General features: G+C 62.0%; 52 protein-coding genes and 1 pseudogene (1 of these 53 only partly in view). 34 read left to right on the forward strand and 19 right to left on the reverse strand.

Translation table 11 applies throughout. The features are described 5' to 3' along the window. Positions 1-343 precede the first annotated feature (343 nt). A complete protein-coding gene (locus tag AC07NR_RS13550) occupies positions 344-1,837 on the reverse strand; it encodes a CoA-acylating methylmalonate-semialdehyde dehydrogenase (protein WP_085711290.1) in 1,494 nt (497 codons plus the stop codon). Positions 1,838-1,913: 76 nt separating this feature from the next. Beyond that, the gene (gene aptA, locus AC07NR_RS13555; RefSeq protein WP_248738417.1) at positions 1,914-3,263 is read right to left on the reverse strand and encodes an omega-aminotransferase AptA; all 1,350 of its coding nucleotides are present in this window, start codon (positions 3,261-3,263) and stop codon (positions 1,914-1,916) included. 139 nt (positions 3,264-3,402) lie between these two features. Between aptA and AC07NR_RS13560 the strand changes: the two genes are divergently transcribed. The 6 genes from AC07NR_RS13560 (at position 3,403) to AC07NR_RS13585 (ending at position 9,789) form a co-directional block, all read left to right on the forward strand. Continuing rightward, the gene (locus AC07NR_RS13560) at positions 3,403-4,323 is read left to right on the forward strand and encodes a LysR family transcriptional regulator (RefSeq protein ID WP_007958517.1); all 921 of its coding nucleotides are present in this window, start codon (positions 3,403-3,405) and stop codon (positions 4,321-4,323) included. A gap of 94 nt (positions 4,324-4,417) precedes the next feature. Then, positions 4,418-5,068 (forward strand): TetR/AcrR family transcriptional regulator, encoded by a 651-nt coding sequence (locus AC07NR_RS13565; protein ID WP_085711287.1) that lies wholly within the window; start codon positions 4,418-4,420, stop codon positions 5,066-5,068. Between the two features lie 7 nt (positions 5,069-5,075). Next, on the forward strand, positions 5,076-5,657 hold the full coding sequence (locus AC07NR_RS13570; protein ID WP_495078760.1) for an IMPACT family protein: 582 nt from the start codon (positions 5,076-5,078) through the stop codon (positions 5,655-5,657). Between the two features lie 537 nt (positions 5,658-6,194). Continuing rightward, the gene (locus AC07NR_RS13575) at positions 6,195-7,745 is read left to right on the forward strand and encodes an ABC transporter ATP-binding protein (protein WP_495078761.1); all 1,551 of its coding nucleotides are present in this window, start codon (positions 6,195-6,197) and stop codon (positions 7,743-7,745) included. A gap of 11 nt (positions 7,746-7,756) precedes the next feature. Further along, complete coding sequence (locus AC07NR_RS13580) at positions 7,757-8,863, forward strand: ABC transporter permease (protein ID WP_085711284.1); 1,107 nt, start codon at positions 7,757-7,759, stop codon at positions 8,861-8,863. Continuing rightward, positions 8,863-9,789 (forward strand): ABC transporter permease, encoded by a 927-nt coding sequence (locus AC07NR_RS13585; protein WP_495078762.1) that lies wholly within the window; start codon positions 8,863-8,865, stop codon positions 9,787-9,789. Before AC07NR_RS13580 ends, AC07NR_RS13585 begins: the two co-directional genes overlap by 1 nt. Here the strand turns inward: AC07NR_RS13585 and AC07NR_RS13590 are convergent. Then, the gene (locus AC07NR_RS13590) at positions 9,757-10,185 is read right to left on the reverse strand and encodes a hypothetical protein (RefSeq protein WP_495078763.1); all 429 of its coding nucleotides are present in this window, start codon (positions 10,183-10,185) and stop codon (positions 9,757-9,759) included. The two genes, AC07NR_RS13585 and AC07NR_RS13590, sit on opposite strands and share 33 nt — an antisense overlap. Before the next feature lie 83 nt (positions 10,186-10,268). Between AC07NR_RS13590 and AC07NR_RS13595 the strand changes: the two genes are divergently transcribed. The 3 genes from AC07NR_RS13595 (at position 10,269) to AC07NR_RS13605 (ending at position 12,884) form a co-directional block, all read left to right on the forward strand. Continuing rightward, a complete protein-coding gene (locus AC07NR_RS13595) occupies positions 10,269-10,619 on the forward strand; it encodes a MerR family transcriptional regulator (RefSeq protein WP_114886573.1) in 351 nt (116 codons plus the stop codon). 27 nt (positions 10,620-10,646) lie between these two features. Then, positions 10,647-11,342, forward strand: coding sequence for an SDR family oxidoreductase (locus AC07NR_RS13600; protein WP_119429996.1), 696 nt, complete (start codon positions 10,647-10,649; stop codon positions 11,340-11,342). Between the two features lie 183 nt (positions 11,343-11,525). After that, entirely contained in the window at positions 11,526-12,884 is a 1,359-nt protein-coding gene (locus AC07NR_RS13605) for an 8-oxoguanine deaminase (protein WP_495078764.1), read from the forward strand. A 60-nt stretch (positions 12,885-12,944) separates the two neighbouring features. Here the strand turns inward: AC07NR_RS13605 and AC07NR_RS13610 are convergent, their stop codons facing one another. Then, positions 12,945-14,036, reverse strand: a complete 1,092-nt coding sequence (locus AC07NR_RS13610) for a calcium:cation antiporter (RefSeq protein WP_305833107.1) — start codon at positions 14,034-14,036, stop codon at positions 12,945-12,947. 285 nt (positions 14,037-14,321) lie between these two features. Between AC07NR_RS13610 and AC07NR_RS13615 the strand changes: the two genes are divergently transcribed. The 3 genes from AC07NR_RS13615 (at position 14,322) to AC07NR_RS13625 (ending at position 17,471) form a co-directional block, all read left to right on the forward strand. After that, the gene (locus AC07NR_RS13615) at positions 14,322-15,395 is read left to right on the forward strand and encodes a BMP family ABC transporter substrate-binding protein (RefSeq protein WP_248738426.1); all 1,074 of its coding nucleotides are present in this window, start codon (positions 14,322-14,324) and stop codon (positions 15,393-15,395) included. A gap of 76 nt (positions 15,396-15,471) precedes the next feature. Further along, on the forward strand, positions 15,472-16,437 hold the full coding sequence (locus AC07NR_RS13620) for a 2-oxoglutarate and iron-dependent oxygenase domain-containing protein (RefSeq protein WP_495078765.1): 966 nt from the start codon (positions 15,472-15,474) through the stop codon (positions 16,435-16,437). Positions 16,438-16,517: 80 nt separating this feature from the next. Next, positions 16,518-17,471 carry an adenosine deaminase gene (locus AC07NR_RS13625; RefSeq protein WP_011332312.1) on the forward strand — a complete coding sequence of 318 codons (954 nt, stop codon included), beginning with the start codon at positions 16,518-16,520 and terminating at the stop codon, positions 17,469-17,471. A gap of 120 nt (positions 17,472-17,591) precedes the next feature. On the opposite strand, the gene AC07NR_RS13630 is transcribed toward AC07NR_RS13625, so the two are convergent. The 3 genes from AC07NR_RS13630 to vimR form a co-directional block, all read right to left on the reverse strand. After that, positions 17,592-18,974 carry an MFS transporter gene (locus AC07NR_RS13630; RefSeq protein WP_495078766.1) on the reverse strand — a complete coding sequence of 461 codons (1,383 nt, stop codon included), beginning with the start codon at positions 18,972-18,974 and terminating at the stop codon, positions 17,592-17,594. Between the two features lie 126 nt (positions 18,975-19,100). Further along, the gene (locus tag AC07NR_RS13635) at positions 19,101-19,835 is read right to left on the reverse strand and encodes an ArsR/SmtB family transcription factor (protein ID WP_495078767.1); all 735 of its coding nucleotides are present in this window, start codon (positions 19,833-19,835) and stop codon (positions 19,101-19,103) included. A 307-nt stretch (positions 19,836-20,142) separates the two neighbouring features. Further along, the gene (vimR, locus tag AC07NR_RS13640) at positions 20,143-21,072 is read right to left on the reverse strand and encodes a transcription regulator VimR (protein WP_085711274.1); all 930 of its coding nucleotides are present in this window, start codon (positions 21,070-21,072) and stop codon (positions 20,143-20,145) included. A gap of 117 nt (positions 21,073-21,189) precedes the next feature. On the opposite strand from vimR, the gene AC07NR_RS13645 reads away from it, so the two are divergent. The 3 genes from AC07NR_RS13645 (at position 21,190) to AC07NR_RS13655 (ending at position 22,868) form a co-directional block, all read left to right on the forward strand. Continuing rightward, positions 21,190-21,483, forward strand: coding sequence for a putative quinol monooxygenase (locus AC07NR_RS13645; protein ID WP_495078768.1), 294 nt, complete (start codon positions 21,190-21,192; stop codon positions 21,481-21,483). A 31-nt stretch (positions 21,484-21,514) separates the two neighbouring features. Beyond that, positions 21,515-22,528 (forward strand): zinc-binding alcohol dehydrogenase family protein, encoded by a 1,014-nt coding sequence (locus tag AC07NR_RS13650; protein ID WP_495078769.1) that lies wholly within the window; start codon positions 21,515-21,517, stop codon positions 22,526-22,528. A gap of 166 nt (positions 22,529-22,694) precedes the next feature. After that, a complete protein-coding gene (locus AC07NR_RS13655) occupies positions 22,695-22,868 on the forward strand; it encodes a hypothetical protein (protein ID WP_167443758.1) in 174 nt (57 codons plus the stop codon). Positions 22,869-22,879: 11 nt separating this feature from the next. Here the strand turns inward: AC07NR_RS13655 and AC07NR_RS13660 are convergent, their stop codons facing one another. Then, on the reverse strand, positions 22,880-24,082 hold the full coding sequence (locus tag AC07NR_RS13660) for a multidrug effflux MFS transporter (protein WP_495078770.1): 1,203 nt from the start codon (positions 24,080-24,082) through the stop codon (positions 22,880-22,882). 117 nt (positions 24,083-24,199) lie between these two features. Continuing rightward, entirely contained in the window at positions 24,200-24,397 is a 198-nt protein-coding gene (locus tag AC07NR_RS13665; RefSeq protein WP_305833115.1) for a heavy-metal-associated domain-containing protein, read from the reverse strand. A 148-nt stretch (positions 24,398-24,545) separates the two neighbouring features. On the opposite strand from AC07NR_RS13665, the gene AC07NR_RS13670 reads away from it, so the two are divergent. From AC07NR_RS13670 to cueR, 3 genes are all read left to right on the forward strand, one after another. Further along, a complete protein-coding gene (locus AC07NR_RS13670; RefSeq protein WP_114881306.1) occupies positions 24,546-24,932 on the forward strand; it encodes a hypothetical protein in 387 nt (128 codons plus the stop codon). A 108-nt stretch (positions 24,933-25,040) separates the two neighbouring features. Beyond that, positions 25,041-27,431, forward strand: a complete 2,391-nt coding sequence (locus AC07NR_RS13675; RefSeq protein ID WP_495078771.1) for a heavy metal translocating P-type ATPase — start codon at positions 25,041-25,043, stop codon at positions 27,429-27,431. Then, the gene (gene cueR / locus AC07NR_RS13680) at positions 27,428-27,841 is read left to right on the forward strand and encodes a Cu(I)-responsive transcriptional regulator (RefSeq protein ID WP_248738436.1); all 414 of its coding nucleotides are present in this window, start codon (positions 27,428-27,430) and stop codon (positions 27,839-27,841) included. Before AC07NR_RS13675 ends, cueR begins: the two co-directional genes overlap by 4 nt. Here cueR and AC07NR_RS13685 read toward each other — a convergent pair. Continuing rightward, the gene (locus AC07NR_RS13685) at positions 27,795-29,012 is read right to left on the reverse strand and encodes an MFS transporter (protein ID WP_495078772.1); all 1,218 of its coding nucleotides are present in this window, start codon (positions 29,010-29,012) and stop codon (positions 27,795-27,797) included. The genes cueR and AC07NR_RS13685 overlap by 47 nt on opposite strands. Before the next feature lie 56 nt (positions 29,013-29,068). Beyond that, positions 29,069-29,965: a PA4780 family RIO1-like protein kinase gene (locus tag AC07NR_RS13690; RefSeq protein ID WP_085684872.1), complete on the reverse strand. Its 897-nt coding sequence runs from the start codon at positions 29,963-29,965 to the stop codon at positions 29,069-29,071. 601 nt (positions 29,966-30,566) lie between these two features. Here AC07NR_RS13690 and AC07NR_RS13695 point away from each other — a divergent pair. Then, a pseudogene (locus tag AC07NR_RS13695) lies at positions 30,567-31,499 on the forward strand (cache domain-containing protein); the annotation flags it as partial. Positions 31,500-31,628: 129 nt separating this feature from the next. Then, positions 31,629-32,357, forward strand: coding sequence for a methyl-accepting chemotaxis protein (locus AC07NR_RS13700; RefSeq protein WP_371320909.1), 729 nt, complete (start codon positions 31,629-31,631; stop codon positions 32,355-32,357). A 49-nt stretch (positions 32,358-32,406) separates the two neighbouring features. On the opposite strand, the gene AC07NR_RS13705 is transcribed toward AC07NR_RS13700, so the two are convergent. Then, complete coding sequence (locus tag AC07NR_RS13705; RefSeq protein WP_134825370.1) at positions 32,407-33,684, reverse strand: acetyl-CoA C-acetyltransferase; 1,278 nt, start codon at positions 33,682-33,684, stop codon at positions 32,407-32,409. A gap of 177 nt (positions 33,685-33,861) precedes the next feature. Between AC07NR_RS13705 and AC07NR_RS13710 the strand changes: the two genes are divergently transcribed. From AC07NR_RS13710 to AC07NR_RS13725, 4 genes are all read left to right on the forward strand, one after another. Beyond that, positions 33,862-35,214: a 3-oxoacyl-ACP reductase gene (locus AC07NR_RS13710; RefSeq protein ID WP_423204836.1), complete on the forward strand. Its 1,353-nt coding sequence runs from the start codon at positions 33,862-33,864 to the stop codon at positions 35,212-35,214. A 2-nt stretch (positions 35,215-35,216) separates the two neighbouring features. Further along, entirely contained in the window at positions 35,217-36,071 is an 855-nt protein-coding gene (locus AC07NR_RS13715) for a MaoC family dehydratase (RefSeq protein WP_423204835.1), read from the forward strand. Positions 36,072-36,420: 349 nt separating this feature from the next. Continuing rightward, on the forward strand, positions 36,421-37,974 hold the full coding sequence (locus AC07NR_RS13720) for a collagen-like triple helix repeat-containing protein (protein ID WP_423204834.1): 1,554 nt from the start codon (positions 36,421-36,423) through the stop codon (positions 37,972-37,974). A gap of 134 nt (positions 37,975-38,108) precedes the next feature. Then, positions 38,109-39,779, forward strand: a complete 1,671-nt coding sequence (locus tag AC07NR_RS13725) for a ShlB/FhaC/HecB family hemolysin secretion/activation protein (protein ID WP_305833122.1) — start codon at positions 38,109-38,111, stop codon at positions 39,777-39,779. A 17-nt stretch (positions 39,780-39,796) separates the two neighbouring features. Here the strand turns inward: AC07NR_RS13725 and AC07NR_RS13730 are convergent, their stop codons facing one another. The 4 genes from AC07NR_RS13730 to AC07NR_RS13745 form a co-directional block, all read right to left on the reverse strand. Then, entirely contained in the window at positions 39,797-42,187 is a 2,391-nt protein-coding gene (locus AC07NR_RS13730) for an autotransporter family protein (RefSeq protein ID WP_495078773.1), read from the reverse strand. 190 nt (positions 42,188-42,377) lie between these two features. Then, a complete protein-coding gene (locus AC07NR_RS13735; protein ID WP_248738445.1) occupies positions 42,378-42,785 on the reverse strand; it encodes a response regulator in 408 nt (135 codons plus the stop codon). A 63-nt stretch (positions 42,786-42,848) separates the two neighbouring features. Further along, positions 42,849-43,061, reverse strand: coding sequence for a Flp family type IVb pilin (locus AC07NR_RS13740; protein WP_085711258.1), 213 nt, complete (start codon positions 43,059-43,061; stop codon positions 42,849-42,851). A gap of 117 nt (positions 43,062-43,178) precedes the next feature. Beyond that, a complete protein-coding gene (locus AC07NR_RS13745) occupies positions 43,179-43,388 on the reverse strand; it encodes a Flp family type IVb pilin (protein WP_085711257.1) in 210 nt (69 codons plus the stop codon). 331 nt (positions 43,389-43,719) lie between these two features. Between AC07NR_RS13745 and cpaB the strand changes: the two genes are divergently transcribed. The 8 genes from cpaB to AC07NR_RS13785 are packed head-to-tail and all read left to right on the forward strand — an operon-like array spanning position 43,720 to position 51,173. Beyond that, positions 43,720-44,661: a Flp pilus assembly protein CpaB gene (cpaB, locus tag AC07NR_RS13750; protein ID WP_423204832.1), complete on the forward strand. Its 942-nt coding sequence runs from the start codon at positions 43,720-43,722 to the stop codon at positions 44,659-44,661. Positions 44,662-44,681: 20 nt separating this feature from the next. Continuing rightward, positions 44,682-45,905 carry a type II and III secretion system protein family protein gene (locus AC07NR_RS13755; RefSeq protein WP_114881296.1) on the forward strand — a complete coding sequence of 408 codons (1,224 nt, stop codon included), beginning with the start codon at positions 44,682-44,684 and terminating at the stop codon, positions 45,903-45,905. Further along, positions 45,902-47,092, forward strand: a complete 1,191-nt coding sequence (locus AC07NR_RS13760) for a CpaE/TadZ family protein (RefSeq protein WP_248738447.1) — start codon at positions 45,902-45,904, stop codon at positions 47,090-47,092. Before AC07NR_RS13755 ends, AC07NR_RS13760 begins: the two co-directional genes overlap by 4 nt. Next, on the forward strand, positions 47,089-48,357 hold the full coding sequence (locus AC07NR_RS13765) for a TadA family conjugal transfer-associated ATPase (protein WP_085711253.1): 1,269 nt from the start codon (positions 47,089-47,091) through the stop codon (positions 48,355-48,357). Before AC07NR_RS13760 ends, AC07NR_RS13765 begins: the two co-directional genes overlap by 4 nt. Before the next feature lie 18 nt (positions 48,358-48,375). After that, positions 48,376-49,260: a type II secretion system F family protein gene (locus tag AC07NR_RS13770; protein ID WP_085711252.1), complete on the forward strand. Its 885-nt coding sequence runs from the start codon at positions 48,376-48,378 to the stop codon at positions 49,258-49,260. A gap of 1 nt (position 49,261) precedes the next feature. Continuing rightward, on the forward strand, positions 49,262-50,146 hold the full coding sequence (locus tag AC07NR_RS13775; protein WP_495078774.1) for a type II secretion system F family protein: 885 nt from the start codon (positions 49,262-49,264) through the stop codon (positions 50,144-50,146). A 15-nt stretch (positions 50,147-50,161) separates the two neighbouring features. Beyond that, positions 50,162-50,884: a tetratricopeptide repeat protein gene (locus tag AC07NR_RS13780; protein ID WP_495078775.1), complete on the forward strand. Its 723-nt coding sequence runs from the start codon at positions 50,162-50,164 to the stop codon at positions 50,882-50,884. 16 nt (positions 50,885-50,900) lie between these two features. Beyond that, positions 50,901-51,173 carry a DUF3613 domain-containing protein gene (locus AC07NR_RS13785; RefSeq protein WP_085711249.1) on the forward strand — a complete coding sequence of 91 codons (273 nt, stop codon included), beginning with the start codon at positions 50,901-50,903 and terminating at the stop codon, positions 51,171-51,173. Between the two features lie 37 nt (positions 51,174-51,210). Here the strand turns inward: AC07NR_RS13785 and AC07NR_RS13790 are convergent, their stop codons facing one another. Together AC07NR_RS13790 and AC07NR_RS13795 are read right to left on the reverse strand one after the other, a co-directional pair. Continuing rightward, positions 51,211-51,987 carry a response regulator transcription factor gene (locus AC07NR_RS13790; protein WP_085732797.1) on the reverse strand — a complete coding sequence of 259 codons (777 nt, stop codon included), beginning with the start codon at positions 51,985-51,987 and terminating at the stop codon, positions 51,211-51,213. A gap of 125 nt (positions 51,988-52,112) precedes the next feature. After that, entirely contained in the window at positions 52,113-52,583 is a 471-nt protein-coding gene (locus tag AC07NR_RS13795) for a prepilin peptidase (protein WP_495078776.1), read from the reverse strand. A 75-nt stretch (positions 52,584-52,658) separates the two neighbouring features. On the opposite strand from AC07NR_RS13795, the gene AC07NR_RS13800 reads away from it, so the two are divergent. After that, positions 52,659-53,105 (forward strand): TadE/TadG family type IV pilus assembly protein, encoded by a 447-nt coding sequence (locus AC07NR_RS13800; protein WP_119429367.1) that lies wholly within the window; start codon positions 52,659-52,661, stop codon positions 53,103-53,105. Next, complete coding sequence (locus AC07NR_RS13805; RefSeq protein ID WP_495078777.1) at positions 53,102-55,852, forward strand: PAS domain-containing sensor histidine kinase; 2,751 nt, start codon at positions 53,102-53,104, stop codon at positions 55,850-55,852. The genes AC07NR_RS13800 and AC07NR_RS13805 overlap by 4 nt, the downstream gene beginning before the upstream one ends. On the opposite strand, the gene AC07NR_RS13810 is transcribed toward AC07NR_RS13805, so the two are convergent. Continuing rightward, positions 55,849-56,592, reverse strand: the end of a protein-coding gene (locus AC07NR_RS13810; protein WP_495078778.1) for a pilus assembly protein TadG-related protein. 1,254 nt of this gene lie beyond the right edge of the window; the window shows 744 of its 1,998 coding nt (coding positions 1,255-1,998); its start codon lies beyond the right edge, outside the window; it ends in the stop codon at positions 55,849-55,851. The genes AC07NR_RS13805 and AC07NR_RS13810 overlap by 4 nt on opposite strands.

Genomic DNA, 56,592 nt, shown 5'->3' on the forward strand with positions numbered 1-56,592 from the left:
TCGTTAGCGGGAGGCGAATTCTACAGCGTTACACGCTGCTGTCAACACCTCTTTTTCTCCGCTTTCGATCGAGAAGATCGAACCGTTGAAAGCGCCAGACAAACCGGCATTTTCAACTCCTCCCAGGCTTCGATGATCTGAAGCAATCCACCATCGAAACCTACATAACTCATTGAATATCAAGGAGTTTTCCGTTTCGACTGCGCCGGAAGTGGGGCGAATTATAGAGACTCAGAATCTGCCGTCAACCCCTATTTTCATAAATCTGTCACATCGGTCAAAAAAGCCCGAAAACAAGAAGGCCGACCTTAAAAGGTCGGCCTTCTTTGCAATGCCCTTCTACTTACAAGCTAGGGAATGCGAATTGCGAGGCTTCATGGCTCGCACGTTGCGGCCAGCGCTGGGTGATCGCCTTGCGACGGGTGTAGAAGCGCACGCCATCCGGACCATAGGCATGCAGGTCACCGAACAGCGAACGCTTCCAGCCGCCAAAGCTGTGGTAAGCCACCGGCACCGGCAGCGGCACGTTGACACCGACCATGCCGACTTCGATCTCGTCGCAGAACAGACGCGCCGCTTCACCGTCACGAGTGAAGATGCAGGTGCCGTTGCCGTATTCGTGATCGTTGATCAGTTGCATCGCCTCTTCCAGGCTGTTCACCCGAACGATGCACAGTACCGGTCCGAAGATCTCTTCTTTATAGATGCGCATCTCGGGGGTGACGTTGTCGAACAGGCAGCCGCCGAGGAAGAAGCCTTCTTCATGACCCGCAACGCTCAGACCACGACCATCAACCACCAGAGTTGCGCCCGCCGCTACGCCGTCTTCGACATAGCCGCTGACCTTGTCGCGGGCCTGACCGGTGACCAGCGGCCCCATGTCCAGACCGCAAGAAGTGCCGGCACCGATTTTCAGCGCCTTGATCTGAGGAACCAGTTTGGCCACCAGTGCGTCCGCTACCTGGTCGCCCACACACACGGCCACCGAAATCGCCATGCAACGCTCGCCGCAGGAACCGTAAGCCGCGCCCATCAGTGCGCTGACCGCATTGTCCAGATCCGCATCCGGCATCAGCACTGCGTGGTTCTTCGCGCCGCCCAGTGCCTGCACGCGTTTGCCGCGCTTGGTGCCTTCGGCATAGATATATTCGGCAATCGGCGTCGAGCCCACGAAGCTCAGCGCTTTGACTTCCGGTGCTTCGATCAGCGCGTCCACCGCAGTCTTGTCGCCGTGCACCACGCTCAGCACGCCTTTCGGCAGGCCGGCTTCCAGCAGCAGTTGAGCGATCAGCAGGGTCGAGCTCGGATCACGCTCGGACGGCTTGAGAATGAAGCAGTTGCCGCAGACGATCGCCAGCGGATACATCCACAGCGGCACCATGGCCGGGAAGTTGAACGGCGTGATGCCGGCCACCACGCCCAGCGGCTGGAAGTCCGACCAGGCATCGATGTTCGGGCCGACGTTGCGGCTGTATTCACCCTTGAGGATTTCCGGAGCGGCACAGGCGAACTCGACGTTCTCGATACCGCGCTTCAGTTCACCGGCAGCATCTTCCAGGGTCTTGCCGTGTTCTTCACTGATCAATTGCGAGATGCGTGCTTCGTTCTGCTCCAGCAGTTGCTTGAAGCGGAACATCACCTGGGCACGTTTGGCCGGTGGTGTGTTGCGCCAGGCCGGGAATGCAGCCTTGGCGGCATCGATGGCTTTCTGAATGGTTTCCTGGCTGGCCAGCGGCAGCTTGTGGATAGCCTGACCGGTGGACGGGTTGAACACATCAACCGCGCGACCGTTCTCGGTCACCAGTTCGCCATTGATCAAATGCGGGATAACGCTCATCGAAAACTCCTGAATTCTTGTGCGCAGACGCCCGCAAGGAGCGCCTGCTATTTGCGTAGCTATATAGAAGGAAAAATCAGTCGAGCTTGTTCAGCACTTCGCCGACCGCGTCGAACAGACGATCGAGGTCTTGCGGCTTGCTGTTGAAGGTTGGGCCGAACTGCAGGGTGTCGCCGCCGAAGCGCACGTAGAACCCGGCTTTCCACAACGCCATGCCGGCTTCGAATGGACGCACGATGGCGTCGCCGTCACGGCCCGCGATCTGGATCGCACCGGCCAGGCCGTAGTTACGAATGTCGATGACGTTCTTCGCACCTTTCAGGCCGTGCAGGGCGTTTTCGAAATGCGGTGCGACTTCGGCCACGCTCTGTACCAGGTTTTCCTTTTGCAGCAGGTCGAGTGCCGCCAGGCCTGCGGCGCAAGCCACCGGGTGCGCGGAATAGGTGTAACCGTGCGGGAATTCCACGGCGTATTCCGGGGTCGGTTGGTTCATGAAGGTCTGGTAGATCTCGGAGCTGGCAATCACCGCGCCCATCGGAATCGCGCCGTTGGTGACTTGCTTGGCGATGCACATCAGGTCCGGAGTCACGCCGAAGGTGGTGGCGCCGAACATGGTGCCGGTACGGCCGAAACCGGTGATCACTTCGTCGAACACCAGCAGGATGTTGTGCTGATCGCAGATCTCGCGCAGACGCTTCAGATAACCCTGTGGTGGAACCAGTACGCCAGCCGAACCGGCCAGAGGCTCAACGAACACCGCAGCGATGTTCGAAGCATCGTGCAGTTCGATCAGTTTGAGCAGCTCATCAGCCAGCGCGATACCGCCCTGCTCCGGCATGCCACGGGAGAAGGCATTGCTCGCCAGCAGAGTGTGCGGCAGGTGGTCGACATCCATCATCGCCTGACCGAACAGCTTGCGGTTGCCGTTGACGCCTCCGAGGCTGGTGCCGGCGATGTTCACGCCGTGGTAGCCACGGGCACGACCGATCATTTTGGTCTTGGTCGACTGACCTTTCAGGCGCCAGTAGGCACGGACCATTTTCACCGCAGTATCGGCGCACTCGGAGCCGGAGTCAGTGAAGAACACGTGGTTCAGGTTGCCCGGGGTCAGCTCGGTGATTTTCTCGGCCAGCTGGAACGACAGCGGGTGGCCGTACTGGAAGCCCGGCGAGTAATCGAGGGTGCCCAACTGCTTGGCCACCGCTTCCTGGATTTCCTTGCGGGTATGCCCGGCGCCGCAGGTCCACAGACCGGACAGCGAGTCGTACACCTTGCGGCCCTTGTCGTCGATCAGCCAGCTGCCTTCGGCACCAACGATCAGACGCGGGTCGCGCTGGAAATTGCGGTTGGCGGTGTACGGCATCCAGTGCGCGTCCAGCTTCAGTTGGCTGGCCAGTGGCGACGACGCGTTTTCAGGCATGTTCATCGGGCAAAACCTCGCAGGGCAATAAGCTTCAGGGAGATAAAAGTCGTTGTTGCAGCTAAGTTGCCACGCCGATAAAGTCGGTGAAATCCAACTTTTCTAACCTTCAGTTAGAACCTTGCTAAACAATGAGAACAACAAGATGAGCAGCCGCCGCCCCGATCCGCTGGCCCAGGTCAGCGACTTTGATATTCGCTTGCTGCGGATTTTTCGCAGCGTCGTGGAGTGCGGTGGCTTCTCGGCGGCGGAAACCGTGCTCGGCATCGGGCGCTCGGCAATCAGCCAGCAGATGAGCGATCTGGAACAACGCCTCGGCCTGCGTCTTTGCCAACGCGGGCGCGCCGGGTTCTCCCTGACCGAAGAAGGCCGCGAGGTCTATCAATCGGCGCTGCAGCTTTTAAGTGCACTGGAAAGTTTCCGTACCGAAGTCAACGGCCTGCACCAGCACTTGCGTGGCGAGCTGATCATCGGCCTGACCGACAACCTCGTCACCCTGCCCCACATGCGTATCACCCACGCGCTCGCGCAGTTGAAAGAGCGCGGGCCGGACGTGCAGATCCAGATCCGCATGATCGCCCCCAACGAAGTCGAACAAGGCGTGCTCGACGGACGCCTGCACGTCGGTGTGGTGCCGCAGGCCAGTGCGCTGTCGGGACTGGAATATCAGCCGCTGTACAGCGAACGCTCGCTGCTCTATTGCGCGGTCGGCCATCCACTGTTTTACGTCGATGACAAGCAACTGGACGACGAACGCCTGAACAGTCAGGACGCCATCGCGCCGACCTTCCGTCTGCCGGCGGAAATTCAGGCCCACTATCAGGCGCTCAATTGCACCGCCAGCGCCTCCGACCGCGAGGGTATGGCATTCCTGATTCTGACCGGTCGCTACATCGGTTATCTGCCGGATCACTACGCCAGTCTCTGGGTGCAACAGGGACGGCTGCGTGCGCTCAAGGCCAGTACCCGCTTCTATGATTTGAGCCTGGCCTCGGTCACCCGCAAGGGCCGGCGTCCGCATCTGGTGCTGGAAAGCTTTCTCGAAAGCCTCGCCGCCACCCGCTGATGACCGGCGTTTTGTTGCCCGGGGCTTGTCCCAGGCCGATGGTTGCGCTATCAACGCAACTGGTTGCACCCCACAGACAAACCCGGAAGTGCCTATGACCTTTGAAGTCCCCGCTCACGGCGGCAAACCTGCCAGCCGCATTCGTCAGAAGAACGAAGAGACCATCATCAAAGCCGCCGAAGACGAGTTCGCCCGTCACGGGTTCAAAGGCACCAGCATGAACACCATCGCCACCAAGGCCGGGTTGCCCAAGGCGAATCTGCATTACTACTTCACCAACAAGCTCGGGTTGTACGTGGCGGTGCTGAGCAACATCCTCGAGCTGTGGGACAGCACCTTCAACACCCTCACGGCCGAGGACGATCCGGCCGAAGCGCTGACCCGCTACATCCGCGCCAAAATGGAATTTTCCCGCCGCCAGCCGCAAGCTTCGCGAATCTTTGCGATGGAAGTGATCAGCGGCGGCGAATGCCTCACCGAATATTTCAACCAGGACTACCGCGCCTGGTTTCAGGGCCGGGCCGCCGTATTCCAGGCGTGGATCGACGCCGGCAAGATGGACCCGGTGGATCCGGTGCACCTGATCTTCCTGTTGTGGGGCAGCACCCAGCATTACGCCGACTTCGCCACGCAGATCTGCCGCGTCAGCGGTCGCAGCAAGTTGACCAAACAGGACATGGAAGACGCCGGCAACAACCTGATCCGCATCATTCTCAAGGGCTGCGGCCTCACTCCTTCTCTATAAGACGTTTATGCCATTTACCCTCAGCGACTTTTGCGAGTTCCGCGAAGAGATTCGCAAAAGCCGTTTCATCACCTTCGCCGCGCCGATCGGCAGCCCAGCAGAGGCGCAAGCCTTCATCGAGCAGCACAGCGACTTGAACGCGTCGCACAACTGCTGGGCGTGGAAACTCGGCGATCAATACCGCAGCAACGACGACGGTGAACCGGGCGGCACCGCCGGACGGCCGATTCTCGCGGCCATCGAGGCGCAGGATTGTGATCAGGTCGCGGTGCTGGTGATCCGTTGGTACGGCGGCATTCAACTGGGCACCGGCGGACTGGCCCGGGCCTATGGCGGCGGCGCCAACAAATGCCTGCAAGCCGCGCCGAAAATCGAATTGATCAGCCGTGTGCCCCTGCGCTGTGCCTGCGCATTTGCCGAACTGGCACTGGTGAAGTTGCGAGTGGCGGATCTCGGCGGTCTGGTGGTGGAAGAAAACTTCACCGCCAATGGCGTCGAATTACAGCTGGCGGTGGGTGAGGCGCAGATTCCATTGCTGCAAAACCAGCTGGCCGATCTCAGCCGTGGACGCATCCTGCTTCAGCGCTGAACACCTGCAATATTTCGGGGCATGAGCAAATTCCCATATTCCAGAGAGTTGCCCACATCACCTGTGCACCCGACTGTGGATAACCTGAGCACACACCGCTGTAACCCTTCTGTCACGTGGCTTTGCGCGATTTGTACACTTTTCGCCCAAAGCACATGAAAAAAGTTTAATTCCAAGCAAAAACAATCAGTTAGATCTGTTTATCGCCATTGGGAGATAGCACCGCTGCGCTTATGCCAAGGTTGTCCGATTGCGCACAAATACTGTGGAGCAACCTGTGGATAACCCGTTCATGACTCCCGTAGCCGCAGGTGCAGCTTGGCTCCGGCGGGATTGCTCGTTTTTTAACCAGAATTTCACGAGCAAAACTGGAGCCTGATCAAAGGCTTTGCGCTGTATTGGTGCCGCGAATCGGAGCAATTTTGCCTTCGTGGCTCTACGTGAAGGGGCGCCGGGCAAACGCTTGAAGGGTTCCTGACTCAATGGCCAGGAAATTGCTTTATCCACAGGCACAACTCCAAGCAAGCCGAGCCTGTCATGCCCAACCCCACGCCCACCCCACGCCTGCAACTGCGCCGCATCAGCAAACGTTATCCCGGTTGTCTGGCCAACGATGCCATCGATCTGAGCATCGCCTCCGGTGAAATCCACGCGCTGCTTGGTGAAAACGGCGCGGGCAAAAGCACGCTGATGAAGATCATCTACGGCGCCACCCAGGCCGACTCGGGCGAAATGCTCTGGCAAGGGCAACCGGTGAACATGCGCAACCCGGCGCAGGCCCGGCAGTTGGGAATCGGCATGGTGTTTCAGCATTTCTCGCTGTTCGAAACCCTGACCGTGGCGCAGAACATTGCGCTGGCGATGGGCCCCGCCGCCGGGACGCCGAAACAGCTTGAACCGAAAATCCGCGAAGTGTCCCGCCGTTATGGCATGGCGCTGGAACCGGAACGACTTGTCCACAGCCTGTCGATCGGCGAGCGCCAGCGGGTGGAGATCGTGCGTTGCCTGATGCAGGACATTCGCCTGCTGATTCTCGACGAACCGACCTCGGTGCTCACACCGCAGGAAGCCGAGGAACTGTTCATCACACTGCGCCGGCTGGCGGCCGAGGGCTGCAGCATCCTGTTCATCAGCCACAAACTTGGCGAGGTTCGCGCCTTGTGCCACAGCGCCACGGTTCTGCGCGGTGGCCGGGTGGCGGGGCATTGCGTACCCGCCGAATGTTCTGACCGAGAGTTGGCGCAACTGATGGTCGGCGAGTCGGCAGCATTGATCAGCGAGTATCCGAAAGCCAATGGCGGCGCGACATTCCTGCAGGTCAGCGGATTGAACTGGCACAACCCCGACCCGTTCGGCTGTTCGTTGATCGACATCGACTTGCAGGTGCGCAGTGGCGAAATCGTCGGCATCGCCGGGGTGGCGGGAAACGGTCAGGATGAATTGCTGGCACTGCTGAGCGGCGAACAGACGCTGGCCCGCGACGCAGCGCCAACTATCTGTTTCCGAGAACACGCCGTCGCTGACCTGCGCCCGGATGCACGCCGAAAACTCGGCCTGGCTTTCGTCCCCGCCGAGCGTCTCGGTCACGGCGCGGTGCCGGAGCTGAGCCTGGCGGACAACGCCCTGCTCACAGCCTTTCAGCAAGGGCTGGTCAGCCACGGCTTGATCGAGCGCAACAAAGTCGAATCCCTCGCCCTGGCAATCATCCAACGCTTCGGGGTGAAAACTCCGGACACACAAACCAGCGCCCGCAGCCTGTCCGGCGGCAACCTGCAGAAATTCATCCTCGGCCGGGAAATCCTCCAGCAGCCGAAACTGCTGATCGCCGCGCACCCGACCTGGGGCGTGGACGTCGGCGCGGCGGCGGTGATCCATCGCGCCCTGATCGCCCTGCGCGATGCCGGTGCGGCGATTCTGGTGATTTCCGAAGACCTCGACGAACTGTTCCAGATCAGCGACCGCCTCGGCGCGCTCTGCGGCGGGCGGATGTCGGCGCTGCAAGACACGGCGCAAACCCGAATCAGCGATGTCGGTGGCTGGATGGCCGGCCAGTTCCACAGCCCTCAACCTCAACCCGCTGCGGTTTAACGGAGTTTTTCATGCTGCTTTCCCTCGAACCCCGTGGCCGCCAATCGCGCCTGATGTTGTGGTGCTCGCCGCTATTGGCGGCGGTGCTGACTCTCGGCTGTGGCTCGCTGCTGTTCATCGCCCTCGGTCATGACCCGCTGCAAACCTTGCACACCTTGTTGATCGCGCCGGTCAGTGATCTGTATGGCGTCTCGGAATTATTGGTCAAGGCTTTGCCGATCCTGCTCTGCGCCCTGGGCCTGGCGGTGGCCTATCAGGCGCGGATCTGGAACATCGGTGCCGAAGGCCAGTTGCTGCTCGGTGCATTGGCCGGCAGTGCGCTGGCGGTGAACATCATCGACATGCAAAGCCGCTGGGCACTGGTGCTGATCCTGCTCACCGGCACCCTCGCCGGCGCCGCGTGGGCCGGGCTCACGGCCTGGCTGCGCACGCGCTTCAACGCCAATGAAATCCTCACCAGCATCATGCTCAATTACATCGCACTGAACCTGCTGCTGTTCTGCGTCCACGGGCCGTTGAAGGACCCGGCCGGGTACAACTTTCCCGAGTCGGCGATGTTCGGCGACGCCAGCCGTTTACCGCTGTTGATGGAGGATGGCCGGGTTCACGCCGGGGTGTATTTCGCCCTGCTCGCGCTGGTGGCGGTGTGGGTGTTGTTGCAGAAAAGCTTTGTCGGCTTCCAGATCAAAGTGCTCGGGCTGGATAAACGCGCGGCAGGATTTGCCGGGTTTCGCGAGAAACGCCTGATCTGGCTCGCGCTATTGATCAGCGGTGGATTGGCGGGACTTGCCGGTGTTTGCGAAGTCACCGGGCCGATCGGGCAACTGGTGCCGCAAGTCTCGCCCGGTTATGGCTATGCAGCGATCACCGTGGCGTTTCTCGGCAGGCTCAATCCCATCGGTATTCTGTTTTCCAGCCTGTTGATGGCGTTGCTCTACATCGGCGGCGAGAGCGCGCAGATGACGCTGAACCTGCCGCAGGCGATCACCCAGTTGTTTCAGGGAATGATGCTGTTTTTCCTGCTGGCCTGTGACGTGCTGATCCTCTACCGGCCACGCCTGAACCTGCGCTGGGTGCGGCGCACTTCTACCACCGCCGTAACCGCCGGAGCGCTGTGATGGACATCGATCTGCTGAGCAATGTTTTCTACGCCATGGTGCGTTGCGGCACTCCGCTGTTGCTGGTGGCGCTGGGTGAACTGATCTGCGAGAAGAGCGGCGTGCTCAACCTCGGGCAGGAAGGGATGATGCTGTTTGGCGCGGTGATCGGTTTCATCGTCGCGTTCAACAGCGGCAACCTGTGGCTCGGCGTTTTACTGGCGATGCTCGCGGGGATGCTGTTGTCATCGCTGTTTGCGCTGGTGGCACTGGTGTTCAACGCCAATCAGGTGGCGACCGGGCTGGCACTGACAATTTTTGGCGTGGGTCTGTCGACCTTTGTCGGCGCAGCGTGGGTCGGCAAACCGCTGGCGGGGTTCGAGCCGCTGGCGATTCCTCACCTGAGTGACATCCCGCTGATCGGCCGCATGCTGTTTGCCCAGGATCTGCTGGTGTACCTGTCGTTCGCGCTGTTTGCACTGGTGGCGTGGGTGATCGTGAAAAGCCGTGTCGGGCTGATCATTCAAGCGGTCGGCGAAAATCCCGATGCAGCCAGTGCCATGGGCCTGCCCGTGCTGACCGTGCGTATGCTGGCCGTATTGTTCGGCGGCGCGATGGCCGGACTGGCCGGGGCTTATCTTTCGTTGGCGTACACGCCGATGTGGGCCGAGAACATGACCGCCGGGCGCGGCTGGATCGCCTTGGCGCTGGTGGTGTTCGCCAGTTGGCGGGTGTGGCGTCTGTTGCTCGGCGCGTATCTGTTCGGACTCGCCAGCATCCTGCACCTGGTGGCGCAGGGGTTGGGGCTGGCGATTCCATCGAGTCTGCTGGCGATGTTGCCGTACGTCGCGACCATCCTGGTGCTGGTGTTGTTGTCGCGGGATGCAGTGCGTACGCGGTTGTATGCGCCGGTGTCACTGGGTCAGCCGTGGCAGGCCGGACACTGAGGGGCTTTTAACAGGCAACACTTGTGCAATACCCCACGCCAGTTCGAAGACCAGGAAACCCACCAGCAACGAACTGGCGCCGTGGGCCAGGGCATACGCCTGCCACGCGGCGAACAGAAACCGCGCCACCGCGTCATAGCGTCCATAAACCTGCTGCGGATCACGAATCCGCAGCACCGCCCACACGCAAACCACCGAGCCCAGCAGGTTCGCCATCAACAGATGCACTGGCTCGAACGGCGGCAATTCGCCGGGCAGGTTCAGCGCCTGACTCAGCGCCGTCAAAACCCCGTGCAGCGCGGCAAAACTCCACGGCGTGGCAAACGCCGCCGTCACGATCAAGTCATACCAGGCACTGCCACGCACCAGGTTGCGATACTGCGTTGAAGTCCACATCGTCCTTGCTCCGAAAATTCAGGGAGCAACCACGGTAAAGCCTGGAGTATGCTCCAGGGTCAAACACTTTCGAGATGTCCTTGATGCGCATCGGTGAATTGGCCCAGAGCTGCGATGTCAGCCGTGACACGCTGCGTTTCTACGAGGAACGCGGGCTGATCGCGGCGCAACGCAGCGCCAACGGCTATCGCGACTATCCGCCGGAGATGGTGCAACTGGTGCTGTACATCAAGACGGCGCAGCGTCTGGGTTTTACTCTCGGCGAGATTGGCAGCAGCGTTGGCGCGCTGTGGCAATCGCCGGATCCGGACACCGCCGTCACGCAACTGCTGCAAGACAAGCTCAAGCTGATCGAAACCCGCATGGCCGAACTGGGCGAGCTGCGCCACGAGTTGCAGCAACGGCTCGGTCAACGCTGTCCATTGAACCCGTGATCTTTCAACTTTCAAGGAAAGCCAATCATGTCCGCACTTAATCCTGCCAAGCACGCACTGATCATCGGCGCCTCCCGAGGCCTGGGCCTGGGACTGGTGAAAACCCTGCTGGCCGACGGCTGGCAAGTCACCGCCACGGTTCGCAACCCTGCGAACGCCGAGGCGCTGAAAGCACTGGGCAACGTGCAGATCGAAAAACTCGACATGGACGACCAGCAAGCGGTGATTGCCCTGAGCCAGCAGCTCAAGGGCGAGACCTTCGACCTGCTGTTCGTCAACGCCGGAGTCAAAGGTCCTGACGTGCAGACCCCGGGCGGCGCGACGCTGGCCGAAGTCGGCCAGCTGTTCTTCACCAACGCCGTGGCACCGATCAACCTGGCCCAGCGCTTCGTCGGGCAGATCCGCGACGGCAGCGGCGTGCTGGCGTTCATGAGTTCGGTACTCGGCAGCGTGACCATGCCCGACGCGCCGGAACTGGCGCTGTACAAGGCCAGCAAAGCGGCGCTGAACTCGATGACCAACAGCTTCGTCACCCAGTTGGGCGAGCAGAAACTCACCGTGCTGTCGCTGCATCCGGGCTGGGTGAAAACCGACATGGGCGGCGAAGGCGCCGACATCGACGTGGAAACCAGCACCCGTGGCCTGGTGGATCAAGTGGACGCATTTGCCGGCAAGGGCGGCCATCACTTCGTGAACTACAAGGGTGAAACCATTCCCTGGTAAGCACTGGACCCTGTGGGGGCTCGCTTCCACAGGGTTATCCCGGTGTCTGGTCGGGTTGGGCTTGCCCGTCGCAACATTTTGTTCGAAACTCCGCACCTCGTCCTTCGCGGCGACCCTGGATCAGCAGACAGGGCAACACTGAGCTGGCAACCCTGAACCCAACTTTCAGAGGAGCCGGCCACAATGCCTGCGACCCGTATCTGGTTAAAAAATCCCCTCGCCATTTTCACGGCCAACGGTCTCGATGCCCGTGGCGGTCTGGTGCTGCAAGACGGTGTGATCATTGAAGTGCTCGGCGCCGGCCAGCAACCTTCCGCCCCGTGCAATGAAGTGTTCGACGCCCGTGAACACGTGATCCTGCCGGGCCTGATCAACACCCATCACCACTTCTATCAGACCCTGACCCGCGCCTGGGCGCCGGTGGTCAACCAGCCGTTGTTCCCGTGGCTGAAAACCCTGTACCCGGTGTGGGCACGCCTGACGCCTGAAAAACTCGCCCTCGCCACCAAAGTCGCGCTGGCCGAGTTGCTGCTGTCGGGCTGCACCACCGCCGCCGACCACCATTACCTGTTCCCGGATGGCCTGGAAAACGCCATCGACGTGCAAGTCGAAACCGTGCGCGAACTGGGCATGCGCGCCATGCTCACCCGCGGTTCGATGAGCCTCGGCGAGAAGGACGGCGGCCTGCCTCCGCAACAGACGGTGCAGGAAGGTCAGGTGATTCTCGACGACAGCCAGCGGCTGATTCACGAGTACCACGAACGTGGCGACGGCGCGCAAATCCAGATCGCCCTGGCGCCGTGCTCGCCGTTCTCGGTGACCCCGGAAATCATGTCCGCCAGCGCCGATCTGGCGAACAAGCTCGATGTGCGCCTGCACACTCACCTTGCCGAAACCCTCGACGAAGAAGACTTCTGCCTGCAACGTTTCGGTCTGCGCACCGTGGATTATCTGGACAGCGTCGGCTGGCTCGGCCCGCGCACCTGGCTGGCCCACGGTATCCACTTCAACTCCGACGAAATCGCCCGCCTCGGCGCGGCCGGCACCGGCATCTGCCATTGCCCTAGCTCGAACATGCGCCTGGCCTCCGGCATCTGCCCGAGTATCGATCTGACCGATGCTGGCGCATTGTTCGGTATCGGCGTGGATGGTTCGGCGTCCAACGATGCGTCGAACATGATCCTCGAAGCGCGTCAGGCGCTGTACATCCAACGCCTGCGTTATGGTGCCGAGAAGATCACCCCGGAACGTGTGCTGGGCTGGGCGACCAAGGGTTCGGCGAGCTTGTTGGGCCGCACCGATATCGGCGAACTGGCGGTAGGCAAACAGGCGGATCTGGCGTTGTTCAAACTCGATGAACTGCGCTTCTCCGGCAGCCATGACCCGATCTCGGCATTGCTGTTGTGCGGTGCGGACCGGGCGGACCGGGTGATGGTCGGCGGTAAATGGCGTGTGGTTGACGGGCAGGTTGAAGGGCTGGATCTCAAAGGGCTGATTGCCGATCACAGCCAGGCGGCCCGGCAGTTGATCGCAGGCACCTGATCCAAGCGGAAGTCTGAATGTGGGAGCGGGCTTGCTCCCACATTTGGTTTTGTGATCGGCTCAGAGGCCCAGCAGCGACAACATGATGAACGTCGCAAACAGCACAAAGTGCGTCATGCCCTCAATGGCATTGGTCTCGCCGTCATTGAGGTTGATCGCGCTGACGATCAGCGTGATGAAGATCATCACCGTCTGCACCGGCGTCATCGCCATCTGAAACGGCTGCCCGGTATAGAGCGCCATCGCCTCCATCACCGGCACGGTCAGGATCACCGTCGACAACGATGCGCCCATCGCAATGTTGACCACCGACTGCATGCGATTGGCCAACGCTGCTCGTAACGCGGTCAGAATCTCCGGCGCCGCCGAGATCGCCGCCACCAGAATCGCCGTGATCACCGGCGGAGCCCCAGTCCCTTCCAGCCCCAGATCGAGAGTCTTGGACATCACCTCGGCCAGTGCACCGATCACCACCACACCGAACACCAGAATGCCGATCGACAGCGCCAGGCTGACCGGTTTCGGTTCCTGCTCCACGGGCTCTTTCTTGCGGCGTTTGTCCGGGTAGCTGTAGCTGAAAAAATAACTGTGCGGCCCGACCTGCATCCGCAGGAACAACGCGTAAAGCACCACCATCGCGCCGATGGTGAACGCCGAATAGATTTTCCAGTTGGCCTCGGGAATGAACTCCGGCACCACCATCGACACGCCCATCGCGGTAAGAATCATCACGCTGTAACTGCGGGCAGAATCGTCGTTGTAGGACTGCTCGCCATGCTTGATCCCGCCCATCAGCGCGGCGAGGCCGAGGATGCCGTTGATGTCGAGCATCACTGCCGAATAGATTGTGTCGCGCACCAGGGTTGGCGATGCTTCGTTGCTCATCATGATCGCCAGGATCACCACTTCCACCAGCACGGCGGCGAGGGTCAGGATCATCGTGCCGTAAGGGTCGCCGACTTTTTCCGCGAGCAGTTCGGCCTGATGGGCGACACGCATCGAGGCGGCAACGATGAAGGCGATCAACACCAACCCGGCTGTCAGGGCGACGACCTGGCCGCTGTGCAGCAACCAGTGCTCCAGCGGATACGCAACGACGGCCGCGATCAGGGCCAGCAGCAGAAAGCTTTCTTGCTTGAGGATCGTGAACATGGCGGGCCTTCGGGTGCCGGGGGCGAATGAGTTACTGACTGCGAAGCGGCGCTGATGGTTCGTTACACCTTAGCGCACCAGTGGATAGCGTCCCTTTACGGACATGCACTTTTTCGGCCCGGCCGGCCTCATCGCGAGCAGGCTCGCTCCCACAGGGATCGCGGCGTTTTTGTGGGAGCGGACTTGCCCGCGATGGGCGCGCCTCGGTTTCGAGCCAGATTGTTGTCCGCTTGGTCAGTCTTTTGCATTGCCCTCCCCACACACAACAAAAGGGAGTTCGCCTTCATGCAAAAACGTCCATTGCAGAAACTGCTGTGCATCGCCATGGGCCTCGGCCTCAGCCTGGGCGCCAGTGCCGCCGATCCACTGAAGGTCGGCTTCGTCTACATCGGCCCCATCGGCGACCACGGCTGGACGTATCAGCATGAACAGGGGCGCAAGGTGCTGGCGGAAAAACTCGGCACGCAGATCACCACCAACTACGTGGAAAACGTCGCCGAGGGCGCCGACGCCGAGCGGGTGATCCGCAACATGGCCAAGGACAATTACGACCTGATCTTCACCACGTCTTTCGGCTACATGAACCCGACGGTGAAAGTCGCCAAACAGTTTCCCAAGGTGACCTTCGAACACGCCACCGGCTACAAGCAAGACAAGAACCTCGGCACCTATCTGGCGCGCACCTACGAGGGCCGTTACGTCGGTGGTTTCCTCGCGGCGAAGATGACCAAGACCAAGAAGATTGGCTATGTCGCCTCGTTCCCGATCCCGGAAGTGATCCGCGACATCAACGCCATCCAGCTGGCCCTGAACAAGTACAACCCCGGCACCGAGATCAAGGTTGTGTGGGTCAACTCGTGGTTTGACCCGGGCAAGGAAGCCGACGCCGCCAACGCGCTGATCGACCAGGGCGTGGACGTGGTGTTCCAGCACACCGACAGCCCGGCACCGATCCAGGCTGCTGAACGACGTGGTGTTTATGCCGTGGGCTACGCTTCGGACATGGCGCACTTCGGCCCGAAAGCGGTGCTGACATCGATCGTCAACGACTGGGCACCGCACTATATTCAGGCGACCCAGAGCGTGATCGACCACAACTGGAAATCCCAGGATTACTGGGGCGGGTTGAAGGAAGGCACGGTCGAATTGCCGATCAGCGATCTGGTGCCGGCACCGGTGAAGGCCGAAGCCGAGCAGATCATTGCCGACATCAAGAGCGGCGCCCTGCAGCCGTTCACCGGGCCGATCAAGGATCAGGCCGGGGTCGAGAAAATCCCGGCGGGCAAGAGCGCGACCAACGTGGAACTGGCGTCGATGAACTATTACGTCGAAGGCATGAAGGCCGAGATGCCGAAGTAATCCACCTGATCCTGATCGTTCCCACGTCGAGGCGTCGAACTGTCCGCGTGGGAACGATCATTAGAGAGCATTCGAAATGAACCAACTCCCGATCATCGACATCTCGCCGCTCTACTCCGACGACCAGAACGCCTGGCCCGCCGTCGCCGAACAGATCGATCACGCCTGCCGCGAATGGGGCTTCTTCTACATCAAGGGCCACCCGATTCCTGCGCAGCGCATCGAATCCCTGCTCGATCACGCCCGGCACTTCTTCGCATTGCCGACAGCAGAAAAACTCAAGATCGACATCACCCGGACCGTCCATCACCGCGGCTACGGCGCCATCGCCACCGAACAACTGGACCCGGACAAACCCAGCGATCTCAAGGAAACCTTCGACATGGGCCTGCACCTGCCGGCCGATCATCCCGACGTGCTGGCGGCAAAACCCTTGCGTGGTCCCAATCGTCACCCGGCCATTCCCGGCTGGGAGACGCTGATGGAACAGCACTACCTCGACATGCAGGCCCTGGCGCAAACCCTGCTGCGGGCCATGACATTGGCACTCGGCATCGAACGTGATTTCTTCGATACACGCTTCAACGAACCGGTCAGCGTCCTGCGGATGATTCACTACCCGCCGCGCCACACTGCCAGCTCCACCGAACAGCAAGGTGCCGGGGCGCACACCGATTACGGCTGCATCACGCTGTTGTATCAGGACACGGCCGGCGGCTTGCAGGTGAAAAACGTCAAAGGCCAATGGATCGACGCGCCACCGATTGAGGGCACCTTCGTGGTCAACCTCGGCGACATGATGGCGCGCTGGAGCAACGACCGTTATCGCTCGACCCCGCACCGAGTCATCAGCCCGCTCGGCGTGGATCGCTATTCGATGCCGTTCTTCGCCGAACCGCACCCGGACACTCGCATCGAATGCCTTCCCGGTTGCCAGGACGACCGACATCCGGCGAAATATCCGACCACCACCTGCGCCGAATTCCTGCTGTCGCGCTTCGCCGATACCTACGCCTACCGACGGGAGCAGGAAGCGGTGTGATGGATCGGTTGGTCAGGTTTTGCCAATTGTTTCGGCGCGCATCTGTAGAATGCCGTCATTGCACCTGATGAGAAAAGAATATGTACGACTGGCTCAACGCCCTGCCCAAGGCCGAACTGCACCTGCACCTCGAAGGCTCGCTGGAGCCCGAGCTGCTGTTCGCCCTGGCCGAACGCAACAAGATCGCCCTGCCGTGGAGCGACGTCGAAACCCTGCGCAAGGCTTACGCCTTCAACAATCTGCAGGAATTTCTCGACCTGTATTACCAGGGCGCCGACGTGCTGCGCACTTCCCAGGATTTCTATGACCTGACCTGGGCCTACCTGCTGCGCTGCAAAGAACAGAACGTGATCCACACCGAACCGTTCTTCGATCCGCAGACCCACACCGACCGTGGCATCCCGTTCGAAGTGGTGCTCAACGGCATCGCCGCCGCGCTGAAGGATGGCGAGCAGCAACTGGGCATCACCAGCGGTTTGATCCTGAGTTTCCTGCGCCACCTGAGCGAAGACGAAGCGCAGAAAACCCTCGACCAAGCGCTGCCGTTCCGTGATGCGTTTGTCGCCGTGGGTCTGGACAGCTCCGAGATGGGTCACCCGCCGAGCAAGTTCCAGCGTGTGTTCGACCGTGCCCGTCACGAAGGCTTCCTGACCGTCGCCCACGCCGGCGAGGAAGGCCCGCCGGAGTACATCTGGGAAGCCATCGACCTGCTGAAAATCCAGCGCATCGACCATGGCGTGCGCGCCATCGAAGACGAGCGTCTGATGCAGCGGATCATCGACGAGCAGATCCCGCTGACCGTTTGCCCGCTGTCGAACACCAAGCTCTGCGTGTTCGATCACATGTCGCAGCACAACATCCTCGACATGCTCGAGCGCGGCGTGAAGGTCACGGTGAACTCCGATGACCCGGCGTACTTCGGCGGTTATGTCACCGAGAACTTCCATGCGTTGCACGAACATCTGGGCATGACCCAGGATCAGGCCAAGCGCCTGGCGCAGAACAGCCTGGATGCGCGGTTGGTAAAACCGTAATAGCGCTGAAGATCCAATGTGGGAGCCAGCCTGCTGGCGATGAGGCCTTTACATTCAACATCTTCGTTGATTGACAGTCCGCAATCGCCAGCAGGCTGGCTCCCACAACAGGATCTTTGTTCAGCCAGCGACCTGAGCTTCCGTCAACTCTTCCAGCGTCTTGCCCCGGGTCTCCATCCCGAACAGCCACACCACTCCCGCCGCCACCGCAAAGCACAACGCCCCCAACGCAAATACCCCGCCCTGCCCGGTGATCGGAAATACCAGCCCGGTGATCAGCGGCCCAAGCAGCGAACCCACGCGGCCGATGGCCGAGGCGAAACCCGAGCCCGTCGCACGTGCCGATGTCGGGTACAACTCAGGCGTGTAGGTGTAGAGCACCGCCCACATGCCGAACAGGAAAAACTGCATCAACAGACCCGTGCCGATCAGCAGCCCGACATTGCCGCCGAACACCGCACTCTGGCCGTACAGAAACGCCATCACCCCGCCGCCAAGCAACGTGACGATGCACACCGGTTTACGCCCCCAACGCTCCACCAGCCACGCCGCCATCAGAAACCCGGGAATCCCGCCCAGTGAAATCAACACCGTGTAATACACCGACTGAGTGACCGCGAACCCCGACTGTTGCAGCAACGCGCTGAGCCAGGACGTCAGTCCATAGAACCCGAGCAACGCAAAGAACCACAGGCTCCAGATCATCATCGTGCGCTGTCGGTACAGCGGCGACCAGATCTGCCCGAGGGCCGACAGGAAATTGCCCGGTGGCGTGATCACCCGAGGCAGGCGAACCGGCTCCGGCAACGCAGCCCCGCCCAGCGACTTCCGTACCCGATCCTCAATCGCGCACAACACTTTGTCCGCCGCGTCATGCTTGCCCGCCTGTTCCAGCCAGCGTGGCGACTCGGGAATGAAAAAGCGGATCGCCAAGACAAATACCGCCGGCACCGCCAACACCAGAAAGATGTCGCGCCAGCCAATCAGCGGCAGCAGGAAATACGACAGCACGCCAGCAGCGACAAACCCCAACGGCCAGAAGCCATCCATCAAGGCAATGTATCGCCCGCGACGCTTGGCCGGTATCAGCTCCGACAGCATCGACTGGGCAATCGGAAATTCCATGCCCATGCCGATTCCCAGCAAGATGCGGAACAGCGTCAGACTCTCGACCGTTTGCGCCGTGGAGCACAGGTAACTGGCCAGCCCCCACAACACGATGCTCCACTGAAACACCGGTTTGCGACCGAAACGATCAGCCAGCAGTCCAGACAGCGACGCCCCCAGCACCATGCCGAAAAAGCTCGAGCTGGCCAGCAGCCCGGCTTCGGCGCTGCTCAGGCCGAATTCGGTTTTGATCGAGCCGAGCAGGAAGGTCATCATCGCCAGATCCATGGAATCGAAGAAAAACGCCAGGGCGATGATGATAAAAATGATCCGGTGATAACCGCTGACCGGCAGGCGTTCCAGTCGATCCGCCGCGCTGAAGCTTCCCGTGTCCATGCCACCTCCTCCATCCGAAATGTCTGCGGATCGAGTGTGCGCGATAGCCGTTCAGCCTTTGTGCCAGATGCGACCTGTTCGCAGCCGTAGACGACGCCAGTCATCCGGCCAATGGAGCAAAGCGCTCTACAGCGCCATTTCCAGCTCGGTTTCCCGGGCGAATCGATGAATTTCCCGCTGTCCCGCCGCCGTCAGCTGCAGGGCGCGGGAGTCGTTGGGCAGCGTCAACCAGCCGGACTGCATGAACAGCTGCAACAACGCCGCACCTAGCGAGCCGCCCATGTGCGGGCGACGCTCGCTCCAGTCCGGGCACGCACAGGCGACCTGTGCGTTACGGTGGGCCAGCGCCTGGATGAAGACCCCGCGACTGGCCAATTGTGTCGCCCCCTTGTGGGTGACCACCACCCGATGTTCGAGCTGTTCGATCCAGCCGGCATCCAGCAGGCGCTGGTACAGGTCTGCAGCCAGCGTACCGCCCAGATGGTCGTCGCAAAAACGCGCACGCAGCAGGGAAGATGGCGCGGACTGGGGTTTGGCGATAGGTGTAGCGCGTTTGAAGACATCGGGAATTTCCCGCGGGGCACTGGCGAGCGTGGCGCTGGCCAAAGCCTCGATGGCCGCACCGATTTCCGGAGCCGCCAGGCGAAAGAAGCGCTTGCGCCCGCGAGCCTCGACCTTCAACAGACCGCCAGCGGACAAGCGCCCCAGATGCGCACTGGCCGATGAGGGCGACAGCCCCGCCAGCAGCGCCAGTTCCTCGGTCTGCCGGGCCGAGCCATCCATCAGCGCCCACATCATCGCGCTGCGTTTGGGATCGGCCAGCAACGTGGCGATCTGGCTGATGCAAGGTGCATGTTCCATGTATTCACTCCCTGTTGAATCGTATCGTCTACTGCTCAGAGACATCTTGACCAGTAATCAGTCGTCGGCCAAGCCGCGCAAAAACGCCTTGATCCGAGGCAAGGCAACACACTGCCACCCGCTATTCGCAGTACTCGACACGACTGTCACCGCTACCCGGCCGGTGTCAGTCCGATCATGCCTGTGCCTGCGTGCGGGTGCAGGCTTCAGGCGGACGCTAGTATAAGCGGGTTGCCCGCAGCGTCCTGCGCCGGAGCCGGTCCATCTGGTGATTGTTCCTGACAGAAATTTCGCTTTTTGCCTGCGACTAATGATCAACCTGCGGAAAAGCGGGAAATCGGCTACTCAATTCCGCGCAACGGCTGGCGAGCATCTCCCTCAACAGGTTCACCGGCTTACTCAATTGTGCGCGATGGGCGCACAGCAGATTCAGCGGAGCCCGCTCGCAGAGCAGCCCCGGCAGCAACACTTTCAATCGCCCCGCAAGAACATCACCGGCCACATCCAGCCAGGATTTGTAAGCGATACCCGCCCCCGCGACGGCCCATAAACGCACCACATCGGCATCGTCGCTGAAACGGTCGCCACTGACGGTCAGGCCGACTTCGCGTTTGCCGTCATGAAAACTCCAGTGGTCGTGCACCCGACTGCCCAGCATGTACAACAGACAATTGTGCTGGGCGAGCTGCTCCAGTTGCGTCGGTTCGCCATGTTTCGCCAGATAGCCGGGAGAGGCACACAGTACCCGCCGGTTTTGCGCGGCGATGGGCAACGCCACCAGACTGGAGTCTTCCGGTTCGCCGTAGCGCAAGGCGATGTCCACCGGTTGGCGAAACAGGTCGGCAATGCGGTCGCCCAGCAGCAGACGCACGGTCAGTTTCGGGTGTTCACGCTGAAACTCGTCGAGCCACGGCAGCAGCAGGTTGCGGCCAAAATCCGAGGGCGCCGACAACTGCAGGATTCCGCTGACCTGATCCTGACCGCTGGCCAGCAGACGACGACCTTCATCCAGATTGCTGAGTGCCGCCCGGGCGTATTCGAGGAAGCCTTCGCCCTCGGACGTCAGCCGCAGACTGCGAGTGGAACGCGCCAGAAGGCGTGCGCCGAGCTGTTGCTCGATACGTTTGAGCGCCGCGCTGGCCACGGCGGCGGACATGTCCATCACCCGGGCCGCCGCCGACAGGCTGCCCAGATCCGCCGCCCGGACAAACAACTGCAAGTCATCGAACCGCAACATCATCAGCCTCGATTATCAAAAAAATATTGAAAGAGACTGCTCTTTTAGCCGGTTTTATCTCGCGTAGAAATAGCCAATCATGCCTTCCATCGAATTCATCCCGCTCCGGAGTCGACCATGTCCCAGCCCTTCACCGCCATCGCCACCCTGATCGCCAAGTCCGGCCAGCAGGACACACTCGAAAACGCGCTGCGCGCACTGGTTGAGCCGAGCCGCGCAGAAGACGGCTGCAGCCAGTACGACCTGCATCGCGACCTGGCCGATCCGCTGACCTTTTATGTGATCGAGCACTGGGCCAGCGAGGAAGTCCTTCAGGCACACAATGCCAGCGCGCATTTTCAGAACTTCCAGACCACCGCCGGCCACTGCATCGAACACTTCCAGTTAAAACGCCTGGGCGCCATCGCCTGAGTCTTTCTTCTATTCATTTGTGGAGCCAAACATGAAAGCCATCGCCTATTACGCGTCCCTGCCGATCAGCGACGAAAAATCCCTGCAGGACATCGAACTCCCGGAGCCGGTAGCCGGCCCGCGCGACCTGCTGGTGGAAGTCAAAGCGATTTCGGTCAACCCGGTCGACACCAAGGTTCGGCAGAACGTCGCGCCAGAAGAAGGCGCAGCCAAGGTGCTGGGCTGGGATGTGGCCGGAGTGGTCAAGTCGGTCGGCAGTGAAGTGACACTGTTCAAGGCCGGCGACAAGGTGTTCTACGCCGGTTCCATCGCCCGGGCCGGCGGCAACAGCGAACTGCACGTGGTGGATGAGCGGATCGTCGGCCATATGCCGAAAACCCTCGGTTTTGCCGAAGCCGCCGCCCTGCCGCTGACCGCCATCACCGCGTGGGAGCTGTTGTTCGAACGTCTGCAAATCCGCGAAGGCAACACTGACGAAGGTCAGAGCCTGTTGATCGTCGGCGCGGCCGGTGGCGTGGGTTCGATCCTGACCCAACTGGCCAGCCAACTGACCGGGCTCAAAGTGATCGGCACCGCTTCTCGTCCGCAAACCCGCGACTGGGTAAGCGAGCTGGGCGCTGACCTGGTGATCGATCACAGCCAGCCGTTGAGCGAAGAACTGAAGCGCGCCGGCCTGGGTCACGTGACCCACGTCGCCAGCCTGACCCAGACCGACCAGCACCTGGACCAACTGGTCGAGGCCCTGGCGCCGCAGGGCAAACTGGCGCTGATCGACGATCCGAAGTCGCTGGACGTGACCAAGCTCAAGCGCAAGAGCCTGTCGCTGCATTGGGAGTTCATGTACACCCGCTCGCTGTTCGAAACGCCGGACATGATCGAACAGCACAAACTGCTCAACCGCGTGGCCGGCCTGATCGATGCCGGTACGTTGAAGACCACGGTGGGTGAACACTTCGGCAAGATCAACGCGAGCAACCTGCGCCGTGCCCATGAATTGCTGGAAAGCGGCAAGGCCAAGGGGAAAATTGTTTTAGAAAGTTTCTAAAACTCCGGAGGCCGCAGTCTTCGTCAGCGCCAGAAGTGGCTGACTCGGGGGCTGCGGTCGTTTTTTGCCGTCAGTCAGATGCTTGACCCTTGTCACAATTGCGATCGTATTCGGGTCTACAATCGAAACCTCTGCGATGCAATCTTTTACGTACGGGAGGTCAGCAATGAAGATCCTGATAAAAGAAGTGGCAAAGTCCCAATGGCAAGTTCGCCTTGACCAGCACGCCGTGACATTCCGCAGTGAAGCCGAAGCCCTGGCCTTCACCCGCACCCTCGAAGCGCGTCTGCACGCGCCCCATCAGATTCCCGAGATTACCCAGCAACGCGCTGTCGGCTGAGTTTCTTCCGTTCAGACTTCGGCCTGCGCCTTTGCCAGCGCCCGGGCATTCTGCATGCGCCGGGTGAGCATCGCCGCGCTGACCACCAACAGACCGCACAGGCTGATGACCATGGCCATCGGCACGGCGGTGCCGTCGTGCAAGACCCCCACCAGCGCCGAAGCCCCGGCGGCGACGCTGAATTGCATGCACCCGAGCAATGCCGAAGCACTGCCGGCGCGAGCGCCCTGGCCGTTCATCGCACTCGCCGCCGCATTGGGGCTGATGCAACCAAGACTGGCCACGCAGATGAACAATGGAATCAGCAGCGGCCACAGGGCCTCGGTGTGCAGGGTGCTGACCGCGAGCAATGTCAGCCCGGCACCGAAGTAGACCCAGACCGCCCGCGACAACAGAAACGCCGGGCCGCGCTTGGCCAACAGTCGCGCATTGATCTGCGCCACCAGAATGAAGCCCGCCGCGTTGGTGCCGAACAGCCAGCCGAAATGCTCGGCCGGAACGCCGTACAGCTTGATGAAAATGAAGGGCGAGCCGGCAATGTAGGCAAACATCCCGGCGATGGCGATGCCACCGGTCAGGGCATGGCCCATGTAGATCGGGTCGGTCAGCAGGCGACCGTACTGCCGCAATGCACCGGACAGTGGCTGGCGCGGAACATGGGCCGGCAGACTTTCCGGCAGGCCGAGGGCAACCGCCAGACCGGCCATGGCACTGAAGCCGGTCAGCACCAGGAAGATCGACTGCCAACCCGTGGTGTTGACCAGCAGACCGCCGAGCATCGGCGCCAGGATCGGTGCCAGCCCCATCACCAGCATCAGTTGCGAAAAGACCTTCGCCGATCCCACGGCATCGCATTTGTCGGCGACCACCGCCCGGCCGATCACCATCCCCGCACAACCGCCCAGTGCCTGAACGAATCGCGCACCGATCAGCCATTCCAGATTCGGCGCATAAGCGCAGGCCAATGACGCCAGGGTGAACAGCACAAGGCCGGTGAGCAATGGAATCCGCCGTCCGAAACGATCCGCCACCGGACCGTAAGCCAGTTGACCGATGGACAAACCAAAAAAGTAAGCCGACAGCGTCAGCTGGACGTGTTTCTCATCGGTGCCGAACGCCAGCGCCATGGAGGGAAATGCGGGGAGATAGAAGTCGATCGCCAGCGGACCGAAAGCGGTCAAGGCACCGAGAATCAGAATGGTACGGAAGTTCATCAGGCGTCCAGGTTTGGCAGGCAGTTGGGCGGGCACTTTGGTAAAGAGTGCAGCCCGACAGTCTAGCCGCGCGAGGACGCCTTGAACAATCCGGTAGCTCGCTAACTATTAAAAAGTTCAGGCGAGTTTGATGGCGTAGCCTTCTTCGCTGATCGCCTCGATCACTTGCTCGGCGCTCAACGCACTTTCGACACCGACTTCCTTCGCCGCCAGATCGACCCGCACGCTGGCCGCCGGATCCTTGCTCTGCACCGCCTGGGTGACGGCCTTGACGCAGTGGCCGCAGGACATGCCTTCAACACTGAACACTTGCATGGAATGACTCCTTTGAGTGAGGTTGCCCGCAGTGTCGAGCTTGCCACGATGGCAAGGTCAAGTTCTGTAAATAACTGCCGGGCTGGCAATCGGCGCCGCGCTCGGCCAAGCTGCGTGCATCCATGACATCAATTCAGGAGATTCAGCCATGCGCTGGTCAGCTTTCAGCCTGTTTGGCCTACTCAGCTTCTTTGCCTGCCTGCCCCAGGCCAACGCGACCGGCGAGGATTACGCCGTTCTGATCATCTCCCGCGAGCGTCTGGAAGTGCCGACTTCCTGCGAGATCGGCGTGTATATCCAGGACCAATTGGCCGGGCGGCTGCTGCAGGAACAGACCACATCGTTCAATCTGCCCTACGGCAAAGTTTCCATTCGTCTGAAACTGGAGCCAAGCCAGATGCCGGGCTGCAAGCCGGGGATGCTGGCACCGCCGGCGCAGGAAATCACGCTCAAGGCCGGCAGTGTGGTGAAGTACCGGATCGCGTCCAACGATCAAAGGGGACTGTACCTGCGGCCAGCCGCGCTCGAATACTGAGCCAGGGCCCGAAAAGGGGGAGCCGGCAGGCTCCCCCTTTTTTTGGCCTTGACCTTGCCCGCATGGCAAGGTTGATCCTGTAGGCATCCACTACAGGGAGTACGACCGATGTCCGATTCCATCACGTTCGATCTGCCCATCAGCGGCATGACCTGCGCCAGTTGCGCCGGCCGCGTCGAGCGCGCCTTGAGCAAAGTCAGCGGCGCCAGTGCCGTCAGCGTCAACCTCGCCACCGAACAGGCCCGGGTGCAGGCCCCCGGCGACAGCCTGCCGGCGCTGATGGAAGCGGTAGAGCGCGCCGGTTACAGCGTGCCGCAGCAAACCGTGGAATTGAACATCGACGGCATGACCTGCGCCTCCTGCGTCGGCCGCGTCGAACGCGCCCTGAACAAAGTCCCGGGAGTGAAAAGCGTCAGCGTCAACCTCGCCAACGAACGCGCCCACCTCGAGCTGCTCGGCGCAGTCGACCCGCAAACCCTGATCGCTGCCATGGGCAAGGCCGGTTATTCGGCCAGCCTGTTCGAGCCTGAACACCAGACCGACAATCATCAGCAATACCTTAGCCACGAGCGCTGGGCGCTGATCTGCGCCATCGCCCTTGCCTTGCCGCTGGTGCTGCCGATGCTGCTGCAACCGTTCGGCATTCACTGGATGCTGCCGGCCTGGGCGCAATTTGCCCTCGCCACTCCGGTGCAATTCATCTTCGGTGCACGTTTTTATGTGGCCGCATGGAAAGCCGTACGCGCCGGGGCCGGCAACATGGACTTGCTGGTGGCCCTGGGCACCAGCGCCGGTTACGGCTTGAGTCTCTATGAATGGGCCACTACCACCGAGGGCATGCCGCACCTGTATTTCGAAGCCTCGGCAGTGGTCATCGCGCTGGTGCTGCTCGGCAAATACCTGGAAAGCCGCGCCAAACGCCAGACCGCCAGCGCCATCCGCGCTCTGGAGGCGTTGCGGCCGGAGCGGGCGATTCAAGTCATCGATGGCCGCGAACAGGACGTTGCCATCAGCGCCCTGCGCCTCGGCGATCTCGTAATGGTCAAACCCGGTGAACGTTTCCCGGTGGACGGCGAGGTGCTGGAAGGCCAGAGCCACGCCGACGAAGCGCTGATCAGCGGCGAAAGCCTGCCGGTGCCCAAGCAACCGGGGGACAAGGTCACCGGCGGCGCGATCAACGGCGAAGGCCGCCTGTTGGTGCGAACCACGGCGCTCGGTGCGGAAAGCGTACTGGCGCGGATCATCCGACTGGTGGAAGACGCTCAGGCCGCGAAGGCGCCGATCCAGAAACTGGTGGATAAAGTCAGTCAGGTGTTCGTGCCGACTGTTCTGCTGCTGGCCCTGGCCACGCTGATTGGCTGGTGGTTGTATGGCGCGCCGCTGGAAACCGCGCTGATCAACGCCGTCGCGGTGCTGGTGATCGCCTGCCCCTGCGCCCTCGGTCTGGCGACACCGACCGCGATCATGGCCGGCACCGGCGTCGCCGCTCGCCACGGGATTTTGATCAAGGACGCCGAAGCGCTGGAGCGTGCCCATGAAGTCAACAGCGTGGTGTTCGACAAGACCGGCACCCTGACCTCCGGCACCCCGCGCATCGCGCATTTCAGTGCGATCGACGGTGATGAGAACGCCCTGCTGACAGCGGCTGGCGCACTGCAACGCGGCAGTGAACACCCGCTGGCCAAAGCGGTGCTGGATGCCTGCGCCGAGCGCAATCTGGCGGTGCCGGATGTCAGCGACAGCCAGTCCCTGACCGGTCGCGGCATCGCCGGCCATCTCGACGGTCGGCGCCTCGCTCTGGGCAATCGTCGGCTGCTGGAAGAAACCGGTCTGGACGCCGGCACGCTGGCGGAGTCCGCCAAGGCCTGGGAAACAGAAGGTCGCACACTGTCCTGGCTGATCGAACAAAGCCCCGCTACCCGTGTCCTCGGCCTGTTCGCCTTCGGCGACACCCTCAAGCCCGGCGCGCTGCATGCGGTGCAACAACTGGCTGCGCGACATATCCACAGCCACCTGCTGACCGGCGACAACCGCGGCAGCGCCCGCGTCGTCGCCGAAACGCTGGGCATCGAGAACGTCCACGCCGAAGTGCTGCCGGCGGACAAGGCCGCCACCGTCGCCGAACTGAAAAAAACCGGCGTCGTGGCCATGGTCGGCGACGGCATCAACGATGCCCCCGCGCTGGCCGCAGCGGACATCGGCATCGCCATGGGCGGCGGCACCGATGTGGCGATGCACGCCGCCGGCATCACCCTGATGCGCGGCGACCCGCGACTGGTGCCGGCAGCGCTGGAAATCAGCCGCAAGACTTACGCGAAGATCCGCCAGAACCTGTTCTGGGCCTTCGTCTACAACCTGATCGGCATTCCGCTGGCGGCGTTCGGCTTGCTCAATCCGGTGCTGGCTGGCGCGGCGATGGCGCTGTCGAGCGTCAGTGTGGTGAGCAATGCGCTACTGTTGAAAACCTGGAAACCCGAGGATCTGGAGGACAACCGATGAACATCGGCCAAGCGGCCCGCCACAGTGGCCTGAGCGCGAAGATGATCCGTTATTACGAGTCGATCGGCCTGCTCAAGGCCGCCCATCGCACCGACAGCGGCTATCGCGTCTACAGCGACGATGACCTGCATACCCTGGCGTTCATCAAGCGCTCGCGGGACCTGGGTTTTTCCCTTGAGGAAGTCGGCAAGCTGCTGACCCTCTGGCAGGATCGCCAGCGCGCCAGCGCCGATGTGAAGGCCCTGGCCCGCCAGCACATCGACGAGCTGAATCAGAAGATCCGCGAACTCGGCGAGCTGCGCGACACCCTGCAGGACCTGGTGGAACACTGCAACGGCGACCACCGCCCGGACTGCCCGATCCTCAAGGAGCTGGCGTCTGGCTGCTGCGCGCAACCTGCTCGCGTCTGAGCAACAGGATCTTCATCGACAGCACCGTGACGAGGGGAATGCCGTGGAACAGCAACACCACGGCACCCGGTGCCCACCCGTTGTAGAACGGTGCGGCGATCAGCATGCCGACGCCGAACCCGGTCATCTGCAACAGCGTCAGGAAGCTGAAGATCGGCAGGCGAAGGGGCTCAGGCTCCCGTTGCAACCGTGACATCAGCCCCACTTCCGAGAACCCGTCGCCCAGCCCGGCCGGCAACGAAAACAGCAAAAGACCGACGACGCTGTGCTGCTGAAACATCAGGATGAAACCGCAGGACATCAGCAGCACGCCACCGAAATAGCGGCGCTCCAGATGAATGTTTTCCGAGCCGTTCAAGCGACTGGCAATCCGCGCGCCCAGCAATTTGCCGCAGGCCCACACCGCGAGCATCAGGCCCAGCGTGGTGCTCGCCGAGTCCGGCGTGAGCAGTCTGGAAATGATCGGAAATCCGACGTTGTGTGCAGCGCTGCCCAAAGTGTCGGCCATCGTCACTGCCAGCATCGCCGCAACCACCGGAGCGCTGCGCAATCCCTGCAACAGCGCCGACCACTCACCCTGTCTAGCGCTTGATTCGGCCACCGGCTCAGGTGCGCTGAACCGCAGCGGCGCAATCAACGCTGCAGCCAGCAGATAGGTCAGCGCGTTCAGAGCGAACACCGTTTCAAAACCAAACCCCGCGACCAGCAGCCCGGACACCAGACTGCCGCCGACCATCGCCATGGAAGAGGCGGACGTGATCCAGGCATTGGTCTTGAGTAACTGCGCCGGCTCGATCAATCGCGGTAACTGACTGTTGAGGCCGATGGCGAACATCGAATTGCCAAAGCCCAGGCCGAACGCAATCAGCGGCAGCAACAGCGGCTGCTGGCTGACCGGAACGATCAGCAACAACCCGAGCACGGCGGCGCGCAGCAGATCGAAGGCAATCAACGGCAAGCGACCGCTGCATCGGCGATAGAACGCGGTGCCGATCAGGCTGGCGAAAATCCCGCCGCCCACCCGACTGGCGAGGAAGATCCCGACGCTCATGGCGCTGTTGCTCAGCAGGTAGACATAAGTGGCCAGCGCCACCATGTTGAGGAAGGCGCCGAAATCGGAAATCAGCCGGGCCGTGATGATCAGCCGGGCATTGCGGGAGGTGGTGGTCACAATCAATCCTTGAATGTGTAAAACCCGGCCGAAGCCGGGTTTTCTTTTTCAGATGCTCACTGCATCCACGGTGGCGGAGGCGGTTCGTCGGACTTGCCCTTGGGCTCGTCGTCCGCCGCGCGGATGGCTTGCTTGCGCTCCTCGTCCAGACGCGCCGCTTCGATCTCGCGCAGCACCCCGCCGACATCGGCCAGGTCCTCGGGATCGTCGAACTCGCCGGTCAGCACGCTGGCCGGGTGCAACGTACCCGCTTCGTACAACGCCCACATTTCCTTGGCGTATCGGGTCTTCTTCAACTCCGGGGCGAACCGGCCGAAGTACGACGCCATGTTGCCGACGTCACGTTCGAGCATGCTGAACGCGTGGTTGTTGCCGGCGGCATCCACCGCTTGCGGCAGGTCGATGATGACCGGGCCGGTCGGTGTCAGCAGCACGTTGAACTCCGAGAGGTCACCGTGCACCAGACCGGTACACAACATCAGCACGATCTGCGAAATCAGGAACGCGTGGTATTCGCGGGCCTGATCCGGCTCCAGCACCACGTCGTTCAGACGCGGCGCGGCATCGCCGTATTCATCGGCCACCAGCTCCATCAGCAGCACGCCTTCGAGGAAGTCGTACGGCTTGGGTACCCGCACCCCGGCATTGGCCAGGCGGAACAGCGCCGCGACTTCGGCGTTCTGCCAGGCGTCTTCGGCTTCCTTGCGCCCGAACTTGGAGCCCTTGGCCATCGCCCGGGCCTGTCGGCTGTTGCGAACCTTGCGGCCTTCCTGATACTCGGCCGCCTGGCGGAAACTGCGTTTGTTCGCCTCCTTGTAGACCTTTGCGCAACGTAACTGATTGCCGCAGCGCACCACATAAACAGCTGCTTCTTTGCCACTCATCAGTGGACGCAGCACTTCGTCGACCAGACCGTCCTCGATCAGGGGTTCAATGCGTTTTGGAGTCTTCATCAGCTTTTATTGTGGGTCCTTTATTGCCAAACACGCGAATGTCACTCGTTATACGGCAATCCCCGCATCACGGGGAAGGGTTGCCGACCTGTGAACCTGTGGATGCACACACTGTGCCGGATCAAATACGTCAATCCACCGCTCTTGTATCGACCGCTGCGAATCATAGCCGAGCCTATCGAACTTGTTGGCGCAAGGACTTGAGGGCATTTGCGACAGAATCTGACATCCAGCTTCGTTCCTTTCGTAAGAATTTTCTCTTACAGCCTCAATTTCCCTCTTCGGCAGCCGAAGTCCTCAGAGACAGAGGAATTTGTCCGACAATCGTTCCAAAAAAACTTCGATGTCGCACTCAAGGAGTGGAGTGGAAAACAACGTTTTTCGGCTGCCAATAAACCGCGAGTCATCTGCACTGCGTGGGCCTACAAGAAAATCTGGAGCGCGGATGAACATCAAACAGAAGTTGACCTGGGCGTTTGCAATCATCGCCTGCTTGCCCGTGGTGCTGGTCGCCACGCTGGTGGTACTGAACCTGCGCAGCGATGCCCGGGAAGGCTTTGTCGACAGCAGCGGACGCGAGATCCGACAGGTCAGCAACGCCATGCAGCTGTTTTTTGACGGTATCAGCCAGAACGTTGATTACCTGGCGACCCAACCGCTGATCAAGAACACCGACGACAGCCTCAAGACCTACATGAGCGCCAACGCCGAAAGCGTCCCGCAGGGCGAGATGGACAAAAAGGTCTTCTCCTTCCTGCAGGATCTGGGCAACAGCCACCCGGCCTACGCCTACGCGATTGTCGGCACGGCTGCCGGCGGTTACGTCTCCTGGCCCGATGATCCCAAACTGAGCAACTACGATCCGCGCCAGCGCCCCTGGTACAAGGCCGCGCAGGCCAAACCCGGCAAACCGTTCCGCACCGCCGCCTATTACTGGGCGCAGGACGATGCGACCTACGTCAGCACCGTGCGCACCATCGACAACAAACTCGGCAGCAACGGTGGCGTGGTCAGTATCGACGTCACGCTCAAGCAGCTCACCGAGATCGTCAAACAGATCAAACTCGGCGAAACCGGTTACCTGATGCTGCTGGAAAACAGCGGCACCGTATTGGTCGATCCGAAGCAGCCCGAACACAACTTCAAACCCCTCGACAGTCTCGGCGAGGGCTACGCGCAACTGGCCAAGGCCGGCAAGGGCCTGGTGGAAGTCGAGCTCAACGGCGAGCGCTACATGGCCAACGTCTGGCCGTCGGAACAACTGGGCTGGACCTTCATCGGCCTGATCAAACAGAACGACGTGATGAGCTCGGCCACCAGACTCACCTGGCTGATCGCAATCATCGCCGCCGTGCTGGCGGTGATCTTCGCCGTGGTCGGCGCCAGTTTCGCCAGCCTGATCGTGCGGCCGATCCGCAGCGTGGCCAACGGTCTGGAAGGCATCGCCCAGGGCGAAGGCGACCTGACCAAAAATCTCGACATCCGTGGCAGCGACGAAACCGCGCAATTGGCCAACTGGTTCAACCAGTTCCTGACTGCGATCCGCAGCCTGATCCAGCACATCGGCGGCGCCGCCGGGAAAATCCTCGCCACTTCGCAGAGTTCGACCCGGGTCTCCGGCGACATGGCCGAAGCCGCCGGACGCCAGCGCGAAGCCGTGGACATGGTCTCGACCGCATTCCACGAAATGGTCGCCACCGCCAACGAAGTCGCCCGTTCGTGCAGCCAGGCCGCGGAGTCGGCCGACAGCGGCCAGCGCCAGGCCCGCGAAGGTCAGCAGCAGATCGATGCGGCGGTGCACAGCGTCGATCAACTGAGCCAGGAACTGGAGCAGTCCGCGCAATCGATGCAGCAACTGGAACGCGACAGCAACGATATCCAGTCGATCCTCGGCACCATCCGCTCCATCGCCGAACAGACCAACCTGCTGGCGCTCAACGCGGCCATCGAAGCGGCGCGGGCCGGTGAGCAAGGGCGTGGTTTTGCGGTGGTGGCCGACGAGGTTCGTGCTCTGGCCAAACGCACGGCTGACTCGACGGCGGAAATCGACGGGCTGCTGGGTAATCTCGCCAAGCGCACCAGCGCCGTGACCCAGCAGATGCGCGCCAGCCTCGATGTGTCGCAGCAGTCGGTGGCACGGATCGGTGAGGCGCGGGAAAGCTTTGGTCAGATCCGCGAATCGGTGGATGTGATTCGTGACATGAACACTCAGATCGCGACGGCGGCGGAAGAGCAGCATCAGGTGGCCGAGGACATCAATCGGCATATCAGCCAGATTCATGGTGATGCGCAGCTGGTGGCCGAACTGGCCAATTCGGCGCGGCTGGATTCGCAAAGTCTGGCCGGGTTGTCGAATGAGCTGGATGGGTTGGTGCGCAGGTTCCGTACCTGAGTAACCTTTGGAATTCCCTCTCCCTTTGGGAGAGGGAATTCCTGTTCTTTCAGCGCTCGATGATGGCCGTCACACCTTGTCCGCCAGCCGCACAAATCGAAATCAACCCACGCCCCCGCCCCGCCGCATCCAGCAACTTCGCCATGTTGGCCACGATTCGCCCGCCCGTCGCGGCAAACGGATGCCCTGCCGCCAGCGAGCTGCCCTTGACGTTCAAACGACTGCGATCAATCGAGCCCAACGGCGCATCCAGCCCGAGCCGGGTCTTGCAGTACTCCGGATCTTCCCAGGCCTTCAACGTGCACAACACTTGCGCGGCAAATGCCTCGTGGATTTCGTAGTAGTCGAAATCCTGCAAGGTCAGACCATTGCGCGCCAGCAAGCGCGGCACCGCATACACCGGGGCCATCAACAGCCCTTCGGCGCCGTTGACGAAATCCACCGCCGCCGCTTCGCCGTCGCGCAGATACGCGAGGATCGGCAGTCCACGTTCCTTCGCCCATTCTTCGCTGCCCAGCAGCACCACCGACGCGCCATCGGTCAGTGGTGTGGAGTTACCGGCGGTCAGGGTGCCCTTGGCGCTTTTCTCGAAGGCCGGTTTCAGGGTCGCGAGTTTTTCCAGGGTCAGGTCCGGGCGCAGGTTGTTGTCGCGGGTCAGGCCGAGGAACGGCGTCATCAGGTCGTTGTGCCAGCCTTCGCTGTAGGACGCCGCCAGTTTGTGGTGACTTTCGAGGGCCAGTTGGTCCTGCTCTTCACGAGGAATGTTCCAGGTCTGCGCCATCAATTCGCAGTGCTGGCCCATCGACAGGCCGGTGCGCGGTTCGCCGTTGCGCGGGAATTCGGGGATCAGGTGTTTCGGGCGCAATTGCAGGAAGGTCTTGAGCTTGTCGCCGGTGGTCTTGGCGCGGTTGGCTTGCAGGAGGATCTTGCGCAGGCCTTCGCTGACGCTGATCGGCGCGTCCGACGTGGTGTCGACACCGCCGGCAATGCCGCAATCGATCTGCCCGAGCGCGATCTTGTTCGCCACCAGCAGCGCCGCTTCCAGACCAGTGCCGCAGGCCTGCTGGATGTCATACGCCGGAGTGGCCGGCGACAGGCGCGAGCCGAGCACGCATTCGCGGGTCAGGTTCATATCCCGTGACAATTTCAGCACCGCTCCCGCAACCACTTCTCCGATGCGCTGGCCGTGCAGGTTGTAGCGTTCGATCAGGCCTTCGAGGGCGGCGGTGAGCATCACCTGATTGCTCGCGGTGGCGTATGGGCCGTTGGAACGGGCGAACGGAATGCGGTTGCCACCAATGATCGCGACGCGGCGCAGCTGACTCATGAAAAACTCCTTGTGAAATATCCAGTCTGAAAATCGGGCACTGAAAATCCCGCCGGGCCCCAAAAACACCGGGGGCAAACTACTCTGCTGTTCTAGCGTAGGCCTAAATGTGTGGATCGAACGATTGATTGCCCTTCGCAGTCCACACTTTGAACCCCATCTTCTGGAGAGCGTTCCATGTCTGACCGCTATATCGACTTCGCCAACTCGTCCATCGGCCATCGACTGGTCGGGGCCCTGGGCCTGCCGTCGCCGGTGCGGCTGGAACGCTGGCAGGCGGGGCGCCTGCGGCCGGTGGAGGGCGCGCTGCTGATCGGCGGCGGGCCGCTGGCCGAACGGGTCAGCGCCTTCGCCAATCGGCTGACCGACGCCATTTACCGCTACGGCGACCAGCCGGCTACCGCCACACAGTGGATTCCCGGCCATGGCCCGAAGCTCAAGGCTGTGGTGTTCGACGCCAGCGATTTGCAACACACCGACCAGCTCAAGCAACTGCGCGAATTCTTCCAGCCATTGATGAAGAATCTCGACAGCAGCGCGCATCTGGTGATCCTCGGCCGCGCCCCGGAAACCCTGCCCGAACCGTTTGCCGCCAGTGCACAGCGGGCACTTGAAGGTTTTTCCCGTTCGCTGGCCAAGGAACTGCGCAGCGGCGGTACGCTGCAATTGATCTACGTGGGCGAAGGCGCCGAGGATCAGCTTGAAGGGCCGCTGCGGTTTTTCCTCTCGCCGAAAAGCGCGTTCGTGTCCGGGCAAGTGATTCGTCTGAATCCTTGTGCCACGCCGGTGACCGACTGGACGCGCCCGCTGGCTGGGCGCAAGGCGCTGATCACCGGCGCGGCGCGCGGCATCGGTGCCTCCATCGCCGAAACCCTGGCCCGTGACGGCGCCGAAGTGATCCTGCTTGACGTACCGCCAGCGAAAACCGATCTGGAAGCCCTGGCCGCGCGCCTCGGTGGGCGCGCCATCACCCTCGACATCTGCGCCGAAGATGCCGCCGCGCAACTGATCGAACAGTTGCCGGACGGCCTCGACATTCTGGTGCACAACGCCGGCATCACCCGCGACAAGACCCTGGCCAACATGACGCCCGAGTTCTGGGACGCGGTGCTGGCGGTCAACCTCAACGCGCCGCAGGTACTGACCAAGGCCCTGCTCGACAGCGGCACCCTGCACGATAACGCGCGGGTGATTCTGCTCGCCTCGATCAGCGGCATCGCCGGCAATCGCGGGCAGACCAATTACGCCACAAGCAAGGCCGGGCTGATCGGCCTGGCCCAGGCCTGGGCACCGACGCTGCTGGAACGCGGCATCAGCATCAACGCCGTGGCGCCGGGCTTCATCGAAACCCAGATGACCGCGCACATTCCGTTCGGCCTGCGTGAGGCCGGGCGCCGCATGAGTTCGCTGGGCCAGGGCGGCCTGCCGCAAGACGTCGCCGAAGCGGTAGCGTGGCTGGCACAACCGGGCACCGGCGCGTTCACCGGGCAGGCGCTGCGGGTCTGTGGACAAAGTGTTCTGGGGGCTTAGGCATGAGCATCGAATGGCACACGTTGCACCGCGAGCCGAGTCTGCCGGGGCTGTATGTCCGGGCAGCGACCCGGCGCAAAATCACCGGCACCACGTTGCCCGATAGCGGTTTGCGCTGCTGGGTCGACGTCGACGGCAGACGACTCGCAGCCTATCGCAAGGTCTGCGGGTTTGCCGATGACGGTCTGCTGCCGCCGACGTATCCACACGTCCTGGCGTTTGCGTTGCAGATGCAATTGCTCACGGACAAGGACTTTCCCTTCCCCCTGCTGGGGCTGATTCACCTGAGCAACCGCATTCGCGTGCTGCGGCCGATGGGCGGGATCAGCCGTGCACAGGTCAGCGTTCGGGTGCACAACCTGCAACCCCATCCGAAAGGCGCGACGTTCGACCTGCTGACCACCCTCGACGATCAGCTCGGCCCGCTGTGGGAGGCCGAAAGCCGGATGCTCTGTCGCGGCGTGAAACTAGAGGGCGAGGCGCTCGAACAGGCGTGGGAGCCGACACTGCCATTGATGCAGGTGGCGCAGTGGAAAGCCCCGGCAGACATCGGCCGGCAGTACGCCAAAGTCTCGGGCGACTACAACCCGATCCACCTGAGCGCGGCCAGTGCAAAGCTGTTCGGTTTCCCCACTGCCATTGCCCACGGCCTGTGGAACAAGGCACGTACGCTGGCAGCCCTGGCGGATCATCTGCCCCGGGCCAATCTGGAAGTCACCGTGCATTTTCGCAAGCCTGTGCGCCTGCCGAGCGAAGTATCGCTGTTCGCCAGTGCGGCGGGCTCCAGCGGTGAGTTGCGCCTGATCGGTGCCGGAGAACTCGAGCACATGGTCGGCAACTGGCAACCGATTGCCTGAATCGATACGCCGCTTCAGCCGCTCTCCCGTCGCTGAGGGGGGCGGATCACAGCGGCGGAACATGATTAATTGTGTGTATATAACTTAAGTTTTTACGCCCGCCACCCGCCCGCAAGTCAAATATCAAGCCTTGATTCTCAAGGCTTTTTTTTGCGCGTTTATATCCTCGGCATTAGTCGTTAAGCAGCAGGTTCACCGATCTATATAAAGGCGTTAATACCAACTCGAGAATGGTGTGGATCCAGCCTTGCGATTGATATGGGCACAACGGGCGAAGGCATTGCCGACAACAGAATCGGCAGGCCATCGAAGACAACGAACGTTGTGACAGGTGCAAGGAATTACCATCATGAAAACTCAAGTGTGGTGCAAATCGGCAACAGCGCTGGCATTGATCCTCTCCCTCGGACTGGCCGGTTGCAGCAGCGGCGGTGGCGGTCATCACAGCAGCTCCAGCAGCTCGACTCCGGACAGCTCCACCGCCGGCACTGGCGGAACAAGCGGCAGCGGCGGTACGACGGGGACCGGCGGCACTGCCGGAACGGGCGGAACAGGTGGCACCGGCACCACGGACCCGACCACTCCGACTAACCCGACCAACCCGACGGATCCGACCAACCCAACCAACCCGAACACACCGCAGGCACTGGTCACCTCGACGCTGGTGCAGGATGTCGGCAGCACCGTCGCCGGTGTCGGCAGTGGTGTCGGTCAGGTCGGTGACTCCCTCAGTGGTGTGCCCGTGGTCGGTGGTGTCGTGCAAAGCGCCGCCAAAACCGCCGGCAACGTGGTCACAACATTGGGCGACGGCGTAGCCAACGGCCTCGGTAAACTCGGCACCACCGACAACGGCCTGGGCGTCACCGCCTCGGCGGTCGGTGGCGTGGTGCAGGATGTCGGCAACGGCGTATCGGACCTGAGCAGCAAACTGACCACCGCCACCGGCAGCGTTCCCGTGGTCGGCGGTGTGGTGACCAAAGTTGCGCCATTGCTCAACGGGGTGGGTGAAAAAGTCACCATGCTCGGCGATACCCTGAGCACGGCCACCACCACCGGCCCACTCGGTTCGGTGACCAAAGACGTCGGCAACGGTCTCGTACCGGTGATCGCCATGGTCGAAAGCACCACCGACAAACTGGGCAGTACCACTGGCCTGGGTGCGCCATTGAACGGCGTGTTGCAAAAAGTCGGCAGCACCGTCGACGGCGTGGGCGACAACGTCACCGCAGCCGGTAACGGCAACGCCCTGACCAACACCGTCGGCGGCGCCCTGAGCAACGTCGGCACTGCCGTCGGCAAGGCCGGCGGGCTGGTGGACAACGGCACCGGATCGGGCACCGGCGTGGGTGGCGGGCTCGGTGGCGGACTCGGCAACAATGGCCTGCTGCAAACCGTCGGCGGCGCAGTGGTCAACGTCGGCGCCGGGCTGGGTGCAGGCAACGGCACACTCGGCGCACCGGGCAACGTGCTGGTCTCGGCCGGCAATACCGTGGCTTCGCTCAACACTGTCCTCGGCGGCTCGGGCTCGCCGATCACCAGCCCTACTACGCCTCTGGCCAGTCTGGGCAGCGGCGTCGGTGGCGGGCTCGCACCTGTCACCAACGCCGTCACCAACCTGACCCAGAACGTCGGCAGCGCCACCGGGCTCGGTGCTCCGGTGGCCGGCATCACCAGCCAGGTGGGCGGTGCGGTGGGTAATCTCGGTGGCGCCATCGCCGCCACCAACAACCCGGTCACCACCGCCGTCGGTGGCCTGGTCAGCAACGTGGGCGGTACCGTGGCGGCGGTCGGCGGGCTGGTCAACGGTGGCGCATCCACCGGGGGTACCGGCACTGGCGTCGGTGGCGGTCTGGGCGGTGTGCTCGGTGGCCTGAGCGGCGCGCTGGGCGGCAACAAACGCTGAATTGCACCTGGCCGATTCGACGGCCGAACCTACAGCGCCTACGCTTGGTTGAGGGCGGAAGATTCCCGTGAGTCTTCCGCTTTTTTTCTTAGGAAAACCCTGCCCGGTGCTGCGGTTTGAACATGGAGTGTCCTATGCGCGTTATGGCATCCCTGCTGTTGCTCAGTCTCAGTTCCACCGCCCTCGCCGACACCCTGCCCAGCTTTCTCAACAGTAACGAAACCATCCGCAACCTGCCGGTGCCGAACCTGCCTGCCGACGCCTACCGTCCGAGCGCAGCTCCGCTGCAAGTCCCGGAGCCCGGTGCCGCAGCGGCCGAGCCGTTGATGATGGGCACGAAGATCAACCTGAAAACCGTGCAGATCGAAGGCGGCACGATCTACCCGCTGAACGAGCTGGCAGAGATCTACAAACCGCTGATCGGCCATGAGTCCAGCCTCGCCGACCTGATCGAAGCCACCCGCAATATCACCCGACGCTACCAGAACGACGGTTATCTGCTGTCCTACGCCTTCCTGCCGAAACAGAATTTCGATAACGGTGTGGCGCGCGTGGTGCTGGTGGAAGGCTATGTGCGGGATGTGCAGGTGCAGGGCGACGTGGGCCGGGTCAAGGGACTGCTCGACAGACTGGCGGCGAAAATCCAGGCTGAACGTCCTCTGACCCGCAAGACCTTCGAACGCTACACCACACTGATGACCCGCATTCCCGGCGTCACGATCCAGGCCCAGGTGCCACCGCCGGGGACCACCGACGGTGCGACCACGCTGGTCGCCCAGGCCAGCCGCAAACCTTTCACCAGTTCCCTGAGCACCACCGAAGACAACCGCAAGGGCACCCAGGCCCTGCTCGGTGTGAGCAGCAACTCACAGACGTCGATGGGCGAACAGCTGACGCTCAGCGGGCTGTTTCCACCGGGAAAGGATCACGAGCATTACTACCGTCTGGACTACAGCCAGTTTCTCGACGCCGAAGGCACGCAACTGAACCTGTCCGCCTCGCGCTACCGTGCCGACCCCGGCACCAACGTCGCGCTGGACAATGGCCTGGAACTCAAGCCCCACCGCGAGAACGACCGCTACTCGGTCGGCTTCAGCCTGCCGCTGATTGCCGCCTCGAACGAACTGCTGACCGCCGGAGCGCGCCTGTACGCGGTCAACGACAAGACCCGCTATAACGTGATCGGCTACCCCTTGAGTGTCGAAGAACGCACCGACATCCGCGCCCTCGCCTTCGAAAGTGACTGGCGCAAGGCCGACGCCCGTCAGTTGCGGATTCTCAGCGGCGGCGCCTATCAAGGGCTGGACAGCATGGGGGCGCACACCAACAACAGCGCCATCGATCTCAACTTCCTGCGCCTGCGCCTTTCCGGGGTGCAGAGCGACAAGTTCTTCGATAACTGGCAAGGCGTGCTGTCCGGTGCGCTGTACTGGACCGACGACACCCTGCCCGACAGCGAACGCGCGGTGTTCGGCGGGCAGAATTTCGGCCGTGGCTACCCGGACGATCAGGCGTCCGGTGACAAGGGCTGGGGCGTGGCTTACGAGGTCAACTACAGCTTCAACCGCGACGGCAACTGGGTGCGCATCCTGCAACCCTACGTTGTGCTCGACCGCTCCCGCAGCTGGTTCAACCGGTTGCCGGTGCAGGCCAACAGCCTGTCATCGGCAGCCGTGGGCCTCAGATTTGGTGATGCCAAGTACTACAACATCGCCCTGGAAGCGGCCAAACCCATGTCGGATGAGGCGCTGGATACCTACAACCGCCGGCCGCGCTACAGCATCAGTTTCAGCTATCAGCTGTAGCCCGGCCGGCTGTGCGGTCAGAAGGCGTAACGCACTTTTGCCGTGAAACCGTCAGCGTTGAACCCGCTGGCGGTCACGTAGTTGTAAGACCCGCCGACACTCCAAGGGCCCATGCGATAGTTGGCCCCCAGACCCAGTTCATAGCTGTCGCGAACCGGTGTCGTGCCCCGGCTGGTGAAGGAATCACCACCCAGCACGAACGAGGAAGTGGTCGCGGTCTTGTCGCCAATGACGTCATGCCAGGCCATCAGTTTCGCTTCCGGTTCGAGGCTGCCCGAGCCCATGGCAAACGCTGCGGCCAATCGCGCGCCGGCGCCGACTTCACCCACTTCGTAGCGCTGGCTGCCGACATTCAGCGAGGCCGAACTGCCCTTCTCGCGATAGCTGCTCATGCTCACGTTGGCGTAACGCGCGCCGACCTGCGGTTCGAGCACCACGTCCGGCATCAGGCGCACGGTGTAACCGGCCAGCGCACTGACACCAAACACATTGCTGTCGTAATCACCCTTGGCCCGCGTTCCGGCGATGTAGCGCTTTGATTCGTTGTCGCTCCAGCCGTACATCAGCGACGTATCGGCGAACCAGTTGTCGTGGGTCCAGTTGCCGTACAGGGTCAGGGCATGCCCGGTGACCTTGGTCTTGTTGCCGCGATCGGACTTCACGTCGGTGTCGAGGTAGCTGTACGCCAGACCGACCGCCATGTCGGCATTCAGCTGACCATCGGCGCCAACGGCGATACCGTGGCTGTCGGCGTCATAACCGCTGACACCGCGACGCTGATCCTGGCTGGCGTCGCTGTTCAACGCTTGCAGCCAGACGCCTTTTTCCATCGAAGCTGCCGTATCGCGGGCGCGACTGGAGCGCTCGTTGATCACCCCGGAAACCAGCGTCTGGCTGTTGGTGGCGGCATGAATCACCCCACGGCTGACATCGGGACTGAGGGTTTCGGACAGCCGCGCCAGTTGCGCGTCGGTACTGGCGTTGGCGAATGCCTGGAACACCGGATCCTGCTCGTCGAGCCGGGACAGCAGACCCGACACCCGGCCCACCGCCGTTGCCGCGTTGCGACTGCCGCCTGCCACGAGGGTGTTTTGCGCCAGAACCTCTTCGGACTTGTTCGTCACCACCGACGTGATGTCGTTGCCCACGACGCCGAAACTTTTCACGTCCAGCAACGCGGAGGTGGAGGTCACAGTCAGGTTGTTGCCGCCGATCAGATTGCCCGAGCTGATCAGGGTGTATTTCGTACCGCCCGGGGTCACGCGGAAATCACTGGAGCGCGCCAGCAGACGCAATGTCGCGCCCGGTGCGATATCGGTGGTGCCGGTGACTTTCAGCACCGGCAACGCCGGATTGGTGTCGTTGCCCAGGTACATCTCCAGCACCGAGTTGGGTTCTTCCATGTCGAAGTCGCCGATGATCGTGGTGTGCGGCTTCATCAGGGTCAGCGTGCCTTCCTCGATGGTGACGTAGCCGGACTTGATGGTCGAGCCGTCGAAGGTTGCATCACCGTCGATGCTGACACCCGCCAGTCCCAGCAAGTCACCTTTGACTGCACCGCCATAGAACTTGAAGTACGTGACTCCGTCGTCGACCTGAATCGCCGCGCGGCCCCCTTCAATCAACCCGTTCCCCTGATAGATCGTGAATGGAACGCCGACAGCCTGACCGCTGATGTGAACACCCGTGGACTCACCGACGATCGTGCCGTAGTTCACCAGATTGAAGCTGCCGGCAGGACCGCTGGAGATCGCCCCTTCGAACACCAGTGCTTCGGCATCGGAACCACTGGCGCGAATGGTGCCGGTGTTGCTGACGGAGCCACTCAGACTCACCCCGTCCAGCAGAATCCCCAAGGCATCAGTGCCACTGGCACTGATTGTGCCGCTGTTGCTCAGTCCGCCCATGGCGGTGTGCACCATCATCACGCCACTGGCACTCGCGCCGGAAACGTCGATACTGCCGGAGTTGACCAGGCTTTCACCCAGCGTACTGCCAATATCGGAAATACCGACGGAGCTCCCTGACCCCGGTAGCCCGTTGACGATGATCGAACCCTGGTTGATCAAGCTGTACTTGATTTTGCTCGGCACTGCCCCGGCAGTGGACAGCGAGATGCCCATGCCATGATTGGCCCCGTCTATGCGGATAGTGCCGTTATTGCGCAACTGGTCGGCTGCCAGTCCCGTGAACTGTGCACCATAGGTCAAGGTCGACGGCGAACCGGGGGCGATGGTCCCGTTGCCGTTCAAATCGACCAGCCCGTAGTTCTGCAGGTTGCTGTTCAACGGCCCGCCACTCAGGTCGTAGTTCAGACTGGCGCCGGCGGCGGTAACAACGGAGGTGTGCAGCGTGGCTGCAGCGATAGACAGCGCCAGGAGCGAGTGGCGCAAGCGAACGATGTTCAAACGGGATTCCCTTCCAAAACATGAAAAACAGTTTCAGCAGGGTTCAAACATTCATTCAGGCATCCCTACCGAACCCACCAGGTAGTCTGGACTGGGCGCGGCGAATGTACACGAGCCATCATTTCGACACCATCAAAATGTCAAATGAACGGCGTCACAAGTCTGGCACCGGAACGAACAAGGCCAGTGTTCAGGAAACGTTGGCCTTGGGCTTGGGGAAAAGATTGTCCAGGGTTTCCAGCAGCCGCACGTGATAGATCGGCTTGCGGAACAGGTCAAGCACCTGCAGGCGCAGCATGTCACTGACGTCCTCCATGTCCGCATGCCCCGAGGTCACGATCACCGGCAGGTGCTGGCGCGAGGTGTGTTCGCGCAATCGCTTGATCAGCGACATGCCGCTTTCCTCCGGCATGCGCAGATCGGTGATCACCAGGGCGATGTCGGGATGGCGGGTCAGATGGTGCAGGGCGAGCTTCACCGAGGTCGCGGTATGACAGACGAAGCCCTCGCCCTCCAGCAACTCCGCCAACTCCAGCAATGCGTCCTCTTCATCGTCAACCAGAAGCAACTGTTGGCGGGGCAGTGAAGAAGCAGTCATTGGTCAATCCCTGAGAAACTGAAGGTGGAACCGAGTGTAGTGCGAGATTTGCCACCCATCGAGTCAGGGTAACTGCGTCGGCGCAGTCTGTGCCGTACCGCCCAGCGCCACGAGGATGTTGTTGAAGATCGCCAGCACCTTGGCGCCTACCGGCGTCACAAACACCACAACCACAATGGCGACCATCGCCACCACAATTGCGTACTCGATGGCCGACGCGGCTTCGGTGCTTGCCAGGAACGACCGGGCACGCATCATCAGGTATTCGAAGAGCATGGACATTCTCCTTCATGCCCGGGATTTTCCGGGCACCGGAAAGCCAATGATCGGGGCAATGCCTGAACGCTCCTGTTCAGCAGCAGACAGGCATCGACAGAGGGAGAGAGCGTTCGCTCAAGGAATGCCGGGCTTGGTCGGGGCAGTGCCACCGAGCGAGGTCAGGATCGCGCTGAAAATATTGAAGACCTTGGTGCCCATCGGTGTCACGAACACCACGACCACCACCGCCACCATCGCTACCACGATCGCGTACTCGATAGCCGAAGCCCCTTCCTCACTCTTGAAAAACAAACGGGCTCTGGCCAGCAGATAATCGAGAATCATACGTCCACTCCTTTGCGCCCATGGCGCCGATGTCGCGACAGCGGCAAAGCTTCCACCGTGCTATCTGAGCATTGTCAACAAAGGCCCCGTCAACAACTGTAAGAACGGATTAATCACAAAGGATTAACCGCTTCGTCGATCCCCGGATTTCGACTGCTAATTGGCCAACACCCATACTTTCGTAGGTTATTTGCCGGCCAGTAATGGCGTTTTGGCTTGTTTCAGCTAGCGTGGAAATAGCGAAATAGTTGGATGTTCATAGCTGCCTGATTGCGATGTTCCCTTGGTTGGAAGTGCGGGCTGGTAGTGCAGCAGGAAAGGGAGAGCCGTCATGAACAGTCGTGTCACCATGGGTCTTGCCGCCGTGCTTCTGCTGGGGGCCATCGTCGTCGGCTACTGGGGCCTGGTGCTCAGCCGGCAACCGGCGCCGGTTGCCGAGGCACCCGCGCCGGCAGTGGTCACCGTGGAAAAGACCGTCGCCGCCGCCGAAGACCAGACCCGCCAGCCTGTGGTGGTGCTGGTGCATGACGTCCCGCCGTTCACCCCCCTCACCGCCGCCGACCTGGCCATCGAAAAACTACGCAGCGCCCCCGCCGGAAGCCTGAGTGCCATCGACCAGGCCGTGGGCCGCACGCCGTGGCGCCACCTGAGTGCCGGCACCTGGCTCAACGCTGAAAGCTTCGAGGCCGGCGGTGCACTGGCGCGCATGATCCACAGCGACGAGCGCGCACTGGCGGTGTCGGTCGATGAAGTCATCGGTGCCGCCGGGCAACTGATTCCCGGCGATTACGTCGATGTGTTGCTGTACCTGCGCCAGGACGCCAGCAATCCGCAACAGTCAGCGCAGATTGTGGTGCCGGCGATGCGCGTACTCGGCGTCGGCGAACAGTACGGCCTGACCAACGACGGTCAGCCGGCCACACCTGCACTGAGCGCCGACGACAAGCTCAAACAGGATCAGCGCCGGCTCACCGCGCGCACCGTGGTGCTGGCGGTGCCGGAACAACTGCTGAGCCGGATGATGCTCGCCACCCAGGTCGGAACCTTGCGCCTGGCCGTGCGCAGCAGTGAGGAACAGCGTCTGGCCAAATACTGGGCCGGCGAAAACCAGGCACCGGACAAACTGGTGGCCGCCAACAGCCAACTCTTCCAGTTCACCCAGCTTGCGCTGGGCGCTGCGCCGAAAGTCCCGTCCAGCGGCGAGCATAGCGGTGCAGCGCGGCCGGCGGTGGAAGTGATTCGCGGCAATCAGATCACCCAACAGAACCCATGACAGAGCAAGGATCCAAGTGCATGCAGAGTCGTTTCTGGCCGACCTTCAATCCCCTGCTCCGGGCCTTGCTGTTGACGGGACTGTCGATCAATGCCGCCCAGGCGGCCACCGGCAACTGCTCGGCCCTGAGCCGTTTGCCGCCGGTAATCGAAGTCAATGAAGGCTGGCAAAAGGATCTGCAATCGCCGGTGGCAATCACCCGCCTGGCCATCGGCGATCCGAAAATCGCCGACGTGCACGCCACCGGCAACTCGTCGTTCCTGCTCACGGGCGTAGCCCCCGGGGCCACCAGTCTGATGGTCTGGACCGGCTGCTCCAGCGAGCCGCGCCAGAGCATGGTGTTTGTCCAGGGCGCAGCCACGAACGCCCTCACCGGCGCCGGCCCGTTGCCTTCAGATGACGCGCAGCTGCCTTCGCAGGTACAGACCGACATTCGTTTCGTTGAAGTCAGCCGCACCAAACTCAAGCAGGCCTCGGCCAAGCTGATCGGCACCCGCGGCAACTTCCTGTTCGGTTCCCCCGGGACACTGCCGCCCATCGATGGCGTGCCGCAGCCGCGACTGCCGGTGGACAACTCGCTGTTCAACTTCTCGTGGATCGGCGGCAATACCATGGCGATCATCAACGCCCTGGAGGGCAGCGGCTTCGCCTACACCCTGGCGCGGCCAAGCCTGGTGGCGCTGAACGGGCAGAGCGCGAGCTTCCTCGCGGGCGGGCAGATCCCGATTCCGGTCCCCAGTTCCGGCAGCGACAGCGTGTCCATCGAATACAAGGAGTTCGGCATCCGCCTGACCCTGACGCCCACGATCATCAGCCACGACCGCATCGCCCTGAAAGTCGCACCGGAAGTCAGCGAACTGGACTTCAGCAATGCGGTGCAGATCGCCGGCACCACGGTGCCGGCCCTGACCATCCGCCGCACCGACACCAGCATTTCCCTGGCCGATGGCGAGAGTTTTGTCATCAGCGGCTTGATCAGCACCACCAACAGTTCCCAGGTCGACAAGTTTCCGGGGCTGGGCGATATCCCGGTGCTCGGGGCGTTTTTCAAAAGCTCGCAGATCAAACGCGAAGAGCGCGAACTGCTGATGATCGTCACCCCGCATCTGGTGCGTCCACTGTCGGCGGAAGCGCAACTGCCGTCGCTGCCGGGAGAAAAACTGCGCAACTACGACCCGAACTTCTATCGCATGTTCTTCATGGAGAACGGCAACTTCGACAAGCGCAGCGGGTTGTCCCAATGAGCCAGAGCCTGAGCCAGACCTTTCTCGCCATCACCCGCAACAGCACCGATCTGGAATGGCTGCAAAGCGCGCTCGCGCCGCTGGGGCAAGTGGTCAGCGCCGGTACGGGCAGCCTCGATGAATTGCTCGCACTGGTAGATGTCACCTTCGCCAGCCTGGTGTTCGTCGGCCTCGACCGTGAACACGTGGTGGCCCAGAGCGCGCTGATCGAAGGCGCGCTGGAAGCCAAGCCGATGCTGGCAATCGTCGCCCTCGGCGACGGCATGGACAATCAGTTGGTACTCAACGCCATGCGCGCCGGGGCACGGGATTTTGTCGCCTACGGCTCGCGCTCCAGCGAAGTCGCGGGGCTGGTACGCCGCTTGAGCAAACGCATGCCGCCGGTGACTCACAACACGCAACTGGGTGGTCTGACGGTTCTGTACGGTGTGCAGAGCAGTTCCGACGGCGCGCTGTTGTCCAACCATATGGCGCTGGTGGTGCAAAAGAGCGGACAACAGACGCTGCTGCTGGACCTCGGCCTGCCCCGTGGCGACAGTCTGGCGCTGCTGGGGCTGGAGAGCTCGTTCCACTTCGGCGATGCCTTGCGCCATTTGCGCAGGCTCGATGCCACGCTGATCGACAGCGCCTTCACCAGCGCCGAATCCGGGCTGCGGATTCTCGCGTACGCCGACAATGACGAACCACTGGAGAGCACCAGCGCCGCCGAGCTGTACATGTTGCTCAGCGCCTTGCGCCAGCACTTCCAGCACATTGTCGTGAACCTCACCGGTCAGCCCGACAGCGAAGCCTTGCGCACCTTTGTCAGCCATTGCGACAAGCTGATCTGGTACACCGACCAGAACGTGCTCAATTGCCGGCGCAACCTGGCAATGTTCAACCTGTGGCGGGAAAAAGGCATGAAGCTCGATCACGGACGGCTGTTGGTCGACCGCTATCTGAGCAACGTCGCGCCGGATGCGGACACCCTCGGCAAGACCTTCAATCTGGAAGTGATCGCCGTGCTGGCGTTGAGCCCGGAGCTGCGCCTGAACGCCAAAAACCAGGGCGTGAGCCTGTTCGAACTGGCCCCCCGGGAAAAACTCACCCAGAGCCTGCGCGCACTTGGCGAGCGTCTGGCCAAACGCTCCGAAGGCCTGGTCAAACCCAAAGTTACCTGGTTCGACCGGTTGCGAGGCAGCTCATGAGTCCGGAAAAACTCTTCGGTGCCCCGGCTCGCGGTCAGTCGGGCAACACCGACCACGAAGGCCTGAAACTGGTCCTGCATCGCTACATCATTGATGCCATTGAAGAGTCCGGAAAAAACCTGCTGGAAGGTTCGCGGCAACTGCTGGCGCAGTTCGTCACCGACAAGGTCGCCGAATACATCGCCCGTCTGCACCTGGCGATTTCCCGTTACGAGATGGAGCGGCTGGCGGAAGAAATCGTCGATGAACTGACCGGTTTCGGCCCGCTGGAAGTGTTGCTGCGCGACAGTGCCGTGACCGAAATTCTGGTCAACGGCCCGCACCGGGTATTCATCGAGCGCGATGGCGTGCTGCACCAGAGCGATTTGCGATTCATCGATGCGCACCACGTCGAACGGGTCATGCAGCGCATTCTCGCGCCGCTCGGGCGACGGCTCGACGAGTCGTCGCCGATGGTCGATGCGCGCCTGCCCGACGGCAGCCGGGTCAACGCGATCATTCCGCCGATCGCCCTCGACGGGCCGTGTCTGTCGATCCGGAAATTCCGCAAGGACATGCTCAAGAGCAGCGACCTGATCGCCATGCAGACCATCGACCTGGCGATCTTCGATTGCTTTCAGGAGGCCGTGGGCAAACGCTGCAACATCCTGATCAGCGGCGGCACCGGCACCGGCAAGACCACGCTGCTGAACATTCTCAGTCAGTTGATCAACCCCCACGAACGGCTGGTGACCATCGAGGACGTCGCCGAACTGCAGCTCGGCCACCCGCACGTGGTGCGCCTGGAAACCCGGCCGCCGAATGCCGAGGGCCATGGCGAGGTCAAGGCCAGCGATCTGATCCGCAACGCCCTGCGGATGCGCCCGGACCGGATCATCCTCGGCGAGATCCGTGGCGTTGAAGTGCTCGACGTGCTCACGGCGATGAACACCGGCCACGACGGTTCGATGAGCACGGTCCACGCCAACAATGCCCAGGATGCGTTGCTGCGTCTGGAAACCCTGGTCGGCCTGACTGGTCGCACAGTGGCCGAGCGCACGTTGCGGCAAATGATCTGTGCCGCGCTCGACATGATCATCCAGCTGACCCGCATGCCGGACGGCCGCCGCTGCGTGAGCGAGGTGGTGGAAGTGGTCGGTGTGCGCGAAGACATCTACGTCACCAACACCTTGTTCCGCCTCGATCGACGCACCGGGTTCGGCTTCCTGCGCGAAGCGGTCAATCCGGCCGGCGACAAGTTGCGGCACGAGTCGAGCCTGGGCTGAGCGCATGGAGCTTTCGTCATGATGGGGCCGGTGATTCTCATCGTCATTTGCCTGATGCTGCTGGGGCTGTCGATTCGCCTGTTCCTGCATGGCGTGCGCAAGACCGCCAACGAACGGGTGCTCACGCGACTGGCTGCCGGGCAACCGCAGACAGCGCCCGGCAAAACTACTTGGACGGGACTCGAACGCATGTTCCTGCGGGCCGGCCTGGGCCGCCCCGGCGAGCGTCTGGGGTTGTGGCTGGCGTTATGGGCCATCGCGATGATGCTGGGTTACCTGACCGCCGAGTGGATCGGCCTGTTGATCATGATGCTGGCGCCGCCCCTGGTGTTGCGCCTGTACATCGCCTGGCGGTATCGCCGCCGGCTCAACCGCATGATCGAGCAACTGCCGCAGTTGCTGGACCACACGGTGCGCAGCCTCAAATCCGGGCGCACCCTGAACGATGCCGTGCTCGGTGGCATCGACTCCAGCGAGGATCCGCTGAAGACCGCAATGGGCCGGGTCCAGCGCAACGTGCAGTTGGGCGTGAACCTGCCAGATGCGGTGAGCGACTTCGCCGAGCTCTACGAACAGGACGAACTGCGCATGTTTGCCCTGGGGCTGAAGGTCAATCACCGCTACGGCGGCAATGCCAGCGAGCTGCTGGAAAACCTGATCAAGCTGATCCGCGAACGCGATCAGGGCGCCCGCCAGCTGCGCGCCCTCACCGGCGAAACCCGCCTGACCGCGTGGGTGCTGGGATCGCTTCCGGTGATCATCGTCAGCTACTTCATGCTGACCAATCCCGGGTACATGCTCGGCATGTGGAAAGACCCCGGTGGCCAGACCATGCTGATCATCGCGGTGGTATTGCAGGTCATCGGCAGCCTGGCGCTGTGGCGCATGTTGAGGAGTGTCTGAGATGGTGATCCTGGCCAGTCTCATGCTACTGCTCGGGGCGTTCTTGCTGGTCGGCAACCACTTGCTGACCGAACGTCGCCGGGTGCGTCAGGTCAACCAGCGCCTGCAGGGCCATCTGGTGCGCGAGAGCCGTTTGCGCAGCTTGTTGCGAGCGCTGGGCAACAGCCGGTTCGGCCAGCGTTCGGTGAGCATGGACAGCGAAACCCAGACCCTGCTCAACCGTCTCGGCTGGCGCCGGGCCAGTGAACGCTCGCTGTTTGCCGCGTGCCAGATCGGCACGCCGTTACTGGCACTGGGCATCGGTCTGTTTCTGCAGGAAGTGTTCTTTCCCCAGGCGCCCAAGGGCTGGCTGGTGCCGATGTTCGCCACCGGTCTGGGCTACCTGCTGCCCAAGCGCCTGCTGGCGTATGCCGCCGCCCGCCGGCAGAAAATCATTTCGGTGGAGGTTTCGACGTTCATTCCTCTGCTGCGCATCCTGTTCGAGTCCGGCATGGCGGTCGAACAGGCATTGCGCGTGTTGAGCATCGAGGGCAAGAAACTGCTGCCGGAACTGACCAGCGAATTGCGCCTGATCCTCGCTCGTGTCGACTCGGGGCTGGAGCTGGGCCAGGAGCTGAACAAGGCGGCGGTGATGCTGGCGGTGGATGAATTCACCGACACCTGCGTGATCCTGCAACAACTGATTCAACAGGGCGGCGGCGCGATGAAATCGCTGCTGGCGCTCAAGCAACTGCTGGATGACCGACGCCTGACGCGCTTGCAGGAATACATCTCGAAGATGTCGGCGAAGATGTCGGTGGTCATGATGCTGTTCCTGTTTCCGGCCTTGCTGATCGTACTGGCGGGCCCCGGATTTACCGCAATCACCCGGGCGTTTGCGTCCTGACATGGAGAGGGTTTGATGAAAGCACTGATGGTGGTGGCAAGCCTGTTGCTGCTGGGCGGTTGCGCAACCGATGGTCAGGCGCCATGGACCGCCATGCTGGCGCCCACCAGTTGCAGCAAGCTGAGCGCCGAGCAGGAGCTGTCGCTGAATCTGGTGGACGACCTGGCCAATGACGGCAAGCTGCACGCCAGCCTGGCCAACCTGCAGGGCCTGCCCGATAACCTCGTGGAGGTGCGTCTGCGCAAGGCCAAGGTCTATCGTCTGCTGGGGCGCAGCGAAGCCGAACCGCTGTATCGCGGCCTGCTCGGCACCTGCCTGAGCGCCGACGCCGAACACGGTCTGGGTCAGCTGTATGCCGCACGCGGCGATAACGGTCAGGCCCAGGCTCACCTGCAACGGGCCGTTCGACTGGCGCCGACCAATGAAAACATCCACAACGATCTGGGCGTGGTGTACCTCAATCAGTTGCGGCTCGAAGACGCGCGCTTCGAGTTCCTCACGGCCATCGAACTCAAGCAGAACAATCAATTGGCGACGCTGAACCTGATCACCCTGCTGATCTACCAGAACAACTGGCAGCAGTCCGCCGAAATCGTCAGTCGCGCCCACCTGACGCCGGAACAGTTCACCGACGCTCAGGAGCGGGCGGAAAAACTCAAGTCCCCGATCAAGGCAAAACCTGCCACCGGCAATCAGGTTGCGGTGGCGACTGACCCGCAACCGGCGACGATCAAGTGAACCTCAGGGAGGCCACATGAACATCTGCAAAACACTGTGCTGCATGAGTCTGTTGAGCCTGCCGCTCGGCGCACTGGCCATCGACGCCGGCCCCGCCTCGGCCCAACAGCAGGAAACCGAAGGCTGGCTGTTGCTGCAAAGCCGCAACAAGGCCGCCTCCCCCGATCCGCAGGCGGCGACGGCGACCGAACGTGAACTGGCCATGCAGCGCTGGCTGAAGAAATACAAATATGACATCCCCGATTTCTATGACCCCGACGCCGGGGGCAAGATCGAGAGGAAGAACTGACGTCCCTGGCCGCACGATGGCGGCCAGGCACAACGGACTAGTGTGCAGTCACCCGCTGCCGCAACGCCGCCGCACTTGGCGACAAGGCCAGTGCCAGTTGGGTGCGGTTGTGCATGTGGGTCAGGCGCAGCACCTGCGAGACGTAAAGCTTGACGGTGTTTTCGGTGATGCCCAGCTCGCAGGCGATCTGGTAATTGGTCTGCCCCTTGCCCACCAGGCGCGCCACGTCCAGTTGCCGCGGCGACAGCTGATTGAAGATGGCCGGGATCTCCAGCGCGTCGGTGTCACCCGATGCCTGCTCACTGACGGGAGCAGGCCCGCGGCGCACCTTGTCCAGATCCTGATACAGATCATCGATGGACGACGAAAGGTCCTGCAGCTTCTGATTCAAGTGCCCCAGTTGCAGGGTTTTCTGCCGCTCCTGCAGCACCGCCTCCTGCCGCTGCAGGCCTTCGAGCAGTTCGTCGAGGTTGACCGGTTTCTGGTAGTAGTCGGCAATCCCGGCGCGCAGTGCCTTGATCACGTCCTGCTTGTCGGCGCGGCCGGTGAGCATGATGGCTTCGAACACCCGCGCCTTGCCGGCCTGTCGCTGCAGTTCCTGCACCAGCTGGATGCCGTCGAGGTCCGGCATGTGCAGATCGCACAACACCAGACCGATCGCCGGGTCCTCGGCAAAACGCTCGACGGCCTCTTTGCCGGACCCGCAGGGGACACAGCGATAGCCGCTGCTCTCGAGGAACTCACAGAGTTCCTCGACGATCAGCGCCTGATCATCGACAACGAGGACTTTTACCGCAGATGTAAGCTTGTTCACGTGCCACTCCATGCCCGGGCCAAAACTGACCATTCCTGTACTGTCAGCCGTTGGCCGTATAACCAGTACCTTTGAAAGTAGACGCACTTTCCGACTATGTACATAAGACTAGTGGCGTTTGGCGACTAATGGATCCAAGGTAGTACAAGCAGGAAACCGATCAGCACGAACGGCGCAAATGGCAGCTTTTTTGACATGGATGGCGCCATATATCGAAGACGATGCCTAAGCCCTTGACTCATATGCAGCCAGACTCTTGGCGCCAGCAGGATCCAGACGACGCTAGCGACGCCGGCGCCGATAAAAACCCCGAGCAATGACAGACCGTCCGTCGCAAGGCCGAGGGCTGTCATTAATTTCACATCGCCGGCCCCCATGCGCCCCATGAAATATCCCGGCAGGGTGAACGCCAGCGCCACGAGACAGGCCCAGCCGCCCTGCTCTGCTGCGGCCCCCGTCCAGGTCGTTCCGAAATACAGCAGATAAACCAGTGCCAGGGCGCCAACGCCCAATGTCATGGCGTTGGTGATCCTTCGCTGCCCGGCATCCTGGGCCGCACACAAGGTCAACCAGATCAGAAGAACAAGGCTTTGCATCCGGTAAAAACCGTCCGTTTTGGCTGAATGATTCTATGCTGATACTACGCAGTGACTGTCAGGGTAGACGCACGGATGAAAACCGGCTCTCGGAAGGCGCAAAAAGGCGCGGTGGCGATCGAATTCGCCCTGGTGTTCGTGATCTTTTTCGCGGTGTTTTACGGCCTGGTCAGCTATGCCCTGCCGTTCGTACTGATGCAGACGTTCAATCAGGCCACCGCTGAAGCGGTCCGTCGCAGCGTGGCGGTCGATCCCACGACGCCCAACTACTCGACAGTTGTCGTCAACACCGCCAATGCCGCCCTGACCCAGCAGTTTTCAGGCCTGCCCAGCGCCCTGAACGTGGTGGTCGGCGTGGACACTTCAGCGATCTATGACACGACGCAGGGTACGCTCACCGTCAGCGTCAATTACCCCGTCAGCAAACTCAATCAGGTCATTCCGTTTCTGGTGTTGCCGGGCGTCGGCGCCGTCCCCAGCCTGCCCACCAACCTGACCGCCAGCTCGAGCCTGAAATTTTGACGTCCGGGGACAATCTCTTCGGCCGCCTGCTCAAGCGCGCGCCGCTGGCCGGCGACCTGCCGGACGTGCTCGGTTCCCCCGCGACAGGCCTGCACCTGTACCTTGATGGAGAAGGCGCCGTATTGCAGATGGCCGGCCCCTTGCGCCTGTTGCTGGCACAGCAGATGCCCCATGACAAACCGTTGCCGCTGCACGATTTACTGCTGCCCCACAGCACCCTGGCGATCGAAGGCCGGCCACAGGAATGGCAAGGGCTGCTGCTGGACCTGGATTTCCCCGGACTGGGCGAACAGACCCTGCACCTGCGCGGCTGGGCCCAGCCTCTGGGCAACGGTTGGCTGCTGCAACTGATCGACATTGCCGACCTTTTGTCCGAACGCCAGCAAGCCCATCAACGCGAGGCGTGCCAAGGGATTGCCGGGCAGATCAGCAAGCAGTTACGCAGTTGCAGCCTGGGACGACTGCCGATGGTCGTCAGCGATCAACTGCAGATCATCGCTCAGCGCTGGCAGATCCCCTGTGTGGCGCTCGCCTTGCTCAATGAGCAGGAACAGGTGTGGCAGGTTCACTGCCAGTTCCACGCCCACGACGCTCCCGCGCTGTGGCACGACGGCCAGCGCCTCGGCACGCCGCTGGACAGCCTCAATGGCACCGGCCCGCAACGCCTCGGCGCGCATTACGGCCAGTATGAACACACACGGGTGCAAGGGCTGTTCGGCAATGCCGAGGGTTTCGCCGTGCCTTACAGCGATGATCGAGGCGTCATGGCGTGGTTGCTCTGCGGCTTTTACGCAGTCGACAAGACCGCGCCGTATCTGACCGACCGTGACTGGCTGATGCTGGCCGGCGCATTGGCGGGGCCGTTGCTCGGGCGCTTGCGTGAGCAGCAGCATCAACTGCAACTGGAACGCCTCGAGTCGTTGCAGACATTGCTGGGCACCGGCTGGTGGGAAATCGGCAGCAGTGGCGAACAGATTCAGCTGGCCCCGACGCTGGCCGTCACCCTGCAACAGGACAGCTCGACGCTGACCCTGGAACACTGGCTGAACCTGATCCACCCCGCTGACCGCGAAGAAGTGCGCAGCCGCCTGCAGGCCCTGCAGATGCATGGCGAAATCCTCGATCTATGCGTGCGTCTGCATCCTCGCGATGCCAGTCAGACGCCCGCGTGGTATCGCCTTCAGGGGCAGGTCAGCGGCACCGGCGATCACCGTCGGCTGGCGGGCTTCATGCTGGACATCAGCGACATCAAGAACCAGCAGCAACTGGCCGCTGCGGCCCATGCGCGACTGGACAACCTGATCGCCAGTTCACCGGCGGTCATCTACGTCCAGCACTACGTCGAAGGGGCCTTGCTGCCAGCGTTTTTCAGCGCCAGTCTGCAACCGCTGCTGGGCTGGAGTCTGGAAGACTTCGATGCCGGTGCGCTGGTGGAGCGGATCCACCCGGATGACCGGAATCTGTATTTCGAACGCACCCGCCAGCTGTTGCGCGAGGGCTCGGTACGCGCCCGCTATCGCTTGCGCGACAGTCGCGGTGATTATCACTGGCTGCTCGACGAGGCCCGGCTGCTGCGCAATGACCTCGGCCTGCCGGTGGAAGCCGTCGGTTTGTGGCTGGACGTCACCGAAGCCACGCTGGCCGCCGAACAGGTCAGGCAGAGTGAAGAGCGTTACCGGATTCTCGTGGAGGACTCGCCGGCGATGATCTGCCGTTATCGCCCGGACCTGATCCTGACGTTCGGCAACCAGCCGCTGGCGAAGTATCTGGAATGCACGCCCGAAGAATTACCCGGGGTCGATCTGGGCAGCTGGATGTCGGACGTACAACGCGCAGACTTCGTCGAGCGTCTGGCGCTATTGACCCCGGAGTCCCCCGTCAGCACCGCCGAAATCAATCTGCAATTGCCGGGGCGCGAGCATGCGTGGTGGGTGTGGTCGGATCGCGGCGTGTTCGATGAGCACGGGACACTGATCGAAGTACAAGCCGTTGGCCGCGACAACACCGAAGTGCGCCGCTCCCAGCAGCAACTCACCCAGAGCGCGAAAATGGCCACCCTCGGCGAAATGGCCACAGGTCTCGCCCATGAAATCAACCAGCCGCTGAACGTCATGCGCATGGCCATCGTCAACGTGCAAAAGCGCCTGAGCAACGGCGATGTGCAGATCGATTATCTGACCGACAAACTCAACCGCATCGACGCCCAGGTCCAGCGTGCCGCGAAAGTGGTGGATCACATGCGGGTGTTCGGCCGTCGCTCGGAGATCGAACAACAGCTGTTCAACCCGGCCAGCGCCATCGAAGGCACGCTGTCGCTGCTGGCCGAAGGCATGCGCGGCAAAGGCGTCGACTTGCGCATCAGCGAGACGGCTTTTGTCGTCCAGGTGCGCGGTTACGTCGATCAGCTGGAGCAGGTATTGATCAACCTGATGGTCAATGCCCGGGATGCGTTGCTGGGCAAGCGCGAGTCCGAGTCAGGGTTCAAACCGTGGATTTCGATCTACGCCGAACGGGATGAAGAAAAGGTGCGGCTGTGGGTCGAGGACAACGGCGGCGGCATCGATCCGCGTCTGCTGGAGCGGATTTTCGAACCGTTCTTCACCACCAAACCGGTGGGCGTCGGTACCGGTCTGGGGTTGTCGGTGAGTTACGGAATCATCGAAAACATGGGCGGCCATCTCAGCGTGCGCAACTCGGCGGACGGTGCACGGTTCTGCATCGAACTGCCGATCGCCCCCGATGACTAGATGACGAGATACGCCTTGCCGGTCTGGCCGCAAGTCATGTTGGCGCCGACGTCCACGTCCATCAGATTGATGCCCAACCCGTTGAGCAAGTTGTTCAGCAGCGGGTCGAGCAATGGGCTGACCAGATTGGTGATCAGCGGTTGCAGGATTGTCGTCACACCGCTGATCAGGCTGGCAACGCCGGTGATGATCGCCCCCAGCGGGTTGCTGCCCTGGGGTTTGTAGACGATCAGGTTGATCCCCGCCAGCGTGCTCGCCAGGCTGTTGACGATATTGCTGGTGGGCGCAGCGGAAATCACGCTCGGCGGCAGTTTCAGGTTGGGTGGCGTGGGGAACGGCGTGCCGCTGGAAAACACCAGATCCTGAGTGTTCTGCGCCACGCTGGTGTTGACCATGATCGCGATGCCACCGGCGCCGTATTGCACGTGGGTGCTTTCGTCACAACTGCCGATCCCCAGAATCTTGTGACAGGTCACGGTGCCCAGATCCACCAGCGGCAACGGCGTGACCGTGGGTTCGGCGGAGGAAGAAAAGGCATTGGTCGGGTCGATTTTGCCCACCTTGAGATCGGCAACAGAGGTGATGGTGTGGGCCGTCAGGCTCTTGGTCCCGGTGTTGCCGGTGGGGCAGCTGTAGTCGGTGACATAACTGATGGCGCCGCCGGCATCGAGGCTGATGTCGATTTCCGGCGAAGGCAGCAGCAACGGGTCCAGTTGCTCGCAACCGGCGCCGAGCAGGCA

It is taken from the genome of Pseudomonas sp. GW821-FHT09C09, from assembly GCF_059418105.1.

What these genes read in the sequence shown, in the direction of transcription:
- AC07NR_RS13550 (WP_085711290.1), bottom strand. Translation starts at nt 1,837, where the DNA reads ATGAGCGTTATCCCGCATTTGATCAATGGCGAACTGGTGACCGAGAAC.
- aptA (WP_248738417.1), bottom strand. Translation starts at nt 3,263, where the DNA reads ATGAACATGCCTGAAAACGCGTCGTCGCCACTGGCCAGCCAACTGAAG.
- AC07NR_RS13560 (WP_007958517.1), top strand. Translation starts at nt 3,403, where the DNA reads ATGAGCAGCCGCCGCCCCGATCCGCTGGCCCAGGTCAGCGACTTTGAT.
- AC07NR_RS13565 (WP_085711287.1), top strand. Translation starts at nt 4,418, where the DNA reads ATGACCTTTGAAGTCCCCGCTCACGGCGGCAAACCTGCCAGCCGCATT.
- AC07NR_RS13570 (WP_495078760.1), top strand. Translation starts at nt 5,076, where the DNA reads ATGCCATTTACCCTCAGCGACTTTTGCGAGTTCCGCGAAGAGATTCGC.
- AC07NR_RS13575 (WP_495078761.1), top strand. Translation starts at nt 6,195, where the DNA reads ATGCCCAACCCCACGCCCACCCCACGCCTGCAACTGCGCCGCATCAGC.
- AC07NR_RS13580 (WP_085711284.1), top strand. Translation starts at nt 7,757, where the DNA reads ATGCTGCTTTCCCTCGAACCCCGTGGCCGCCAATCGCGCCTGATGTTG.
- AC07NR_RS13585 (WP_495078762.1), top strand. Translation starts at nt 8,863, where the DNA reads ATGGACATCGATCTGCTGAGCAATGTTTTCTACGCCATGGTGCGTTGC.
- AC07NR_RS13590 (WP_495078763.1), bottom strand. Translation starts at nt 10,185, where the DNA reads ATGTGGACTTCAACGCAGTATCGCAACCTGGTGCGTGGCAGTGCCTGG.
- AC07NR_RS13595 (WP_114886573.1), top strand. Translation starts at nt 10,269, where the DNA reads ATGCGCATCGGTGAATTGGCCCAGAGCTGCGATGTCAGCCGTGACACG.
- AC07NR_RS13600 (WP_119429996.1), top strand. Translation starts at nt 10,647, where the DNA reads ATGTCCGCACTTAATCCTGCCAAGCACGCACTGATCATCGGCGCCTCC.
- AC07NR_RS13605 (WP_495078764.1), top strand. Translation starts at nt 11,526, where the DNA reads ATGCCTGCGACCCGTATCTGGTTAAAAAATCCCCTCGCCATTTTCACG.
- AC07NR_RS13610 (WP_305833107.1), bottom strand. Translation starts at nt 14,036, where the DNA reads ATGTTCACGATCCTCAAGCAAGAAAGCTTTCTGCTGCTGGCCCTGATC.
- AC07NR_RS13615 (WP_248738426.1), top strand. Translation starts at nt 14,322, where the DNA reads ATGCAAAAACGTCCATTGCAGAAACTGCTGTGCATCGCCATGGGCCTC.
- AC07NR_RS13620 (WP_495078765.1), top strand. Translation starts at nt 15,472, where the DNA reads ATGAACCAACTCCCGATCATCGACATCTCGCCGCTCTACTCCGACGAC.
- AC07NR_RS13625 (WP_011332312.1), top strand. Translation starts at nt 16,518, where the DNA reads ATGTACGACTGGCTCAACGCCCTGCCCAAGGCCGAACTGCACCTGCAC.
- AC07NR_RS13630 (WP_495078766.1), bottom strand. Translation starts at nt 18,974, where the DNA reads ATGGACACGGGAAGCTTCAGCGCGGCGGATCGACTGGAACGCCTGCCG.
- AC07NR_RS13635 (WP_495078767.1), bottom strand. Translation starts at nt 19,835, where the DNA reads ATGGAACATGCACCTTGCATCAGCCAGATCGCCACGTTGCTGGCCGAT.
- vimR (WP_085711274.1), bottom strand. Translation starts at nt 21,072, where the DNA reads ATGTTGCGGTTCGATGACTTGCAGTTGTTTGTCCGGGCGGCGGATCTG.
- AC07NR_RS13645 (WP_495078768.1), top strand. Translation starts at nt 21,190, where the DNA reads ATGTCCCAGCCCTTCACCGCCATCGCCACCCTGATCGCCAAGTCCGGC.
- AC07NR_RS13650 (WP_495078769.1), top strand. Translation starts at nt 21,515, where the DNA reads ATGAAAGCCATCGCCTATTACGCGTCCCTGCCGATCAGCGACGAAAAA.
- AC07NR_RS13655 (WP_167443758.1), top strand. Translation starts at nt 22,695, where the DNA reads ATGAAGATCCTGATAAAAGAAGTGGCAAAGTCCCAATGGCAAGTTCGC.
- AC07NR_RS13660 (WP_495078770.1), bottom strand. Translation starts at nt 24,082, where the DNA reads ATGAACTTCCGTACCATTCTGATTCTCGGTGCCTTGACCGCTTTCGGT.
- AC07NR_RS13665 (WP_305833115.1), bottom strand. Translation starts at nt 24,397, where the DNA reads ATGCAAGTGTTCAGTGTTGAAGGCATGTCCTGCGGCCACTGCGTCAAG.
- AC07NR_RS13670 (WP_114881306.1), top strand. Translation starts at nt 24,546, where the DNA reads ATGCGCTGGTCAGCTTTCAGCCTGTTTGGCCTACTCAGCTTCTTTGCC.
- AC07NR_RS13675 (WP_495078771.1), top strand. Translation starts at nt 25,041, where the DNA reads ATGTCCGATTCCATCACGTTCGATCTGCCCATCAGCGGCATGACCTGC.
- cueR (WP_248738436.1), top strand. Translation starts at nt 27,428, where the DNA reads ATGAACATCGGCCAAGCGGCCCGCCACAGTGGCCTGAGCGCGAAGATG.
- AC07NR_RS13690 (WP_085684872.1), bottom strand. Translation starts at nt 29,965, where the DNA reads ATGAAGACTCCAAAACGCATTGAACCCCTGATCGAGGACGGTCTGGTC.
- AC07NR_RS13700 (WP_371320909.1), top strand. Translation starts at nt 31,629, where the DNA reads ATGGTCTCGACCGCATTCCACGAAATGGTCGCCACCGCCAACGAAGTC.
- AC07NR_RS13705 (WP_134825370.1), bottom strand. Translation starts at nt 33,684, where the DNA reads ATGAGTCAGCTGCGCCGCGTCGCGATCATTGGTGGCAACCGCATTCCG.
- AC07NR_RS13710 (WP_423204836.1), top strand. Translation starts at nt 33,862, where the DNA reads ATGTCTGACCGCTATATCGACTTCGCCAACTCGTCCATCGGCCATCGA.
- AC07NR_RS13715 (WP_423204835.1), top strand. Translation starts at nt 35,217, where the DNA reads ATGAGCATCGAATGGCACACGTTGCACCGCGAGCCGAGTCTGCCGGGG.
- AC07NR_RS13720 (WP_423204834.1), top strand. Translation starts at nt 36,421, where the DNA reads ATGAAAACTCAAGTGTGGTGCAAATCGGCAACAGCGCTGGCATTGATC.
- AC07NR_RS13725 (WP_305833122.1), top strand. Translation starts at nt 38,109, where the DNA reads ATGCGCGTTATGGCATCCCTGCTGTTGCTCAGTCTCAGTTCCACCGCC.
- AC07NR_RS13735 (WP_248738445.1), bottom strand. Translation starts at nt 42,785, where the DNA reads ATGACTGCTTCTTCACTGCCCCGCCAACAGTTGCTTCTGGTTGACGAT.
- AC07NR_RS13740 (WP_085711258.1), bottom strand. Translation starts at nt 43,061, where the DNA reads ATGCTCTTCGAATACCTGATGATGCGTGCCCGGTCGTTCCTGGCAAGC.
- AC07NR_RS13745 (WP_085711257.1), bottom strand. Translation starts at nt 43,388, where the DNA reads ATGATTCTCGATTATCTGCTGGCCAGAGCCCGTTTGTTTTTCAAGAGT.
- cpaB (WP_423204832.1), top strand. Translation starts at nt 43,720, where the DNA reads ATGAACAGTCGTGTCACCATGGGTCTTGCCGCCGTGCTTCTGCTGGGG.
- AC07NR_RS13755 (WP_114881296.1), top strand. Translation starts at nt 44,682, where the DNA reads ATGCAGAGTCGTTTCTGGCCGACCTTCAATCCCCTGCTCCGGGCCTTG.
- AC07NR_RS13760 (WP_248738447.1), top strand. Translation starts at nt 45,902, where the DNA reads ATGAGCCAGAGCCTGAGCCAGACCTTTCTCGCCATCACCCGCAACAGC.
- AC07NR_RS13765 (WP_085711253.1), top strand. Translation starts at nt 47,089, where the DNA reads ATGAGTCCGGAAAAACTCTTCGGTGCCCCGGCTCGCGGTCAGTCGGGC.
- AC07NR_RS13770 (WP_085711252.1), top strand. Translation starts at nt 48,376, where the DNA reads ATGATGGGGCCGGTGATTCTCATCGTCATTTGCCTGATGCTGCTGGGG.
- AC07NR_RS13775 (WP_495078774.1), top strand. Translation starts at nt 49,262, where the DNA reads ATGGTGATCCTGGCCAGTCTCATGCTACTGCTCGGGGCGTTCTTGCTG.
- AC07NR_RS13780 (WP_495078775.1), top strand. Translation starts at nt 50,162, where the DNA reads ATGAAAGCACTGATGGTGGTGGCAAGCCTGTTGCTGCTGGGCGGTTGC.
- AC07NR_RS13785 (WP_085711249.1), top strand. Translation starts at nt 50,901, where the DNA reads ATGAACATCTGCAAAACACTGTGCTGCATGAGTCTGTTGAGCCTGCCG.
- AC07NR_RS13795 (WP_495078776.1), bottom strand. Translation starts at nt 52,583, where the DNA reads ATGCAAAGCCTTGTTCTTCTGATCTGGTTGACCTTGTGTGCGGCCCAG.
- AC07NR_RS13800 (WP_119429367.1), top strand. Translation starts at nt 52,659, where the DNA reads ATGAAAACCGGCTCTCGGAAGGCGCAAAAAGGCGCGGTGGCGATCGAA.